We start from the raw sequence: 54,319 nt of genomic DNA, 5'->3' as shown, positions 1-54,319 counted from the left end.
AAAAGTTTTGAAGGCGCTCGAGGAAAGCGGCGCGGAAGGCACCCGTATCGCCCGTCAGGGCGTGCGCATCCCCGCCGGCGAAGGTCCTTCCCGCCTGCCGAATGTGACCGCCGAACTGTCCTTCCAGAAGGGCTGGTTCGAAGTGCAGGACGAAGGCTCGCAGATTGTTGCCGATCTCGCCGGCGCGCATGAGGGCGAACAAATCCTCGATTATTGCGCCGGAGGCGGCGGCAAGACGCTGGCCATGGCTGCCAGCATGAACAATAAAGGCCAGGTTCACGCCTTCGATGCCGACCGCAAGCGACTCGCGCCGATCATCGAGCGGCTGAAACGAGCCGGCACCCGCAACGTGCAGGTTCATGACCGTACCGCCGGGCTTGTGCCCTTCCAGGGAAAATTCGACCGCGTTCTGGTGGATGCGCCGTGCACCGGCACCGGGACATGGCGCCGCCGCCCCGACACCAAATGGCGGCTGACAGCACGCAATCTGGAAGAACGCGTGCAGCAGCAGAGTGAGGCACTTTCGCAGGCGAAGGGTTTCGTGCGCCCGGGCGGCGAGTTGCTTTATGTCACCTGCTCCGTTCTGCCTGAGGAGAACGAACAGCAGGTCCGGCGTTTCTGCGAGGAAAATCCTGAATTTGTCATTGGTTCGGCTCTGGAGCGCTGGCAGACGACTTTCGGTGCAAATGCGAACAAACCGCATTCCTCCGACGGAAAGACAGTGACGCTGACACCTGCAACCACAGATACGGACGGTTTCTTCTTCTGCTTGATGAAACGCAAAGCATAAAAGCCGATTTGCACGCAGCGATTTTACTTGCGAAATACCGACCGAGCTTGTTTCAAAGCATTCTAAACTAGAATGTTTGACACAAGTTTGTGATTGGGTCAGAACTCGCTGGCCGCAGCGTGAAGTCTTTTCATGCCTGCCCAAGGAGAGGGATCATGATCCGCAAAACCATTCTCAGCGCCTCTTTCGCGCTTCTTGCCGCATCGGCGGCTTTCACCGCGCTTCCCGCACAGGCCGCCACTGATGCGGCTGCCGTCGTCAAGCATTACGCCGATGTCGCGCATGCGAAATACGAGGATTCGCTGACCACGGCGAAGGCGCTGGACAAGGCGATCGATGCGCTGATCGCAACGCCAAGCGAAGAGACATTGAAGGCCGCCCGCGAAGCCTGGATCAAGGCGCGTGTTCCCTACCAGCAGTCGGAAGTCTACCGTTTCGGCAACCCGATCGTTGACGATTGGGAAGGCAAGGTGAATGCCTGGCCGCTGGATGAAGGCCTGATCGACTATGTCGACGGTTCCTATGGCACGGAAAGCGACGAGAACGAGCTTTACGTCGCCAACCTCATCGCCAATCCGAAGATCAAGATCAGTGGTGAAGAGGTCGACGCCTCCAAGATCACCCCTGAACTGATCGAAAGCCTACACGAGGCGGGTGATGTCGAAGCCAATGTGACCACCGGTTACCACGCCATCGAATTCCTGCTCTGGGGCCAGGATCTGAACGGCACCGGACCGGGCGCGGGCAACCGTCCCTATACCGACTACGACAAGGCAAAATGCACAAACGGCAATTGCGACCGTCGCGCCGACTATCTGAAATCCGCCTCCACCCTGCTGATAAAGGATCTCCAGGAGATGGTGGACGCCTGGGCGCCAGAAGGCGAAGCCACGAAGACGGTGAAAGCCGATCCGAAAGCCGGCCTCACCGCCATTCTCACCGGCATGGGTTCGCTTTCTTATGGTGAGCTGGCCGGCGAGCGCATGAAGCTCGGCCTTCTGCTGCACGACCCGGAAGAGGAGCATGATTGCTTCTCCGACAATACCTATAATTCGCATCTGAACGACGCCGTCGGCATCGCTTCGGCCTATACCGGCGACTATACTCGGGTGGACGGCACGAAGATGACCGGCGCCTCGCTGGCCGAACTGGTCGGCGCCAAGGACAAGGCGCTGAACGATGAAATGACGGCGAAGCTGAACAAGACGCTCGACGCCATGCACGCGATGGAAAAGCGCGCCCAGACCGTCGAGGCCTATGACCAGATGATCGGCGAAGGCAACAAGGAAGGCAACGCCGTGGTTCAGGCGGCCATCGACGGTCTCATCGACCAGACGAAGACCGTTGAACGCGTCATCGCCGCACTCGATCTCGGCAAGATCGATCTCGAAGGCTCCGACAGCCTCGATAACCCGAACGCCGTCTTCAAATAAGCGGCAGGACGGGCCGCAATGCACTGCGGCCCGTTTCTCCCATGTGCTCCTGATTTCCATGGAATTGTCACTGCTGCCGATCCGCAAGCCGTTTTTCTTCGCCGGGGCAGCCTGTCTTCTGGCATCGGCAACGCTTGCCGCGCCGTTGCGTGATGATCTGACGGAGAAAGACCGCAGCCGTGTTCAGGCCGTGACCACGCCGACGACGGATTTTACGAAACCGGAGCCCTTCGAGGCGATGTCCGGTGGCGCGACAACCAGCACCAACAAACCCGACAGCGGCGCATTTTCGCATCCTTCCGCCAGCATGTCCTTCGAGCGGAAGCAGGATTTCAAGCTCGGCAACGCGCTGTTCCAGAAGCTCTGGGTCTCCTCCCCCTCCTCCACACAGGCATCGGATGGTTTGGGGCCGCTTTATAATGCCCGATCCTGCCAGACCTGCCATGTGAAGGACGGCAGGGGCCGCCCGCCTCTTGCCGGAGAAGACGCCGTTTCCCTGTTTCTGCGGCTGGCGCGGCCGGCTCGCAACGATGGAGAACGGGCGGCGATTGCGCGCCATGAGGTGCTGAATTTTCCCGACGAGACCTATGGCAGGCAGTTGCAGAACCTTGCCATTCCCGGTCTTGCCGCCGAGGGCAGGCCGGTCATCTCCTACACTGAAATGCCGGTGCGTCTTTCGGATGGCGAGGTGGTGATGCTACGCAAGCCCGCCTATGCCGTGGCCGACCTCAACTATGGCCCGGTTGGCGCCGATACGACGCTGTCGGCGCGGATCGCGATGCCCACCCTCGGGCTTGGCCTGATCGAGGCCATCAGCGACGCCGATATTCTGGCCAAAGCCGATCCCGATGATAAAAATGGCGACGGCATTACCGGGCGTCCGGCATGGGTCAAGGATCATCGCACCGGCGCGGTGAAGCTCGGGCGGTTCGGCTGGAAAGCCCAGAATGCAAGTGTGCGCGATCAAAGCGCCAGCGCCTTCTCCCACGATATTGGCATCTCCACGCCGGATGCGCCGACCCCCTATGGCGATTGCACCGATGCCCAGAAGGACTGTCTGGCCATGCCGACCGGCGTGCAGCCTCGGCTGGGGCCAGTGGAAGCCCCTGATCCGGTTCTCGATCTCGTGACCTTCTACACCGAAAACCTCGCCGTGCCGCAGCGACGAAATGCCGGTGATCCGACCGTTCTTAAGGGCAAGCAGCTGTTTTACGCATCCGGCTGCACGGCCTGCCATACGCCGAAATTCGTCACCCGCCGGAATGCCACCGACCCGATGCATTCGTTCCAGTTGGTCTGGCCCTACTCGGACTTCCTCTTGCATGACATGGGAGAGGAGCTTGCCGACGGCCAGCAGGTGGGTGAAGCAAACGGCAGACAGTGGCGCACCCAGCCGCTCTGGGGCATCGGCCTGACGCAGAACGTCAATGGGAACGGTTTTTACCTGCATGACGGGCGCGCGCGCAGCCTGACGGAAGCGATATTGTGGCACGGTGGCGAAGGGCAAAAAGAGCGCGACGCCTTTGCCGCCTTGCAAAAATCCGACCGGCAGGCTTTGCTGGCTTTTCTGGAGTCCCTTTGATGAAAAATGCCATGCGAAAAATATCCGGCCTCGTTTCCGTGCTGCTGCTTTTGACCAATCAGCCGGCGATGGCACAGGATGTGGAACTGATGCCGCCACCGCCGCTTGACCCCGCACAGGTGCGAGGTGTCATGGAGAAGGCGGTGAACGGCTTCATTCGCCCCGGTTACGACCACTTCCGGCAATCGGCAGACAGGTTGGAAGGCAGCATGAAGGCTTTCTGCGCCTCGCCCTCCCAAACGACCGATGAGGCAGCCAAAGCAGCCTTTGCCGATACGGTGGCGAGTTGGTCGACCATCGAGATCGTGCGGGTCGGTCCTGTCATCGAGCAGAACCGTTTCGAGCGCGTTCTTTATTACCCCGACAAGAAGGGGCTGGGGCTGAAACAGGTGCAGCGCTACCTGTCGGAAAAAGATGAAAGCGTCACCAGCGCCGACGGCCTGAAGGGCAAGAGCGTCGCGGCACAGGGGCTTGGCGCGCTGGAATTCGTGCTTTACGGCACTGGCGCGGAAGAACTTCTCGACAAAAAGGGCGATTTCCGCTGCCGCTTCGGCGCGGCCATCGCCGGTAATATCGCCAATGTGGCAGCTGAGCTTTCCGATAGCTGGAACGCCCCTGACGGCGCGCAGAAAAACTGGACACAGCCTGGAGCGGACAATCCCGTCTTTCGCGACGAGCGCGAGGCGCTGGTTGCCCTGCTCGGCATTCTCGTACACGGCTCCGAGGCAATCCGCGACCAGCGGATCGAAACCTTCTACAAGGGACCGGACAAGGCGAAGTTTCCCCGCACCGCCATTTACTGGCGCTCGGGCCTGACCTGGAAGAGCATCTCCGCCAATATCAAGGCCGTTCAGACCCTGTTGCATACGGCCGATATGGTTGAACTCGTGCCGCCCGATCAACGCTCCATCGTCAACTCCATCGACTTCATCGCCAAATCGATGATCCGGGTTGCCGGGACAATCGATACGGATGTGCAAAAGGCGCTGGATCAGGACGATCAGCGCGCCAAGGTGGATTATCTGCTGCTCAATGGCAAAGACCTGATCTACCGCTTGAACGATCAATATGGCGGCGCAATCGGCCTCAGTTCCGGCTTTTCCTTCGCCGATGGAGACTGACCCGATGATATCAGGCACCAAACGGATGCTGATAGATCGGCGCAGCTTCATCAAAGCGGCGGGAGTTCCCTTCCTCGCCGCGCTGGCTCCCCGTTCACTTTATGCGCTGGAACGGGCAGACGCGGTCTTTGCTTCGGCCTTCCGCGCCCGTGACGGCTCCTACGGCATTGCGACGGTGAGCGAACGCGGCGAAATCATCGACCGCGTTGTGCTTCCCGCCCGCGCCCACGGAATGGCGACGAGCCGCGCGACGGGTACGACCGTGGCCTTCGCGCGCCGGCCCGGCACCTTCTTCATGGCCTTCGATCCCGCGCAACACCGCGAGCCGATCGTGATGCACACGCCGGAGAACCGCCATTTCTATGGCCACGGCCAATTCTCGCCCGATGGGGCGATCCTCTATGCCAGCGAAAACGACTTCGACGGCAATCGCGGTGTTATCGGGTTGTACGACGCCAAAAACGGATTTACCCGCATCGGTGAATATGACGCACATGGCGTCGGTACGCATGACATGACGGTGAGCGATGACGGGCGGCTGATCGTGATCGCCAATGGCGGCATCGAAACCCACCCGGATTTCGGCCGCACCAAACTCAATATCGACAGCATGGAACCGTCTCTCGTGCTTCTGGACGCCGCTACTGGTCAGTTGATCCAGAAACATACGATGCCGGACCGGCTGCGCCAGCTTTCCACCCGCCACGTCGACCTTGGCGATGACGGCCGCATCTGGTTCGCCTGCCAATATGAGGGACCGCGCAACGATCTGCCGCCATTGGTCGGCCACTTCGCCAAGGGTGAGGATGTGGCTTTCGTCGATCTGCCGGAGGAAACGACAGTGCGTCTTGCCAACTATGTCGGAGCCATCGCCGTCAACCGACGCGAGGGGCTGGTGGGCCTGACCTCACCCAATGGCAACGCCGCCGTGACGCTCGATGCAAAAACCGGGAGGGTGGTTTCAGAGGTGAGCGTGCGCGAAGCAGCGGGCGTTGCACCCGCCGCCCGGGGCATTGCGGTTTCTTCCTATGACGGATTTTTCGAGGCGCTGCGCAGCGACGTGGCATGGGACCAGCATATTGTGCGTATCTCCAGCTAAAATACTGAAAAAGCACGGGAACAAAAGCCCGGCAGGCGCAGTTGAGGCGTCATGAAAAACCTTACCGTGTACGTTGTTTTCGTGGTTGCAGTTGTTGCCATTGGGGCGCTGATCGGCGTCAACAATGTGCCGGGCGAATGGTATCAATCGCTGCAGAAACCATTCTTCAATCCACCCAACTGGATCTTCGGGCCGGTCTGGACCACGCTTTACGTGTTGATCGGTATCGCCGGTGCACGCACATGGATCAGGAAGCGAATGGGAACGCGCATGCGCCTCTGGTTCACCCAGATGGTGCTGAGTTTCCTGTGGTCTCCGATCTTTTTCGGCATGCAGAGCCCGGCGGGCGCCCTGATCATCATCATTCCGATGCTGGTGTGCATTTTGGCTTTCATAGCACTAACCTATCGCCGTGACCGCGTATCCATGTGGCTTTTCGTGCCCTATGCGTTGTGGGTTGCCTTTGCCACGGTGCTGAATGCGAGTATCGGCATTCTGAACTAATTTCTGCCTGCCCGGGCCTTGCCTTGCCTGCCGCCACACGCCATGTCAGTTTGCGATGGGACTTAAAGCAGGCAGGTAGGCCATGGAGATCACGGATCCCGGCGATTTTCGTCAGCGGATAGAACGAAGTTTTGCGCGGCAGGGTGTTGTGCAGGCCATCGATGCTGAGATCAGCCGTATCGAACACCGGCTGGTGGAGATCGAACTGCCCTTTCATGAAAAGCTCACACAGCAGCATGGCATATTGCATGCGGGCGTCATCGCCGCCGGTCTGGACACGGCCTGCACCTATGCGGCTTATACGATCATCGAACCGGAAGCCTCTCTGCTGACCATCGAATTCAAGGTCAACCTCATGTCGCCCGGGCGCGGCGAGCGGTTCCTGTTTCGCGGCGAGATCATCAAGCCAGGCAACAACCTGATCGTCGCCGATGGCCGCGCCTATGCGCTTTCGGACGGGCCGACAAAGCTGATAGCCTCAATGACAGGAACGATGATGGTGGTAAAAGGTCGCGAGGATATTACCGGATGAGCTACCGGCTTTTGCATGTTGCGGATAAATCCATTCTTTTCGTCATGGCGGCCTCTCCCGAATACGGTCCCCATCTCCAGGCACGCATCGCGCCATTGATGACCGGCATCGGCCCGGTCGAGGCGGCGATTGCGGTCACGGCCGTTCTTGCCGGTCTCGATGCGGCGGACCATCTGCCTGATCTCGTCGTTTCGCTCGGTTCCGCCGGTTCGCGAACATTGGAGCAAACCGGCATCTATCAGGCGATTTCGGTTTCCTATCGCGACATGGACGCCTCCGCCTTCGGTTTCGAAAAGGGCTGCACGCCGCTGCTTGATCTGCCCGCCGAAGTGGCCTTGCCTTTGCGGATACCCGAAATTGCCGAGGCGCGGCTTTCCACCGGCGCCAATGTCGTTTCGGGCGAGGCTTACGGACTGATCGACGCCGATATGGTGGAAATGGAAACCTTTGCGGTTTTAAGAGCCTGCCAGCGCTTCGGCGTACCGCTCGTCAGTCTGCGCGGTATTTCCGACGGCAAGGCGGATGTGAACCATGTGGACGACTGGACGGAATATCTGCACATCATCGACGAAAAGCTGGCAGATGCCGTCGACCGGCTTTGCCATGCCATAGAAGATGGCTCAGTCACCCTTTGAAACCTTGCGATTTTCGCAAATTTCCGCGGTTTGACGCCCGCTTCCGGGTTGCCTAAAGCCGCCATTTTCTTTAAAGGCTCGCCATGACCCAGATAGCCCATCCCGACAGCATTCTCATCATCGATTTCGGCAGCCAGGTGACGCAGCTGATTGCGCGCCGCATCCGCGAAGCCGGGGTCTATTGCGAAATCCATCCGTTCCAGAATGCCGCAGAGGCGTTTGAGAAGCTTCAGCCGAAGGGCGTTATCTTCTCCGGCGGCCCCGCATCTGTCACGGCGGAAGGTAGCCCGCGTGCACCGCAGGCGGTGTTCGACAGCAAGGTTCCGATCCTCGGCATCTGCTACGGCCAGCAGACGCTCTGCACCCAGCTCGGCGGCGTGGTCGAAGGTGGCCATGCGGCGGAATTCGGCCGCGCCGATATCGACATCAAGAAGGCGAGCCCGCTGTTCGACGGCTTCTGGGAACAGGGCAAGAGCTACCCGGTCTGGATGAGCCATGGCGACCGCGTGACGAAGCTGCCGGAAGGTTTCGAGGTCATCGCGACCTCCGAAAACGCGCCCTTCGCCATCGCGGCCGACGAGACGCGTCACTATTACACCACCATGTTCCACCCGGAAGTGGTGCACACGCCTGATGGCGGCAAGCTCCTGTCCAACTTCGTGCACAAGATCGTCGGGCTGAAATCCGACTGGACGATGGCGGCCTATCGCGCCGAAATGATCCGCAAGATCCGCGATCAGGTCGGCACCGGCCGCGTGCTGTGCGCACTCTCCGGCGGCGTCGATTCCTCGGTTGCGGCCATCCTCATTCACGAGGCGATCGGTGACCAGCTGACCTGCGTTTACGTCGATCATGGCCTGATGCGGCTTGGCGAAAGCGAACAGGTGGTCGGCATGTTCCGCGACCACTACAATATTCCGCTCGTCCACGTTGACGCCGCCGACCTGTTCCTCGGCGAACTCTCGGGCGTTTCCGATCCGGAAGCAAAGCGCAAGACCATCGGCCGTCTGTTCATCGAAGTCTTCGAGGCCGAAGCAGCCAAGATCGCCGCCGACGGCAAGGGCGCACCGAAGTTCCTGGCGCAGGGCACGCTTTATCCTGACGTCATCGAGAGCGTTTCCTTCTCCGGTGGCCCTTCGGTCACCATCAAGAGCCACCACAATGTCGGCGGTCTTCCCGAGCGCATGAACATGCAGCTCGTCGAGCCGCTGCGTGAGCTTTTCAAGGACGAGGTCCGCGCGCTTGGCCGCGAACTCGGCCTGCCGGAAAGCTTCATCGGTCGCCACCCCTTCCCCGGTCCGGGTCTGGCGATCCGCTGCCCCGGCGCGATCACCCGCGAGAAGCTCGATATCCTGCGCAAGGCGGATGCGATCTATCTCGACGAAATCCGCAAGGCCGGTCTCTATGACACGATCTGGCAGGCCTTTGCCGTGCTGCTGCCGGTACAGACCGTCGGCGTCATGGGCGACTACCGCACCTATGACTTCGTCTGCGCGCTGCGCGCCGTGACCTCGGTTGACGGTATGACGGCGGATTTCTATCCCTACGACATGAATTTCCTTGGCCGCGCGGCAACCCGCATCATCAACGAAGTGCGCGGCATCAACCGTGTCGTCTATGACGTGACGAGCAAGCCGCCCGGCACGATCGAGTGGGAATAACGACTACAATCGACAGTACTTAAACGATGACGCCGCGACTAGTTCGCGGCGTTTCTGTTTTGTCTTGCGAGATAGATGATTTGGGCGGTCACGCCGACAACGAGGATCGCCAGCAACCCTGCCTGAACGCCGAGAAGCAGCGGCGATTTCAAATCGGTCACAAAGGGATGACCATCCGGAACACGGCGCAGGGTTTCGGTCGCCGTCGGCACCATCAACAGAAACGCGCTGACACTGAGACAGATGGTTTCAACATATCTGGCGATGCGCGTTGAGCCGAGAATGCGCTCGATTCCGTAACCTGCGAGCAGGAACAGAATGGTGAGTGCGCCAATGGCGTAGCTGACCGGCTGATGCGCCACGAGGAAGGCTGTGGCAGCACCAATCAACATGGACACAAAATAGATTGCACCCGGCGTGGAGCCGGGAACGATTCGACCGTAACGGGCAAACATGTAGATGGCCACGGGAATGGCGGGCAGGCTGCCGAGTGTGTGGACCCAGCCAAGCGGAGAAATTCCGAACATGAGAGATTGCCTTTCTCTTCCAGAAGAGCGGTGGCGGCCCGGGGAAGCAGGTTGTTGACGACTGATCTTGAAGTGTAATGCTGTCTGTTTACCGGGTCGGATATCGCTCCGGTCATGCATTCACCTCCCTGGCGACGCTTCGTTTTCAAGCGGTGATGCGCTCCAGCATGGGGCGGGTTATTGCGCCAAAGGTTGCGGCATCACCGTGGGCGCGGGCTGAGAGCATTGCGCCATGCACGGTGGCCATGAACATTTCGGCATTGGCTCGCGCTGTTCCGGTCAGCACAAGGCGACCTTTGGCAGCGCCGCGCTCCAGCACGGCGGTGAGCCAATCCGACAGGCTTTGAAAATGCGCACGCACTTCGAGAACGACAGATTCGGGAAGGACCGGTATTTCAGTGGCGAGCAGGGCGCAGACGCAGAAGGGATGGGTCGCGTCAGCGATGCAGCCCGCCCAATAACCGACGTAAGCGCGAAGCTGTTCGAGCGGATCAGAGATGTTTCGCTCCAGCTCGGCGATCCCGGCTTCAGCTTCCTGCCTGTACTGCTCGACCAGTTTACAGACCAGATCTGACTTGCTTGGAAAATGGTGGTGAATGCTGGCATTGCGAATGCCGACTACATTGGAAATATCGGCGTAGCTGAAACTGTTATAGCCGCCCCTTATAATGAGGGTGCGTGCACAGCGAAGAATATCATCGGCTCTGGTCTGTGGATTTTTCATACATTCTACCTACCTACTAGTAGGTAGAATGTCAACTCGTGAGTCCACCCCGACCAGATCACCTCGCATATTTGACTTTTTGCCGGTTTTTGCCAGGATTTCGACTGTCTCTCGCAGGGCACGACCCGTCCGGCAACACCTTGGGTTGGCAAAATGCAGCCCGACTGGGGACGGGCCTAGTTCCGCCTGCGGGAACTATTAAGAGGAGCACATCAATGGTCTCCGATACTGATCCGCCACCCATGTCGCGTACCGTCGCGATCCTCTACGCATTCGGCCTGCCCCTTGGCCTGATCGCACTGGTCTTTCTACCAGCTGGCCGCATAGATTGGCCTCCCGGCTGGATATTCATCGCAGTCCTCGTGGTAGCCTTCAGCTTTTCCGCGCTGGTACTCGCGCGTGTGAACCCGATCATTTTTCGCGCCCGCAGCCGGTTTCAGCCCGGCACAAAAAGATGGGATCTGATCCTCGTCACCGCGATACTTCTGGCTTTTGCCGCTGAAATTCCGGTTGCGACATTAGATGCCGGCCGGATGGAGTGGTCTGCTGTGCCGCTCTGGGTCATCCCGGTCGGTTATGTCCTGCTCATCGGCGGCATCGCCGTCGCGGCCTGGGCTCAGGCTGTCAATCCGTTCCTCGAGCCGGGCGTCCGCATTCAGACCGAGCGCGGACAACACGTGATTACATCGGGGCCTTATGGCATCGTGCGCCACCCCGGTTATACGGCGGCAATCGCCATGTTCGCCGGCGTACCGCTTGCTTTGGCGTCTTGGATGGCCCTGCTGCCCGCCACCCTGGCCATCGCCCTACTGATCATGCGTACGGGTCTGGAAGATCGTTTGTTGCAGGCGGAATTGCCTGGCTATGCTGACTATGTCCGCGAAAGGCGATACCGGCTAATCCCCGGCATCTGGTAGGCTTGAAACGGCCAATACGTTCTACTTTTGTTCTTTTAATTTCTTCTGGCGATGATAATATCGCAGCCTTGGTAAAGGCTGTGGAGCGTCGTCATGGGTTTCGAGTTGACGGATAAGGGAGGTTTACAGCAGCTTTTCTTCGAAGGGCTGGAGCCGCAAAAAATACAGCGTCTCAATCCGCGATTTCGCAGCAAGCTTCTCTTGTTGTTGAAACCACCGGCAGCCCTGGCCGATAGGATCTTTGCCGATGCAGCGCGCCATGCGGAAGGACGGACAAAACGAGCGGCCTATCCAGCGGAGCTTCTGCACATAACCCTGCTCTGTATCGGATGTTTCGAGACTGCGCCTCGCGGGCTGATAAACAGGCTAAAGGCGGCGCTGGGGGAAATTGAGGCGCGGCCTGTTCCTATCACTTTCGAAGAAACGTCGCTTTTCGGCAATCGCAATAGTCTGGTTATGAGAAGCAGCCGCGAAATGCCGGAGATAAAGGCTCTGGTGAAGATATTGCAACGTACCCTTTGGCGGGCAAACCTTCCCTTTATTACGGCATCGTCTTTTACGCCGCATCTCACCATGATCTATGGCTGTGGGAAGATTGAGCCTATGCCCGCTGGTAAACCCTATAGCTGGCTGGCGGGTAATTTCGAGCTTGTCTTCAGCCATAATGGCGAAACACGGCACGAATCTCTGGCACGCTTTGCGCTTTCAGCGAAAGCGGATCGTTATGAGCGGCCTGAGAGCCAGTTATATTTGTCGGAAAAAGTGATCGGCCCGTCGAAGCGGCCGAAACAGAGTGCAGCGGTGCGATGACCTGCGCTCGAAGCAACGCAGCAATCCAGCGCTGACAATTTATCCCACAACTGCCGTTCGAGAACTATGTGGGACCTTCCTGCGTGAATACGGAACGCTTCTCGAGCCATACCCGCGCGTCCAGCTCGTCCGTCAAAACCGATATGGATTTCGACCCGAGCGCAAGCGAGGCGATGCCGCCTCGCTACGAATGACAACCAGCTTAGAGCTGTACCTTGTCGAAAGCCTTACCGTCGATGCCGAGGGCTTCGAGATCGGCACGGGCGGGCTTGCGATGTGCGCGAACAGCGGCCGAAACCGAGAGCGCTGCACCGAGAACGGCGAAAGTTTCACCGAAGAAGTTACGCGATGTCTTTGCAACCTGACGCATTTTTCTCTCCATCTTTGATGCCCAGATAATGGGTATTTTCGGCCCCTTCTACAACTCATGATGTAGCAAGGAAGCCATGCAGCTTTGCTCGCGCTCGTTTGGATATCAGCTATGGCGATTTCGCATGGCTCAGACATCACGCTCCGAAAAGCCTGCAGGGCACCTCGGGCAGCGGGTTGAATAAGCCGGATATTTTGTTATGCCGGAAGGCTGAAGACAAAGAGGCTGGCAGCATGACGATCACCATTTACGGCATCAAGAACTGCGACACGATGAAGAAGGCCAGAAGCTGGCTGGAAACCAACGGCATCGACTATTCTTTTCATGACTACAAGGCGGTCGGCATTGACCGCGCCCATCTGGAGACATGGTGCGATGCCGCCGGCTGGGAAACGGTTCTTAACCGCGCCGGCACGACCTTCAAGAAACTGGATGATGACCAAAAGGCCGATCTTAGCCGTGAGAAGGCCATCGGATTGATGCTGGATCAACCCTCGATGATCAAGCGTCCGGTACTCGAGGCCAAAGGCAAGATAACCGTCGGTTTCAAACCGGAAATCTATCAGACCCTCCTTGCCTGAACGCAGCCGCCATGTCCAAAACGACCCGCGCCACCCAGATGCTGAGCAAGGCCGGTATTGCCTTCACCACCGTCACCTATGACTACGACCCGAATGCCGACCGCATCGGCCTGCAGGCGGCCGAAGCGATCGGCGAGGCGCCACATCTGGTGCTGAAAACGCTGATGGCGGAACTTGACGGCAAACCGGTCTGCGTCATCGTCCCTTCCGACCGTGAGGTGAGCATGAAGAAACTCGCTGCCGCATTCGGAGGCAAATCCGCCAGCATGATGAAGCCTGCCGATGCGGAGCGGACCACGGGTTACCATGTCGGCGGCATCAGTCCGTTCGGGCAGAAGAAACAGGTGCCAACAGCCATGGAGGCTGAAGCCATGGCGCATGCGCATGTTTACATGAATGGCGGGCAAAGAGGGTTGCAGGTGAGACTTTCGCCCCAAGATGCACAGGCGGCACTGAAGGCCATCATCGCTCCGCTGGTGGCGGACTGACGCTTCTCCCAACGCTTTTGAAAGCATTTGGCTTTCGAAAGGAATGGGCTATGGTCGGCGCCTCCGATTGAAATATACGAAGGCAGATCATGACCGTTTCTCCCATCGATCCCGTCAAACTCGAAAAACTGGCCGAAGTCGCCGTAAAAGTCGGCCTGCAATTGCAGAAGGATCAGGATCTGGTGATCACTGCGCCGCTGGCGGCGCTGCCGCTGGTGCGGCTTTTGACCAAACACGCCTATATGGCCGGCGGCGGGCTGGTCACCACCTTCTATTCCGATGAGGAGACCACGCTTTCCCGCTATCGCCACGCCAGCGACGCGAATTTCGACCGGGCTTCCGGCTGGCTCTATGAAGGCATGGCAAAGGCCTATGCCAACGGCGCGGCGCGGTTGGCGATTGCCGGCGACAACCCCATGCTGCTGGCAGAGCAGGACCCTGCCAAGGTGGCGCGGGCCAACAAGGCCAACTCTACCGCCTACAAGCCGGCGCTGGAGAAGATTTCCAATTTCGACATCAACTGGAACATCATTTCCTATCCGAACCCATCCTGGGCAAAGCAGGTCTTCCCGGATATTGCCGAGGACGAAGCCGTCCGAAAGCTCGCAGACGCCATCTTCGCCGCCTCGCGGGTTGATCTTGCCGATCCGGTGGCGGCATGGGCGCAGCACAATGCCAATCTTGCCAAGCGCTCCGCGTGGCTGAACGGCGAGCGCTTCGCATCGCTGCATTTCACCGGCCCCGGCACGGACGTGACGATCGGGCTGGCAGACGGCCATGAATGGCATGGCGGCGCTTCCACCGCCAAGAACGGCGTGACCTGCAACCCGAATATTCCGACGGAAGAAGTATTCACCACGCCGCATGCGCTACGTGTGGATGGTTACGTTTCCAGCACCAAGCCCCTGTCGCATCAGGGAACGTTGATCGACGATATAAGGGTGAAATTCCAGGGTGGCCGTATCGTCGAAGCCAAGGCTTCGAAGGGCGAAGCTGTGCTGAACAAGGTGCTCGATACCGACGAGGGCGCACGGCGTCTCGGCGAAGTGGCGCTGGTGCCGCATTCCTCACCGATATCCGCAAGCGGTATCCTGTTCTACAACACGCTGTTTGACGAAAACGCCTCGTGCCACATCGCGCTTGGCCAATGTTATTCGAAATGTTTCCTTGACGGTGCTTCGCTGTCGCAGGAGCAGATCAAGGCTCAGGGTGGCAATTCCAGCCTCATCCATATCGACTGGATGATCGGTTCCGACAAGGTGGATATTGATGGCGTGAAGCCGGATGGCTCCACGGTTCCGGTCATGCGCAAGGGCGAATGGGCCTGAGGACGCTTACTTCGGCAACTGACTGCGCTGACTGAGCCAGATGCTGAAAAGCACCGCGACAAACCCGGCAATCTGTGTTGGCGTGAGGCTTTGGCCGAGCGCCAGCCAGCCCAGAAGAGTTGCGACGACAGGGCTTAGAAAACCGAGCGATGCCGCAGCCGAGGGCTCGATGCGGGCAAGCCCGCGAAACCACAGAAGATAGGTCAGCGCCGCGCCGATGAGGCCGAGATAGGCCATGCCGAGAATATTGGCGGCGGTCGGCGCTGGCAAGGCCGGCTCCAGAACAAAGGCAACCGGCAGGAGCAGAATACCGCCCGCGGTCAATTGCCAAGCGGTGAAGGTGAGGTTGGAGACCGGTGGTCGCCATTTGCGGGTCAGCACCGTTCCGAAAGCCATGGAGACGGCACCGGCAAGACCTGCGGCAACGCCGATACCATCCAGCGCCGCTCCGGGCGTCAGCACAAGAAGTGCGACGCCTGCGATACCTAACAGGCCGGCGGCGATGGCAAGAGGCCTGACGGGCGCTGCCAGAAACAGCCGGGAAAGGCCAATGACGATGAGGGGTTGCACCGCGCCCACCGTTGCCGCCACACCGCCCGGCAGCCGATAAGCCGACACAAAAAGCATCGCCCAGAAAAACGAAAAATTCAGCGCGCCAAGAATGAAGCTGCGCGGCCACCAAATGCCTTCCGGCAACTTCCGGACGAACAGCAGCAGCAGGATGCCCGCCGGCAAAGCGCGCAGCATGGCGACATGAAGAGGGTAGCCCTGCGGCAAGAATTCCGTGGTGACGAAATAAGTGGTTCCCCAGATGGCGGGGGCAAGTGCTGTCACCAGCACGTCAGCGGCATAGGTCGAATTTTTCTTCATTTCAAGAATCTCTACATCAAGATAAATTCACTTTAGTCGATTTTATCTTGACGTCAAGATATCAATTGTTATGCCTTGGTGATGAGCAAAGAACCGCTGGACCACGTCGATCATATTCTGGCGCAATGGCGCAAGGAGCGGCCCGATCTCGATGTCGGCCCGATGGGCCTGCTTGGGCGCCTGCACCGGCTCAGTACGCATCTCGGCCGCGAGGTTGAGGCCGTGCTTTTGAAACACGGACTCTCCTCCTCCGCTTTCGATGTGCTGGCGACATTGCGGCGTGCCGGCCCGCCCTACCGGCTTTCCCCCGGCGATCTGCTGGCGATGACCATGGTGAGTTCGGGCACCATGACCAACAGGATCGACCAGCTGGAAAAGGTCGGGCTGGTGGAGCGCATTCACAACCCGCAGGACCGGCGTAGCGTGTTGATATCGCTGACGGAGCGTGGACTCGCCATTGTCGAGGATGCAGTCGGCGCGCATGTCGAAAACCAGCATCGTCTGGTCGCTCATCTCAGCGAAGAGGAGCGTGCGGCGCTGAACGGGCTGCTGAAGAGGTTTTTGCAGGATTTCGAGCAGTAGGTTCGTGGATCAGACAAACATCCAGTCAACCAGCGATGAACGCTTGTTTCGGCGTAAAAATTCCTGTAAGCAATTTTCCATAAACCTGTACTACAGGTTGGAGGAAAAATGTATAACGCCATCTCCCATGAAACCGGTCTCGTCAGCAGCACGATCGGCGCGATCACCCGCCATATCCGCGAAAACGAACTGGCCCCCGGCGCGAAACTGCCGAGCGAACTTTCGCTCTCCCAGCAGCTAGGCGTCTCACGCACGGTTGTTCGCGAGGCTTTCCGGTCCCTTTCGGCCATGCGGCTGATCGATGTCAGCGCCGGCAAGCGCGCCACGGTGGCGACGCTGGATCACGGTGCGATGTCGCTGATGTTCGAACATGGCATTCATACCGAACAGATCAACATCCAGCAGATTTACGACGTACGCCGCACCATCGAGGTCAGAACCGTGACGCTGGCGGCGCTCAGGCGCACGGACGCGGAAGCACTTACCATTCTCGACCATGCCAACAATATGGAGCGGGATTTCGGCGACAATGACAAGGTCATGGAACACGACCTTGCCTTTCACCTTGCCGTTGCCAGAGCCTCCAAGAACCCGGTTTTCGAGCTCATTCTCGGCGCCTTTCAGAATGTGACGCGCCAGACCTGGCCGATCGGCTGGAAGAGCCGCACATCCGACGCCCAACGCCATGCGGCAGGCGAGCTTCACGTCGCCATCGGACAGGCCATTGCTGCGGGCGACCCACAAACGGCTTCAACGCTGATGGCGCGGCATTTCGATGAAAGCGTGCACGCGCTTCTGGCCGCCGGCATCGCCTGATTTTTTTCAACGCAGTTCCAGACGGAACACCACCTGCCTCTGGAGGAGACACTTCATGAAAATCACGAAACTTGAGACCGTCCGCGTGGCGGAACGGGCAAACCTGCTTTGGGTTCTGGTCCATACGGATGAGGGCATTACCGGGCTTGGTGAAACCTTCTATGGCGCCGAGACGGTGGAAACCTATGTGCATGAATATATCGCGCCACGGGTGATCGGCCGCGATCCGCTGCAGATCGACCTTCTGGCACAGGATCTCGTCGGTTATCTGGGTTTCCGCTCGTCGGGCGCGGAAGTGCGCGGCAATTCGGCCTTCGATATCGCGCTGTGGGATATTTTCGGCAAGGCCACGAACCAGCCGATTGCCCAGTTGCTCGGCGGTTTCAGCCGCAAGGAAATCCGCACCTACAATACCTGCGCGGGCACTGAATACATCAAGAAGGCAACCGGCCAGCAGACTGCCAATTATGGCCTCTCCGGCGGCAAGGATTACGACGACCTGAACGGCTTCCTGCACCGGGCGGACGAGCTTGCCCATTCGCTTTTGGAAGACGGCATCACGGCCATGAAGATCTGGCCTTTCGATGCGGCGGCGGAAAAGACGCGCGGGCAATATATCTCAATGCCGGACCTGAAAAGCGCGCTCGAGCCGTTCGAGAAAATCCGCAAGGCGGTGGGCGACAAGATGGATATCATGGTGGAGTTTCACTCCATGTGGCAGCTTCTGCCCGCCATGCAGATCGCCAAGGCGCTGACGCCCTACCAGACCTTCTGGCACGAAGACCCGATCAAGATGGATAGCCTTTCCAGCCTGACGCGGTATGCCGCCGTTTCGCCAGCACCCATCTCCGCATCGGAAACGCTGGGTTCCCGCTGGGCTTTCCGCGATCTTCTGGAAACGGGTGCGGCCGGCGTGGTGATGCTTGATATCAGCTGGTGCGGCGGACTTTCGGAGGCGCGCAAGATCGCTTCGATGGCGGAAGCCTGGCATCTGCCGGTCGCCCCGCATGATTGCACCGGCCCGGTTGTGCTCTGCGCCTCCACGCACCTGTCGCTCAACGCGCCGAATGCGCTGGTGCAGGAAAGCGTGCGCGCCTTCTACAAGACCTGGTATCGCGATCTCGTCACCGCCTTGCCGGAAGTGAAAAACGGCATGATCACCGTGCCGCCGGGCGCCGGCCTTGGCATGGAACTGCATCCCGACATCGAAAAGACCTTCACCGTCAGCCGCCGTGTTTCGGATGCGGCGTCGATCTGATCAAAACAGACTGCCCTGATTGCCCGGGCCTGAAGAAGCCGGTTTTGCCGGCTTCTTTTTTTGTGCCGCGGCGGCATCCGGAGACGGCGTCCCCTCTCCCGTCGTGATGGCGGAGACACGACCGTCGGCAAATTCCATCGACACGACAGCGCCGGAGGCAATGGCGGCGGCACGGGTCAGCGGCCGGTTCTCTTCATCACGGATCACGGCATAACCGCGGTTCAGCACGTTCTTATAAGAGAGCGATTGCAGGATACGATTGTGGGCGGCAAGGCCCGAGCGGTTCTGCGCCATCCGATGCAGGACGGCGGTATCGGCCCGGCGCGCGGCGGTGACGACGCGTTCCTTCTGCCGCTCCAGCTGGCCAAGCAGGCGGGCGGGCAGCGAACGCAGCGCGGAATCGAAGGCATCGACGCGGCCTTTGCCCTGCAGGAGCCGACGTTCCACCAAAGTCTCGGCCCGGTGCATGCGCTCGGTGATCCGCTGCCTGTGGTGTTTGAGACCGTTGAGAAGGGTTTCCGGCCGAAGCCCCGAAGCGGAGCGCTCAAAGGCGCGACGCTTATTCAGCGTGGTCATTTCAAGCCCACGACCGAGACCGCTTGCGGCCTCGTCGAAACGGCGGCGCGGCAGGGCCAGAAGCTGGTCTAGCGACGGCAGCGCCCGCACCAGCGCCCGCACGCCCTGGCGGCGATTGTCCATCTGTCGCGATACCGAGCCGGAAAGACGCGCGGCAAGGCCGGAAAGCTGCGCTTCCAGTTCCGCACGCACCGGCACGGCCATTTCGGCGGCGCCTGTCGGTGTCGGCGCACGCACATCGGCGGCATAGTCGATCAATGTCGTATCGGTCTCGTGTCCGACGGCGGAAATCAGCGGAATTTCACTTTCAGCCGCAGCGCGCACGACGATTTCATCGTTGAAGCCCCAGAGGTCCTCCAGACTGCCGCCGCCACGGGCAACAATCAGCACATCCGGGCGGGCGATCTCGCCGCCGGGCTTAAGCGCGTTAAAACCGCGAATGGCGTTCGCCACTTCCTCGCCCGAGCCTTCGCCCTGCACCTTGACCGGCCAGACGACGACATGGACCGGAAAGCGATCCGAAATGCGGTGAAGAATATCGCGAATGACGGCACCCGTGGGTGAGGTAACGACACCAATGACATGCGGCATGAACGGCAGGCGGCGCTTGCGGGCCGCATCGAACAGCCCTTCCGCCGCCAGACGCCGGCGGCGGTCTTCCAGAAGTGCCATCAGCGCGCCGGCACCGGCCGGCTCGAGGCTTTCGATGACGATCTGGTATTTCGAGGAGCCAGGAAAGGTGGTGACCTTGCCCGTCGCAATCACTTCCATGCCCTCTTCCGGGCGGAACTTCAGCCGCGAGAACGTGCCTTTCCAGATCACCGCATCGATGCGGGCGCGATCGTCCTTCAGCGAGAAATAAGCGTGGCCGGAAGAATGTGGGCCGCGATAGCCGGAAATTTCGCCGCGCACCCGCACCTGCTCGAAAGCCGTCTCCACCGTGCGCTTGATGGAACCTGACAGTTCGGACACCGAGAACTCGGCAAGATTGCTCAATGCGGCGTGGGAGAAGATATCGCTCATGACCGTTTGTAACCAAAACCCGTCGATTCGGAAATGCCGGTGCTCGCCAGCCCGATTTTAACGGCGATGAAACCATATCCTCAACTAACGAGTTAGGAAAACAGGGAACGGAGGAGAAAACAAGGGTTCGTTAGGGAAGAAGACGCTACGTCTTGTCCCGGGCCCGGCAACCAAAGAGGAGGCGGCATCCATGATTTTTCTTACCGCCACAGTGCTTGGCGTAACCGCAGTTGCGTTGCGTTCTGTCTTCAGCATCATTTTCATCTGCATGATGATTATCGGCGCTTATGGTATAGCAATGGCGCTTTCTTCTACGGCCGTACCGTTGATGTCGCTGCTTCTGGCGCTCGCCGGGTATAATTTCGGCGTCGTCGGTGTCGTCATCGGCCTTCTCGTGCTGCAACGCCCGCGCTCCACGCAGCCGACGCTTTAAAAGCTAACGGCCTTGAGACTTCCGCACTTCGCATTGACCGAGATTTGCGGATTGGCCGCTGACCTTACCGTCACCTGCCTGCTCATTTTCTATCTCGGTGTCGATCCGCTTTCCGCCCGATTGCCCGGTGCGGCGGCAGGCGTTGCAACGAGCTGGCGGTTGAACCGCGCCAACGGCGGTGCACCGGCCACGTTGAGCGTTTTTCTCGTGAATGCTGTGACGCTCACCGCCCGCGTCGTCGGTGTGGGGCTGTTTATGTTGCTGCAATGGCGCAACCCGCTGGTCCAGCCGCTTATCCCGCTCGCCTTTTCAGCATTCGCGGCATTGCTGTTGGCGCTTTATGGCTACCGACGGCTGCAAAAACAACAGTTGGACCGGGATTAAACCGGTTCCCAACCGTCCTTTTCGGCTGCCCGATATATGGCGTCGATAAAAAGCTGGTTCTTCCTCGAGCTTTCCAGCGTAACGACTTCGCCCTCACCCTTCACTGCGCGGGCAAAGGCCTCCGCCTCCAGCTTGTATTGACGGCTATCCTGAAACCGAAAGACTTGCGACTGGTTATGGGCCTGATTGGTCAGCTCGATCTCTTCCGCACCCCAGCGATTGGCGTTGAAAGGGGATTTGACCTCGATGTAACCATCCGTGCCGTGAAAGACCATGAGCTGACGGGCGGCAAGCTGGGTCGACAGATAAAAGCTCAGTTCGAAACCGCCGAAATCAGCTCTGACGCTGGAATAGATATCCGTGCCGAATTCCCTGTCGCGCTCAACCGTGGCCTGCACGCGCTTCGGCTCCGCGCCGGTGGCAAAACGGGTCACGATGGTTGGGTAGACACCGATATCCGGCAGGGCGCCGCCGCCCAGTTCGGGAATATTGCGCATGTTGCCGGGATCGCGATTGAAATAGCTGAAAGCGCCCTGAACATGTTTCAGCGTGCCGATGGCGCCGGATGCCAGCAACTCCTTCACCTTGGCCCAGACCGGCGCATAGGTGACCATGAAAGCCTCGGACACAACAACGCCGTTGCGGTCGCGCGCGGCGATAAGCGTATCGATCTCCCGCGCCTCCAGCGCAATCGGCTTTTCGCACAGCACATGCTTGCCAGCATCGGCCGCCTTGATTGTCCATTCCACATGCTGCGCGGTTGGAAGCGGAATATAGACCGCATCGATCACATCCGATGCCAGCATCTCCTCATAGGAACCGAAGGCATGCGGCACGGAAAAACGCTCGGCAACCGCGCGCGCTTTGGCGCGATCGCGGCTGGCGATAGCGCTGACCACACAGTCTTGCGCATCCTGTATTGCCGGAATGACGTGATCCTGAGCGATTTTCGCCGTTGAGATTATTCCGAAGCGCAGCATTCCCGTTCTCCCCACTCTGCCATTTCTTCGGAAACTTACCACCCCGGCACCGTGTGGCAAGCCGGCAAAGTCCGATCACCAGAAAGTATGGCCGGATGTGTCCTGCCTTTGTCGGCCTGGTTGCTTTTATCGGGATGCATAAGGGGGAATTATGCTATGAATAAACCCAATGGAGAAACATGAAATGTCCTCTTCTCACACCGCGCTGCTCGTTATCGACGTTCAGGAATCGTTTCGGCACACCCCTTATTTCGAGGAAAGCGGACTTGCTGCCTATCTGGAGAAACAGCAGGGATTGATTGACGGCGCCAAGGCCGCGGGAATTCCCGTTGTGCAAATCTTCCATGTCGATGGCGACAGGGCCTTCTCGAAAGACAGCGGCTATGTCCGCACGCTTGAGGGTGTGGAGATCGCACCCGACGTGACCTTTCACAAGAACCGCCATTCGGCTTTCGCTGGCACCGGCCTTGAAATCTGGCTGACGCAGAAAGGCATCAATCGGCTGATCGTCTCGGGCATCCGCACTGAACAATGCTGCGAAACGACGACGCGGCACGCTTCCGATCTCGGCTACAACGTCGAATACGTCACCGAGGCGACATTGACCTTTCCCATGACACATGCGTCCGGCACGGTATTCAGCGCCGACGATATCCGCAAACGCACCGAGCTGGTGCTGGCCGGCCGCTTCGCACGCATCGCTACGGTGAATGACGCGCTTACAACCCTGAAAGAAGCAGCCTGATGGACAAAGGCGGCACACGCATCATTCCCTTTTATACGCTTGTGCCGCCGCACGCGCTGTTGCTCGATATTGCCGGTCCCCTGCAGGTGATCCGTTATGCCAATGGTGAGCAAAGCGACATTTTTTTCGACTGCCACTACATTGCGGCAAGGGACAGGCAACAATCCTCGATCGGTCTTGACCTTTGCGGTCTGGAGGCCCTGCCCGCGGCGCTTCCGGAAAATGCGTTTCTCTTGATCTCCGGCAGCACTTCACGTTCCGAGAGCGAGCCGGAAACGCGGCGGGAGCGGCAGGCATTGACGGCATGGCTGGGCCGTGTCGCGCGTATCGATACCATTGTCATTTCCATCTGCTCCGGTGCATTGCTGGCGGGAGAGGCGGGACTTTTCGACGGACGAAGCTGCACAACACATGCCGATTGCATCGAAGCGCTGCGACGCATCGCGCCATTGTCCCAGGTGGCCGAAAACCGACTGTTCGTCGAGGACGGAAACCGCTTCTCAAGCGCTGGCATCTCCACCGGCATAGACCTGATGCTGCATGTGGTTTCCCGGCTGACATCCCCGGCGGTCGCGGCGCGCATTGCAAAAACCATGGTTATCTATCTCAGGCGCAACGGCAGCGATCCGCAAATTTCGCCCTGGCTGACAGGCCGTAACCACATGCACCCCGCCATTCACCGCGTGCAGGACACGGTGATGGCGGAGCCGGCCCGAGACTGGTCGCTGGAAGGCCTGGCCGATATTGCAGCCCTCAGCGAAAGGCATCTGTCGCGCCTGTTTCGTGAACATACCGGCATCAGCGTTATCGATTACGTCAATCTGATGCGGGTCAATTTGGCCCGAGACATTCTCGCCAATAGCCGCCTCGACATGGAGGCCATCGCCGAACGGGCGGGATTTGCCTCTGCCCGGCATTTGCGGCGTGTGTGGCAACAGCATAATCACCTTCCGCCCAGCCACTATCGCGGCTATCGGAGCTGATCTCGCCAGCTTCCGTCCATTGCCTGATGAGTGCCATCAAAGGAATTGAATGGTTATGCGGATGAGCAGTTGCTAACCTTGTCACCAAGTCAGCAACAGGAGCATTCCCCGTGGAAAAACGAAACCTCGGCCGCACCGGCCTCTCCATCGCCCCGATCGTTTTCGGCGGCAACGTGTTCGGCTGGACAGCGGATGAGAAGACTTCCTTTACCCTGCTCGACGCTTTTTTCGACGCCGGGTTCAACGCCATCGACACGGCGGATGTCTATTCCGCCTGGGTGGACGGGCATGAGGGCGGCGAATCCGAAGCCATTATCGGCAAATGGCTGAAGCAATCGAGCGTGAAGCGCGAGGATGCGGTGATCGTCACCAAGGTCGGTTTTGACAATCGCGGCCAGAAGACCGGCCTCAGCGCCAAGTGGATCACAGAGGCTGTCGATGCTTCGCTGAAGCGGCTGCAGACCGACTATATCGACCTCTATCTCGCCCACAAGCCGGATGCCGACGTGCCGCTGGAAGAGACGCTTGCCGCCTTCGCAAAGCTGAAGGAACAGGGAAAAATCCGCGCCATCGGTTGCTCCAACTATTCCGCCAGCCAGCTTCAGGAGGCGCTGGATACGGCGGCGAAAAACAATCTTCCGCGTTACGACGTGCTGCAGCCGGAATATAATCTCTATAATCGCGCGGATTTCGAAGGTCCACTTGCTGATCTTTGTGTGCAAGAAGAGATCGGCGTCATCAACTATTACAGCCTTGCAGCCGGTTTCCTGACCGGGAAATACCGTGCCAAGGCCGATACGGAAGGCGTTGCCCGCAGCTATCGTGTCGGCGAATACGTCAATACGCGCGGCCTTGCCGTTTTGGGGGCGATGGATGCGGTGGCGGTGCAGACCGGGGCCAAGCTCGCCGATATCGCGCTGGCGTGGCTGTTGCGGAAAAAGGCGATAACCGCGCCGATTGCCAGCGCCACCAGCCTGTCGCAGCTTGAAAGCTTCAAACGCGCCGTCGACCTGAAGCTGACCGATGAAATGATGACCCTTCTCGACAAGGCGGGCGCATAAGATGGAGCTTACAATTCGTGATGCGCAGCCGGCTGACCGGGCGGAATGGCTGCGCCTCTGGAACGATTACCTCGCTTTTTATGAGGTCGAACTTGCCGGTGACGTGACTGACCATACCTGGGCACGCATTCTTGATCCCACATCGCGGGTTTCCATGCGTGTGGCCATGCTTGGTGACCGCATGGCCGGTTTCGCCATCCATCACTTCCATGATTCCACCTGGGTGAAGACGCCCGATTGCTATCTGGAGGATTTGTTTGTTGATGGCGAAATCCGCGGCAAGGGGACGGGCCGGGCGCTGATGGACGATCTTATCGCGATCTGCAAGGAAAAGGGCTGGTCACGGCTTTACTGGCACACTGGCGAGGACAATCAACGCGCCCAGAAACTTTACGACAGCTACGTGAAAAGCGACGGCCATATTCGTTATCGCATCAAGTTCTGATCAGACCCGAAAGCGGAAGAAATCCACGAAAGCCCTCAGCGCCGGGCGCATCTGCCGGCGCGAGGGATAATAGATATAGAAGCCGTCAAAGGGCGCACACCAGTCCTCCAGCACGCGGATGAGCCTGCCCTGCCTGATATCGTCCTCGACGCGCTGCTCGAAAACGAAGGCAAGCCCTGCTCCATCAATTGCTGCCCGGCGAATGAGGCTCTGGTCCGACAGGATCAAAGGTCCCTGAACATCGACCACCAGCGGCTTGCCATTCTTCTCCAGTTCCCAACGATAGATAAGGCCACTCGCGAAGCGCCGGCGGATGCAGCGATGCCGAATGAGATCCCTGGGATCGCGTGGCGGTGGATTTTCCGCAAAATAGGACGGAGAACCAACAATCGCGCCGCGCCACGCACCGCTGGCTTTCACCGCAATCATATCCGCATCCAGGTGCTCCCCGAGCCGCAGACCGGCATCGAAACCCTTCGCGACAATATCTTCGAAACGATCGTCCGTTGAGATTTCGAGTGAGATATCGGGATAGAGCCGCAGGAATTCACCCAGCCGCGGCACGATGAGATCCTCGGCGGCCAGCCTCGGCAAGGTGATGCGCAGGGGCCCGGCCGGTCTGCCGCCATGCTCGGCAAGTGTCTCGATGACCGCATCGATATCGGCAAGCGCCGGACCCAGTGTTTCGAGAAGCCGCCTGCCCTCCTCTGTCGGCGAAACGCTGCGGGTGGTACGATGGAGCAGGCGCAGTCCAAGACTTGCCTCCAGCGACGAGACGGCATGGCTGACGGCGGAGGGCGCAATGGCGAGTTCAGCCGCGGCCTTGCGGAAGCTGCGGCCTTCGGCAACGGCGGCGAGAACGGCCAGCTGAGAGAGTTGCACACGGTTCATTGTTCTAAATGATAGAACAACCCAAGCGGATTTGCAGCGATTATTTTTATCGCCATGAGACGCTATTTTCTGATCACGCCCTGATGACGGGCGGTTCCTTATGGAAGGACGAACAGATGAAAAAAAGAACCCTCGGAAACAACCTTTCCGTTTCGGCGCTTGGCCTCGGCTGCATGGGAATGACCCATGCCTATAGCCCGACCGGCGATGAAAGCAGCGCAATAGCGACGCTGCACCGTGCCGTCGAACTCGGCGTCACCTTTTTTGATACGGCAGAGGTTTATGGGCCTTACAATAACGAGATTCTCGTCGGCAAGGGTTTGAAGCCCTATCGCGACAAGGTGGTCATCGCCACCAAGTTCGGTTTCAGGATCGACCCCAGCAAACCCGCAGGCCAGATGATGGTGGGCACCGACAGCCGGCCGGAAAATGTGCGCGCCGTCGCAGAAGCCTCGCTCAAACGCCTTGGCGTCGATGTTATCGACTTGTTCTACCAACATCGCGTCGATCCTGCTGTCCCGATCGAAGATACGGTGGGGGCTATGGCGGAGCTGGTCCGACAGGGTAAGGTGAAACATCTCGGCCTGTCGGAAGCGAGCGCCGAAACCCTTCGCAAGGCACACGCCGTTCATCCGATTGCGGCCATACAGAGCGAATATTCGCTGTGGACCCGCGATGTAGAGGAAAACGGCGTGCTGGAAACCTGCCGTGAACTCGGCATCGGTTTCGTGCCTTTCAGCCCACTTGGTCGCGGCGCCCTGACCGGCGCACTGAAGTCACTCGACGGCCTTGCCGCCGATGATTTCCGCCGCGGCCTGCCGCGCTTCCAAAGCGAGAACTTCGACGCTAATCTGGCGCTCATCCAGCTTCTGGAAGACATGGCGGTTGAAAAGGGCGTCACGGCCGGACAACTGGCGCTGGCCTGGGTTCTGGCGCAGGGTGACTTCATCGTCCCGATCCCCGGCACGACAAAAATCGCCAATCTGGAAAAAAACGCGGCCGCTGCGGAGGTATCGCTGACGGCGGACGAAGCCGCCAGCCTCGGCGCTCTGCTTTCCCCCGCAAAAGTTGCGGGCGCACGTTATCCCGAACGCATGTCACAGATGGCCAACCGTTAAAAACCAAAAAGCCGCGGCAGTTGCCGCGGCTTTTTTCAATCAGACCTTCATCCACTCTCAGGCGCGCAGAACGCCGCCCGTGGATTTCTCGACATTGCCGACGATCTTGGCCGTCAGGGCCTCGAAATCCTCATCCGTCAGCGTCTTGTCGACCGGCTGGATCTGCACTTCGATGGCGACCGACTTGCGGTTCTCGCCGAGCGATGCGCCTTCGAAGATATCGAAGACATTGACGCCGGTGATCAGCTTGCGGTCGGCGCTCGTTGCAGCCTTGATGATGGCGCCCGCCTCGACCGACTTGTCGACCACGAAGGCGAAATCTCGCTTGACCGCCTGGAAGGGCGAAAGCTCGAGCGCAGGCTTGGTGCGGGTCGCCTTCTTTTTCGGCTCCTGCATGGCGTCGAGATAGACCTCGAAGCCGCTATAGGCGCCGGAGACATCCAGTTCGGACAGCGTCTTCGGATGGAACTCGCCGAAATAGCCGAGCACGACCTTCGGACCCATCTTGATGGTGCCGGAGCGACCGGGGTGATACCAGGATGGCGCGCCGGCTTCGATCTGCACATTGGCCATGGGCAAGCCGCAGGCTTCCAGCACCGAGAGCGCATCGGCCTTCGCGTCGTATACATCCACCGGCTTGCCACCGCCCTTCAAAGCATTGGACCACATGCGGCCGCTGCCTGCGAGCGAGGCCGTACCACGGCGAACGCCGCCGGCAACGCGGCGCTGCTTCTCAGGCGTATCGCCCTCATAGGTGCCGGAGACCTCGAAGATTGCGACATCACCATAGCCTTTATCGGCGTTGCGCTGCGCGGCGGTCAGGAGGCCGGGCAGCAGCGAAGGCCGCATGTCCGACATGTCGGCTGCGATGGGGTTGGCGAGTTTCAGCGCGGGTGAACCACCGCCGAACAGCTTTGCCTGCGCTTCCGGGATGAAGGACCATGTGACGGCCTCCAGCATGCCACGACTTGCCAAGGCACGACGCGCGGTGCGGGTGCGGACCTGCAGCGTGGTCAGGATACGGCCGTTGACGGCGCCGAAGCTTTCAAGCGGTTCCGGCTTGATGTTGTCGACGCCATGGATGCGCATGACCTCTTCCACCAGATCGGCCTTGCCATCAACATCCGGACGCCAGGACGGTACGGTGACGGAGACGCGCTCGCCCGTTCCCTCGACGCCAAAACCGAGGCCTTTGAGAATGGTTAGGCTCTCTTCCGCCGAGACTTCCAGACCTGTCAGGCGCTTCACTTCCGCCAGCGGGAAATCCACGACCTTGGGCTGATGGCCCTTGTAACCGACAACCCGGGCTTCGCCAGCGACACCGCCGCACAGTTCGAGAACCAGTTCGGTGGTGCGCTCCAGACCCGGAACCATATAGTCCGGATCGACGCCACGCTCGAAACGATAACGCGCATCGGTGATGATGCCGAGCGAGCGGCCGGTCTTGGCAATGTTGATCGGATCCCAGAGAGCGGATTCGATCAGCACGTCGACGGTGTTTTCATCGCAGCCGGAATGTTCGCCGCCCATGACGCCGCCGATGGATTCGAGACCTTTCTCGTCGGCGATGACGACATTGTTCGGGCCAAGCTTATATTCACGCTGATCGAGCGCTAGGATGGTCTCACCCTCTTTCGCGCGACGAACCGTCAGATCGCCCTTGACCTTGGCGGCGTCGAAGACGTGCATCGGCCGGCCCTGATCAAAGGTCATGTAGTTGGTGATATCGACCAGCGCATTGATGGGACGCAGGCCGATCGCCATCAGGCGCTGCTGCATCCATTTCGGGCTTGGACCGTTCTTCACGCCACGCACGATCCGCAGCGAAAAGCCGGGGCAGAGTGCTGCATCATCCAGCTCAAGTTTCACATCAACCGCGGTTGTGCCTTCCACCTTGAAGGACGGCGCTGCGTTCGTCTTCAGCTTGCCAAGACCGGAAGCGGCGAGATCGCGGGCAATACCGTAGATCGAGGTGCAATCCGGACGGTTGGGCGTCAGGTTGATTTCGATGGCCGGATCGTCGAGGCCGGCATAGGTGGCAAAGGAGGTACCAACAGGTGCATCCTGCGGCAGGTCGATGATGCCGTCGTGATCGTCGGAAATATTCAGCTCCTTTTCGGAGCACATCATGCCGTGGCTTTCGACGCCGCGTATCTTGCCGACGGCAAGGGTGACGTCGATGCCCGGAACATACATGCCGGGCCGCGCGAGCGCACCAACGAGGCCGGCGCGTGCATTCGGGGCGCCGCAGACGATCTGCACCGGCTTGCCGTCACCGGCATCGACGGAGAGAACCTTCAGGCGGTCAGCTTCCGGGTGCTTCTCGGCGGAGAGCACCTTGGCGATGACGAAAGGCTTGTAGGCCGCCTTGTCGTCAACGTCCTCGACCTCGAGGCCAATCGCCGTCAGCCGCTCGCAAATCTCGTCCAGCGTCGCATCGGTATCCAGATGCTCTTTCAGCCAGGAAAGAGTGAATTTCATGTCTTTGCTCCTTGGCTAACCGGATTAAACGCTCAAACCGCCGAACAGCGTCGGCATGTCGAGCGGGCGGAAGCCGTAATGGTTCATCCAGCGGACATCGGCGTTGAAGAAATCGCGCAGGTCCGGCATGCCGTATTTCAGCATGGCGATGCGATCGAGGCCCATGCCCCAGGCAAAGCCCTGATATTCATCCGGGTCCAGCCCGCCGGCTCGCAGCACATTGGGGTGCACCATGCCGCAGCCGAGGATTTCCATCCAGTCCTTGCCCTCGCCGAACTTGACGATGGGGCCGGAACGGTCGCACTGGATATCCACCTCGAAGCTCGGCTCCGTGAAGGGGAAGAAGGACGGGCGGAAACGCATCACCACGCTGTCGACCTCGAAGAAGGTCTTGCAGAACTCTTCCAGTACCCAGCGCAGATTGCCCACATGCGCCTTCTTGTCGATGACAAGGCCTTCGACCTGATGGAACATTGGCGAGTGAGTGGCGTCGGAATCCTGACGGTAGGTCTTGCCGGGAATGACGATGCGGATCGGCGGTTTCTGGCTTTCCATGGTGCGTATCTGCACCGGCGAGGTATGGGTGCGCAGCACCTTGCGCTCGCCGTTTTCATCCGGCTGGAAGAAAAAGGTGTCGTGCATCTCGCGGGCCGGATGGCCTTCGGGGAAATTCAACGCCGTGAAATTGTAATAGTCGGTCTCGATGTCAGGACCTTCGGCGATCGAGAACCCCATATCCGCGAAGATGGCGGTGATTTCATCGACGATCTGGCTGATGGGATGAATGCGGCCACGCTCGGTGGGGGACTGGCGAACCGGCAGGCTGACATCCACCGTTTCCGCCTTCAGGCGGGCGGCGATGGCGGCATCCTTCAGCGCGTTCTTGCGCTCGCCGATGAGGTCGGTGATCTCCGTCTTGAGCTGATTGATGGCAGCGCCCCGGGTCTGGCGCTCTTCCGGCGTCATGCTGCCAAGCGTCTTCAGAAGCTCCGAAACCGAGCCCTTCTTGCCCAGCGCGGAAACGCGTACGGCTTCGATGGCCGGCTCATCGGCAGCGGTGGCGATCTCCGACATCAGTTGCGATTTCAAGGTATCAAGTTCTGTCATCTTTTCCTGCCTTGCCGGTTTTTTTGAGAGCGGCTTCGGGGTTCACAGCATTCATCAGATAGTCGGTCGCCATGATAAAGCGTCGCAGATCACTACCCATCCGCACGCGCCCGATCAACCGGGCAAGCGGTAAAAATCGCCCCAGAATGCCGGTCAGGCGGCACAATTCTTCCAGCGCCCGGGGCGGGGCGTTTTCACGCCAGCGGGAAAAGGCGGCATCACAGGTTTTCGACGTATCGCAGGCGCGCGTTGCGACCTGTAAAAACAGCAGCCATATATCGCGGGCCTGCGCCGTTTCCAGCGGCATGACCTCCTGAGGGCGCTCCTCGAAATCCATGAAGCCGACACGGCCGTCCTGGAGAAAGAAGTCGCGCACATGCGGACGACCATGGCAGAGACCCGCCGCGTGCAGTTCGCCAAGCGCTTCTGCCGATTTAACCAGCAAGGCATCATGTTCCGACGGTCTTGCGACCTTTATCGCGTCCATGCGCTCCATGATGGTGGGCCCGACATCGCCCAGAACAACGGCCGTGAGCGAGGAATAAATGATCGGCGGAACGGGAAAACCGCGGGCCTTGAAGACCTCAAGCGTTTCGAGTTCGCGACGCATCAGCCCGGCACCGTCAAGCGGCGGCGAAGGCCGCATGAAGGTGTAGGGAAGCAGTTTTGCAAGAAAAGTCTGCAGCTTTATCCACCAGGACGGCGTTTCCGTGCCCTGACGTTTGATCCAGACGGTAGCGGCGGAAAGCTCGAGTTTCTGCACACGGCGCTCGCTCTGAAGCAATGCCCGCATCAAGGCTGCGATATCACCATCCTCGAGATGGACGTGAAAGCCCTTTGCCTTTTCCACTTCGCTTGCGGCAACCAGCATTTTTTGCCCCCTGGAGCTTGCCCGGTCAAATGCCGGCCGATGCCCCACCCTTTTGTCTCCGACAAATCCGGGACGAAGCGCCTGACGCTTTTGCCGGAATTGCCATGAACTTCAAAAACGGAAAACCCGCGCCGGAGGACCGGCGCGGGTTTCAAATGAACAACAGATTGTCCGCGCCGTAATTACTTTACAGCGGTTTCAAACTCGTTGGTCGTACCAGCATCCTTGAGGTACTCAAGAGCCTTCTTCGCTGCTTCAACGAGCGCGCCGAATGCTGCCGGCTCATGGATAGCCATGTCGGACAGAACCTTGCGGTCGACTTCGATGCCAGCCTTGTTCAGGCCGTCGATGAAGCGGCCATAGGTCAGGCCGAATTCGCGAACAGCAGCGTTGATACGCTGGATCCACAGAGCGCGGAAGTTGCGCTTGTTGACCTTGCGGTCGCGGTAAGCGTACTGCTTGGAACGATCCACGGCAGCCTTTGCTGCGCGGATGGTGTTCTTGCGGCGGCCGTAGAAGCCCTTGGCTGCCTTGAGTGTCTTGGTGTGCTTGGCGCGGGAAGTTACGCCACGTTTTACGCGTGCCATGTCATGATCTCCTTAAAGTGTCCAAAAGTGCGGAAAAGTCTCAGAGACCGTTCGGCAGGTAGTTCTTGACGACTTTCTTGCCGTCAGCTTCGGCGAGAACCATGGTTCCACGCGCGTCGCGAATGAACTTGTTGGTACGCTTGATCATGCCGTGGCGCTTACCGGCGGCGGCTGCAACAACCTTACCGGTAGCGGTGATCTTGAACCGCTTTTTTGCAGCGGACTTCGTCTTCATCTTGGGCATTTTGCTACTCCGTGTTTTTGTATCGAAACAGGCAGACGAGGCCTATTTCAAGCTATTCAGGAACGGCCTCGGCATGCCCTGCCGGACCGTTCGGACGCGCGCTTATAACCGCAGTCGGCTAAAAGCGCAACGGGGAATGAAAATTTCCCCTTGCGGCGGTGATTTACGCAGTCTTCAGGACTGGCGCAAAATTATTTCGGGGCGAGAACCATCATCATCTGACGGCCTTCCAGCTTCGGCTCGGCTTCAACCTTGGCAATCGCCTGGGTATCTTCCTTCACCTGAAGGAGAAGTTTCATGCCAAGTTCCTGGTGGGCCATTTCACGGCCACGGAACTTCAGCGTCACCTTCACCTTGTCACCTTCGTCAAAGAAGCGGTTCATCGCCTTCATCTTCACGTCATAGTCATGCGTGTCGATGTTGGGGCGCATCTTGATTTCCTTGACCTCGACAATCTTCTGTTTCTTGCGCGCCTCAGCGGCTTTCTTCTGGGTCGAGTATTTAAGCTTGCCGAGATCGAGGATCTTGCATACCGGCGGCTCTGCGTTCGGCGAAATCTCGACAAGATCGAGACCGGCCTCTTCCGCCATTTTCAAAGCCTGATCCGTCGGCATGCTACCGAGGTTCTGGCCCTCTTCATCAATAAGCTGAACTCTGGGAACCCGAATTTCCCGGTTGGAGCGCGGGCCCTCCTTGACGGGGGCATCGGCTTTGAAAGGTCTGCGAATGGTCGTATTCTCCTGATCTGTTTCTGGATCACGTCAGCAAAAAACAGCTTGTTTGGTACAAGCGGCGGAAATGTCGTTATTGCCGTGGCGAAGTCAATAGCATATCTGCCCGAAAAGATCACCTCTTGCCACGGTTTTTGCAAATACGCCGCCGATATTGCACGAAAATCAGGAGAATTGCATATACATGACCGAACAAGCCGCTGAATTCCTGCATATAGGAGCAGGTGACGACACCCGCAACATCGCTTTTCTCCATCGCCGCGCAACATCACAGCCGGACGCACCCTTGCTTGTCTGGCTCGGCGGCTATCGTTCCGACATGACGGGAACCAAGGCGGTGGAGCTCGATCGCTTCGCAGCAGAAAAAGGTCTTGCCTGCCTGCGGCTCGATTATTCCGGCCACGGAGCTTCCGGCGGCGATTTCAACAAAGGCACGATTTCGCGGTGGCTGGAAGAAGCGCTCACCGTGGTGCACGCCAAGGCATCGTCGCGTGTCATCCTCGTCGGCTCGTCGATGGGCGGGTGGATTGCGTTGCGCATGGTCGAGGAGCTGCGCAAGGCAGGCGGTGTGCCTTCCGTCGCCGGTCTGGTTCTTATTGCCCCCGCTCCCGATTTTACTGCGGAGTTGATAGAGCCCAGCCTGACGGAAGCGGAAAAGACGTCGCTGGTGGAAAGAGGCTATTTCGAGGAACATTCGGAATATAGCCCCGAACCCAACATCTTCACCCGGGCACTGATGGAGGACGGCAGGCGGAACCGCGTGCTCACAGGCATCATCACCACCGGCTGCCCCGTTCACATCCTGCAGGGCATGCGCGATCCTGACGTTCCCTATCAGCACGCGCTGAAGCTCCTCGAGCACCTTCCCGCCGACGACGTGGTGCTGACGCTGATCCGCGACGGCGACCACCGGCTTTCCCGGCCACAGGATATCGACAGGATGCTCGCGGCCGTCAAAGCCCTTGCAATATAGGCATTTGCGCAACGCTCTTAACCATATTCAACGAGTCTTGCGCGCCACCGATTGCTAATGATTGACTCCTACCCCCCATCCCTCTTAACTTTTCATTAAGAATTAAGGGACGGGTTTCATGATGAACGCACCGCTGGCGCGTGCGCTGCTGTTTGCAGTTGCCGCCGGGCTAATGACTGCTGCTTCCGCCATGGCGGAAATCAAGGGAAGCCCTTCCATGGTGACGGGCGGGATTACCTCCCAGCCGATCGGCCATTATGAGTTCTGTCAGAAATATTCGGATGAATGCAACATTCGTAACAAGATGACGCCGCCGCCGCGCGTCACCGAATATGGCTGGGGCGTCATTCGTGAGATCAACACCTCTGTCAACACCACCATCGTGGCGATGACCGATCAGGAAATCTACGGCAAGGACGAAGTCTGGGAATATCCGACGACGGCCGGCGATTGCGAAGATTTTGTGCTGCTGAAGCGTAAGAAGCTCATCGAGCGCGGTTTTTCCGTGGCCGACCTGCTGATCACCGTCGTGCGCAAGCCGGACGGCGAGGGCCATGCCGTGCTGACGCTTCGCACCACCGATGGCGATTATATTCTCGACAACCTCACCGACGACGTGAAGCTCTGGACAGACACCAACTACACCTATCTGAAACGGCAGGCGTCTTTCAATACGGGCCGCTGGGTTTCCATCGAAGATGGTCGTGATGTTCTGGTTGGCGCGTTGCGCTGACACTCAAACTACCATTCTGACAGATTAAGAGCCCGCCGCCGCGGGCTCTTTCTTTTTCACCCGTTGCCGATGATGATGCCGGCTGCCAGAACCAGCGAACCGCCAAGCACAACCTGAAACACCGCCCGCAGGAACGGCGTTTCCATGAAGCGGTTCTGAATGAAGGCAATGGCCCAGAGCTCCACGAAAACGACGACGGCAGCAATGGCCGTGGCCGTCCAGAAATGCGGAATGAGATAGGGAAGCGCGTGACCGAGGCCACCGACGGCCGTCATGATGCCAGAAGTGAAACCCCGCTTTACCGGCGAGCCGCGGCCCGAAAGCTTGCCATCATCATGGGCGGCCTCGGTGAAGCCCATGGAAATACCCGCGCCGACGGAAGCCGAGAGACCGATCAAGAAGGTCTGCCAGGTATCCTGCGTGGCGAAGGCGGCCGCGAAGATCGGCGCGAGCGTCGAGACAGAGCCATCCATCAGGCCAGCAAGGCCCGGCTGCACGTAGGTCAGCAGAAATTGGCGTTTTGCGGTTTCAGCCTCTTCGGTCTTGCCATCTGCATCGAGATGTTTCTCTTCCAGCATATGCGCCACGTCTTCGTGGCCCCGCTCCGCCTCAGCCAGATCACCGAGCAGTTGGCGCGTCGAGGCATCGGTGGTGCGCTTGACCGCTTCATCGTAGAACCGGATCGCCTGCGCTTCCATCAATTCGGCCTGGGCGCGAATTTTCTCTAGCGACAGGTTTTTCACCAGCCAGTCCGGCGTGCGCTCGTAAAAGCCGCGCACGTGTTCGCGGCGGATCAGCGGGATGGTTTCTCCAAAACGGCGGCGATGCATATCGATCAGCACATTTCGATGCTGCTGCTCGACTTCGGCCATGTCATCAAAAACCTTTGCCGATTGCGGATATTGTCCGCGCAGATGATCTGCGTAGGAGCGGTAAATACGGGAATCATCCTCTTCCGACGAGATGGCGAGCGCCAGGATTTCCTGTTCGCCAAGCGAAGAGAAGGGGCGTTTGGAAAGGGAAAAAAGACTACGTAACATGGCTTAAACCTTTTTAGAATAATTCTAAATACAGCGACACACCTTCACAATCAAGCTCTTTAGAATAATTCTAATACGTCAAAGCGTCGCATTGCCCAGCGCGGCCAAGCGGCGTAAATTCACGGAAAAGGAAGCACGATGCAGGATCCCATCGCGGCAAAGGCCGCCCATAGCGCGGAGATTCAAGACCGGGCGGAAAGAGCCATGGCAGAGATCGGCGTTGATTCCGGCTTCATCGATCTGCTGGTGGAGACATTTTATAGCCGCGTTCTAAAACATCCGACGCTCGGACCTGTCTTTGATGCACGTCTTACCGGGCGCTGGCCGGAACATATGGCCAAAATGAAACAGTTCTGGGCAGCCGTCGCCTTCAAGAATGGCGGTTACGGCGGCAAGCCGGTGCAGGCGCATCTGGGTGTCAAAGGCATGACGGCCGAACTTTTCCCACAATGGCTCACATTATTTTCGGCGACGCTTGATGATATCGCGCCGAGCAGGGAGGCCCATGACTGGTTTATGGAAACGGCCGAACGCATCGCGAGAAGCCTGACGCTGTCGCTGTTTTATAATCCTGCAATAGACGATCCGGCATTAAAACCCACTCAACCCTGACCACGGCGGGGCGGAGGCCACAAGCAGAACGCGATCACGTGCCAAAACAGCAATCGACAGGCATTGCAGAAGAGCGCGCAAGTTTGGAACATTCCCTCTTGATGGCTGCAAGGATAAATGTTTAGTAGCCCTTGGGAGGCGTACCGTGCGGTTCGCCCGTAATATGCAGACGTATCAGGGCTTATCGACATGGATCGCAGATCATTTATCCGCAAGGCGGGCGCTCTCAGCGCCGGTGTTACCGCAACTGCGCTGGCCGCTCCGGCCATTGCGCAGGAAAACCCCAAAATCACCTGGCGCATGACGTCATCCTTCACCAAGGGCCTCGACATTCTTTTCGGCGCCGGCCAGATGGTCGCCGATCACGTCAAGGAAGCTTCCGGCGGCAACTTCGTCATCCAGCATTTCGCCGGCGGCGAAATCGTGCCGGCGCTGCAGGCGGCGGATGCGGTGACGGCCGGAACCGTCGAAATGGCGCATACCTGCGCCTATTATTACGTCGGCAAGGACCCGACCTTCGCGCTCGGAACCTCGGTTCCCTTCGGTCTCAACGCGCGCCAGACGAATGCCTGGTTCAACCAGGCCGGCGGCAATGAGCTGCTCAACGAATTCCTTGCCCAGCACAATATCTACTCGATCCTGCTCGGCAATACGGGCGCTCAGATGGGCGGTTGGTTCCGCAAGGAAATCAACACCATCGATGACCTGAAGGGTCTGAAGATGCGCATTGCCGGCTTGACCGGCCAGGTCATGCAGAAGGTTGGCGTTACCCCGCAGCAGATCGCCGGCGGTGATGTCTATGCCGCTCTGGAAAAGGGCACCATCGACGCGACCGAATTTGTCGGCCCCTATGACGACCAGAAGCTCGGCTTCTACAAGGTCGCAAAATACTATTACTATCCTGCATGGTGGGAAGGCGGCCCGGCCGTTCATGCTTTCGTAAACCTGCAGAAATTCAACGCGCTGCCGGAAAACTACAAGCGCATCCTGAAAGACGCCTGCGCTGCCGGCAGCGCCAGCATGCTGGAGCGCTACGACGCGCACAATCCGAAGGCTTTGAAGGAACTTGTGGCGCAGGGCGCCATCCTGCGACCGTTCAGCCAGGAAATCCTCGATGTCTGCCACAAGGCGGCGCAGGAAACCTATGCGGAGATTTCGGCCAAGAACGAGAACTTCAAGAAGATCTACGAAAGCCAGCAGGCATTCAAGAAAGACGCCTATCTCTGGGCCCAGATCGCCGAATATACCTATGACACCTACATGATGATCCAGCAGCGCAACGGCACGCTCTGATCCCTCATCATTTTCCGACCATCTTCAGACGGTCATCCGGCATCTGCCGGGTGGCCGTTTTGTTTGGCGAAACCAGCTTCCACACCTGTCGTTCACGCCAGTCCACCGGGCTCATGCCGGTAACACGGCGAAATTCCCGGTTGAAGTTGGACTTGGTCTGGAAACCCGAGGAAAACATGATCGCCGTCACCGATTGCTCCGTCTCTTCCAGCAGCCGGCAGGCCTCGCGGATACGGAGCTGGTTGACATATTGCGAGACATTGATGCCGAGGGAACGATTGATCGCGCCTGATATCTGCCGGCTTGGCAGGCCGAAGCGCCTGGCCAGCCGCGTCAGGTTGAGGTTCTCGTCACGGTAAAGCGCATGTTTTGTCATAAGTTGGTCGAGGCTTGCGACTATGTCGCGGTCCTGTTCCGATGGCTCTGAGGGAGGCGGCAATTCCTCAGCCGGCTCTGCAGCCGTTTGCGGCGCTTTGCTTTTTCCAGCCAGGGCGGCCATCAGACCGATCAGCAAAAGCCCGAAAAGATTGGCATTGCTAACAAGTGCGGCGACATTTTCCCCATGCGCCCACTCAAAATCGAGGAACACGAGAAGATCGAACAGCGCCGAAACACATAACGCCACAGCGGCGATGATCAGCGCCCTGTGCGCCGAGGTGACGCTGGCGAATTGCGCCTCATCCAGCCCATCCGGCCCTTTTCTTCCCAGAAGAAGCAGTGCGGCGGCATGGCCGACAAAGATGAGGATCAAGGCAAGATCAATCGCCACCGGCAAGGCGAATTCCAGAACAATAATCAACAGAGGCGAGAGCACGAGACTTGCCAGCATCGCTCTCCTGCTATCTGCCCCGACCCTCATCAAGCCGCGAAAGGCGATATGGACAAGTGGCGGCAGGCAGGCGGCGAGGACCGGCAGGACATAACGCACCGCATTCACGCCATAGCCCCAGCGCAGGCCAACAAGAACCGATTGCACCGCGCAAAGCGCAATCAGCGCCAGAAAGGCGCGGTTCGTCCGCACATCGTCTCCGCCTCGAAAAAAGACGATGAACATGACGACCAGCAGAAGCGCCACGACGAATGGCAGGGGAATGAAAAGCACGAACAAATATCCCGGATCGACGACCTGTTGTCTTTTCATGGACCAGATCGCGTTTCGGTACGACCTCAAACGCGATCAAGGACGCGGAAAACAGGTGACAATGCAGATTGGGTCTCGTTCTTCCGACCGCAAGAGGTTTTTCATGCGCCCCATCATCACCATCACAACCATGCTGTTTTCCGCTCTCATTACCCAGCCGGCTTTTGCAAATGAAGCTGTGGGCGTCAGCGAAATCGCCATCCATTCTCCCGAACGTGGCAAGGATCTAGCCGTTACCGTCTGGTATCCTTCGGAGGGCAACGGCACGCAGACGCTTTCCGGCGAGGACCGGATTTTTCAAGGCACGCCCGTCTTCAAGGACAGCGCAGTGCAGCCGGGTCGCCTGCCGCTGGTGCTTCTGTCACACGGCTCGGGCTCGAGAGTGAGCGGCATGGCCTGGATCGCCGCAAAGCTTGCGAGCGAAGGTTTCATCGTCGCCGGCGCCAACCATCCCGGCACTACCAGCGGCGATTCCACACCTGCCGATACGCCGAAAATCTGGGAGCGGACGGGTGATCTCTCTACGATCCTCACAGCACTGACGACGCAGGGCAAATGGTCGGGCGCGATCGATGCGCAGAGGATCGGCGTCCTCGGCTTTTCGCTCGGCGGCAGTGCGGCAATGGAGATTTCGGGCGCACGCGCCGATCTCAATGCCTATGCGCGTTATTGCGAAGACTATGCCACGATGATGGATTGCCAATGGTTCGCCGGCGGCCGGGGTTACCTCGATGGCGAGCCGGTGAGCGTGCCGAAGCTCGATCTCAGAACCCTCGACAAGGCCCGTTTCGAGCAGCAGAACCGCGATCCACGCATTCGTTCCGCCGTGCTGGTCGATCCTGGCCTCGCACTCGCCTTCCAGCCGGACAGCCTGAAAACAATCGGTATTCCGCTGACCTTCATCAATCTCGGCAGCAAGGGGAAAATTCCGCCGGCCGTGCTGGCGGACAAACTAGCAGCCGAGGTGCCCGGCGCGACCTATCAGCAGGTCGATGAGGCCAACCATTTCAGCTTCCTGCCCCTATGCAAACCGGATGCCGATGCATTTCTCAAATCCGTTGGCGAGCGCGATCCGATCTGCGAACCGGCCGGGCCACGCGACCGTGCGGATATTCATGCCGAACTGGAAAAGATGATTGTTGCCGCCTTCAACCGCACGCTGAAGCCGGGACAATAAGCGGCGGAAATGTGCTAGCCGATCCGCTTGTAAAATAGCGTCGTGCCGCAATAGCGCCCATCGGGAAACAGGGCGTAATCGGGAATGACCCCGACCTGCTCCCAGCCAAGTCGGGGATAGATCGCCTCTGCATCGCTGCCCGTGGCCGTATCCAGCACCAAAAGGGTACGGCCACGTTTTGCCGCCTCCTCTTCCACCTTCTGCATGAGCTTGCGGGCAAGCCCGAGACCGCGGGCCGAGGGATGCACGAGAAGCTTCATCAGATCACCGCGATGTGGCTGGTTGGGTTTGGAAGCGAGGCCCACCTGCACGGTGCCCACCACCTTGCCATCCATTTCCGCCACCACATGGATCGTACCGCCCTCGCCCGCCGCTTCCGCCACGGCTCGCCAGAAGGGCTCTGCATCCTGCGGAGAGAAAGGCAACATGAAACCGACGGATGCGCCGCCGTTGACGCAGGCGGAGAGAACTTCGCAGAGCTCCGGAAGCACGTCGAGCGTCTCTTGCCCGTTCAGCACGCGGATGGTGTCCATAAAAAACTCCTCTGGAAAGATCAGCGCTGTCTTTGGTCTAGCACGACGGCGTAACGGGCGGGTTTTTCGGAAGGATTGTGAAAAACATGGCCCTCACCGACCGGCATGAAAAGGCAATCTCCAGCCTCCATCAGATGCACCGCGCCGCCACTCGTCATCTCCATAACCCCTTCGAAAAGCCAGACATATTGCGTCATGCCGCGGCTTGCCGCATGCGGCGGAAAACCGACACGCGCACCGGGTGGAAACTCGACCTCGACAATATCGACATTGGAACCGACACGCGGCGGGGAGATGGCGCGGCGGACATAACCGGTTTCGGGATCTTTCCAGAGCTGCTGGTCCCGCTTCTTCACCAGCGGGGACATCGCCTGTTCATTTTCCGCGAAGAAGCCGGAAAGCGACAGGCCGAGTGCGGCGCAGATGCGGGCGAGCAGCGACGCGGTCGGGCTCGCCTCACCACGTTCGATGCGGGAAATCATGGCACGGCTGACGCCGGATTCGGCGGCAAGCTGGTCCAGCGTCAGGCCGTTTTCAGCCCGCAACGCCCTGATCCGCTCACCGATCGAACTTTCGAGAATATGATCTTTGTTTTCCATCATATGAGATTAGAATTCCCATATGATGGAGTCAATATCCACGATAGTGGAAAAACGATTACTGTCGGGTGGTCATTGTAGCGGGAAAGGCCAAGGCCTCAGGCGCCGACCTGGGCAATCCAGTCGTTCAGATTATAGTAGTTTGTTACTCGGCTAACTTTTCCACCCTTCAGGTCGAAGAAGGCACCGGCGGGCAGGACGTATTTCTGGCCTTCGGCTTGCGGCAAGCCCTCATCGGTCACAAGATATTCGCCGTTCACGGTGAATTCGGCAGAGGCGCGTTTGCCGTCTGCGCTCGCCATGATCACCATGTCGGTGAGGTTTTCCTTATAGCAGCGGTTCATGTGGTCCATGAAGGAGGCAAAAGCGGCCTTGCCGGTCTGGCGCTCGCCCTGATTGATGTCATGCACCACCTCGTCATGAAGAAGCGCCAGAAAGGCATCCATGTCCTGTCGGTTGAAGGCATCGTAATAGGCGCGGATGGTTTCAGTAGCGGTCATCATCTTCTCCGTTCAAAGCTTGCGCGGGTTTTCCATGACGGTATAACCAGCGGAACCGAAAGTGAAAATGCCCATGACCGTCGAAATCAAGTCTCTTTCCGGCATCGATGCTTCACCCTATTTTGATGATCTCGCGCGGCTGCGGATCACGGTGTTCCGCGCTTTCCCCTATCTCTACGATGGTTCGGTGGAGTATGAGCGCAAATATCTGGCCACCTATGCCGATACGAAGGGCGCTGTTTTCGTGCTGGCACTCGACGGCAGGCAGGTTGTCGGCATGTCCACGGGCATGCCCATGGCGGCGGAAACCGACGAGGTGAAATCGCCTTTCCTGGCGGCCGGTTACGACCCGTTGCAGCTGTTTTATTTTGGCGAAAGCGTGCTGTTGCCGGATTATCGCGGTCACGGCATCGGCGTGCGGTTCTTCGAGGAACGGGAGGCCCATGCCAAACATCTGGGCTTTGACTGGTGCACCTTCTGCGCTGTCGAGCGGCCCGCCGATCACCCGCGCCGCCCGGCGGATTACATGCCGCTGAATGCCTTCTGGGAAAAGCGCGGCTATCGCCACCACCCCGAGCTGCGCACCAGCTTTACCTGGCAGGATATCGATGAGAGCGTCGAGAGCCCGAAACCGCTGTCCTTCTGGATGAAGAACATCGCCGCAGGAGATAGAAACCGATGACTCGCCTCGCCGCCAGCCAATATGCCATCGAACTGATCGAGACATGGGAAGCCTATACGGTGCATCTTGCGGCCATCGTGCGCGAGGCAAAAGAAACGGGTGCGGAACTGCTGCTTCTGCCGGAATATTCGGCGATGGCGCTGACAGGGCAATTGCCGCCCGAGGCACGGTCGGATTTGCACCGTTCCATCGAAGAGATACAGCCGCTTATTCCTTCCTGGGTGGAACTTTGCGAAGAGCTGGCAAGGCAACATCAAATCCTCTTCCAGCCGGGCAGCGCGCCGGTGAAGGACCCGGACGGCAAGTTCCGCAACCGGGCATGGCTGTTTGGGCCGGACGGGTTGATCGGTTATCAGGACAAGCAGATCATGACCCGTTTCGAGCGGGAGCAATGGAACATCCATGCCGGTACGGAGGGCCTGAAAGCCTTCGACACGCCAATCGGCAAGCTCGGCATCCTCATCTGTTACGATAACGAGTTTCCCATGCTCGGCCGCAGGCTGGCGGAGCTTGGCGCGGAACTGGTCCTCGCTCCCAGCTGCACCGACACGCTGGCCGGCGCTTACCGGGTGCGCATCGGCGCGCAGGCGCGGGCGCTGGAAAACCAATATGCCGTGCTCTCCTCCCCCACCGCAGGTGAGGCCCCATGGTCGCCCGCCGTCGATGAAAATCGCGGCCGTGCGGCGCTTTACGTGCCCTCCGACTACGGCATGCCGGCATCCGGCATCATTGCGGAAAGCGAAAGCGATTTGGTGACGCAAAGCACGCTGCTGATCGCCGATATCGATCTCGCCACCGTCGCAAGGCTCAGGACCGAGGGGCAGGTGGCCACCCGCCGCGACTGGCCGGAGCAATTTGCGAGCTGAAAAGCCCATTTTAAAGGGCTTTTAACCAAATTCCCGCTTTGCGGCATGAGAAGCCCCTGCTATAGCGCGGGGCATGAGCACAAATTCGACCCGCACGCCCCTGGACCATATCCGCAACTTCTCGATCGTTGCCCACATCGATCACGGCAAATCGACGCTGGCCGACCGGTTGATCCAGTCGACGGGCGGCCTTGCCGAACGCGACATGTCGGAACAGGTTCTCGATTCGATGGATATCGAGCGCGAGCGCGGCATCACCATCAAGGCCCAGACCGTGCGCCTGCACTATAAGGCGAATAACGGCGAAACCTATGTGCTGAACCTCATCGACACCCCCGGCCACGTCGACTTCGCCTATGAGGTTTCCCGTTCGCTTTCGGCCTGCGAAGGTTCGTTGCTGGTCGTGGACGCCTCGCAGGGCGTGGAAGCCCAGACGCTCGCCAACGTCTATCAGGCGATCGACAACGATCACGAACTGGTAACGGTGCTCAACAAGATTGACCTGCCGGCGGCCGAACCCGACCGCATCAAGGAGCAGATCGAGGAAGTGATCGGCATTGATGCTTCCGACGCCGTGATGATTTCGGCCAAGACCGGACTTGGCATTCCCGATGTTCTGGAAGCCATCGTCAACCGCCTGCCGCCGCCGACGAGCGAAGTTGGCGAAAACGGCCCGTTGAAGGCACTGCTGGTCGACAGCTGGTACGACACCTATCTCGGCGTCATGGTTCTGGTACGCGTCATCGATGGCGTGCTGAGCAAGGGCCAGCAGATCCGCATGATGGGCTCGGGCGCCAAATACGGCGTCGAGCGCGTTGGCGTGCTGACCCCGAAGATGGTCAATGTCGACAGCCTCGGCCCCGGCGAGATCGGTTTCATCACCGCCTCGATCAAGGAAGTCGCCGATACGCGTGTTGGTGATACGATCACTGACGACAAGCGCCCGACCGCGCAGGCCCTGCCCGGCTTCAAGCCGGCACAGCCCGTGGTGTTCTGCGGCCTCTTCCCGGTCGACGCGGCCGACTTCGAGGATTTGCGCGCGGCAGTGGGCAAGCTTCGCCTCAACGACGCCTCCTTCTCTTTCGAAATGGAATCGTCAGCTGCTCTCGGCTTTGGTTTCCGTTGCGGCTTCCTTGGCCTGCTGCATCTGGAAATCATTCAGGAACGCCTTGAGCGCGAGTTCAATCTCGATCTTGTCGCCACAGCACCTTCGGTTGTCTATGAAATGACGCTGACTGACGGTACCGAGAAGGAACTTCACAACCCGGCCGACATGCCTGACGTTGTGAAGATCAAGGAAATCCGCGAACCGTGGATCAAGGCGACGATCCTGACGCCCGACGAATATCTCGGTGGCATCCTGAAACTGTGTCAGGACCGGCGCGGCCTGCAGACGGAGCTGACCTATGTCGGCAACCGCGCGATGATCACCTATGAATTGCCGCTCAACGAAGTCGTGTTCGATTTCTACGACCGGCTGAAATCCATCTCCAAGGGTTACGCCTCGTTCGATTACAACATCATCGACTATCGCGAAGGCGATCTCGTCAAGATGTCGATCCTCGTCAATGGCGATCCTGTCGATGCGCTTTCCATGCTGGTGCACCGCTCGGCGGCCGACCGGCGCGGACGCGGCATGTGCGAAAAGCTGAAGGAACTCATTCCGCCGCACATGTTCCAGATCCCGATTCAGGCGGCCATCGGCGGCAAGGTCATCGCCCGTGAGACCGTGCGCGCGCTGCGCAAGGACGTGACGGCGAAGTGTTATGGCGGCGACGCGACGCGTAAGCGCAAGCTTCTGGACAAGCAGAAGGAAGGCAAGAAGCGCATGCGCCAGTTCGGCAAGGTGGAAATTCCGCAGGAAGCCTTCATCGCCGCTCTGAAGATGAACGACGAATAAGCAGCGCTCATACTGCATCGCTATTGGAGGGAGGCTTACAGCCTCCCTTTTGCGTTTGAAGGAATATCTTCAAGCGTGCAGCTTTGCGCCCTTGGTGATCTTGTCAACGATCTTCTTGTCCGCCCTCAGCGCCATGCCGACCACCCTGGCATTGTCGGGAGAAAACTCCGAAAACACCTGGCGGTTGGCAACATCGTGCCCGGTCGCGAACATCTCCTCGATATAGAGCGATGTCGTGATGTCGCGTTCGAGGGACCGTTGATGAATTTTGCGCAGCGCCTCCTGATCCGTGGCCATGACCACCACCGGCTGGATGGACAGGGGGTTATAGACGTTGCCTGCGCCATCGCGGTATGGTTCCCCAATGATCTCTCCGGTCTGGGCGACAATGCCCGACATGAGAAATGCGGTAACGTTCAGTTTTTGCCATACGGCAAGGTCATCACGAAGGATGACGGCGATCTTGGTATCAAACATGCAAACTCAATCTGGCTGTGGTTACGAAAGAGAAGCAACCCTAGACCCTCCGCACGTCATCGATCTTGAACGTTCGTGCAAATTCGAGGGTATAGTCCAGGCGCCCGCAAGCGAGGGCATAGAACGTATCGAAGCGCGCTTTCATGGCAATGCCTATGCGCCGCATCGCCATGATACCTATGCGCTCGGCGTCACGCTTGCCGGCGTCCAGACCTTTTCCTATCGCGGAACCTCGCATTTCAGCATGCCGGGAAATGTCATCGTGCTGCATCCCGACGAAGTGCACGACGGCGGCGCAGGCACGGATGAGGGCCTGCGCTACCGTATGCTCTATCTCCCTCCTGAAAAAATCGCGCAGGCGGGATATCAAACGCTGCCCTTTGCAAAGAATCCCGTCATCGAAGACCCCGCGTTCCGGCAATGCCTGATCGAAGCTCTCGCCAATCTCGAAAGCAAGCCGGACAATCTGCTCCTGACCGACTGGCAATCGAGACTGGCGGATCTGCTTTCCAAACATTCGAACGGTAGCGCTACAACCATCAAACGGATTGACCGGGGCGCCGTTCTGCGGTGTCGGGACTATCTGCTGGAGAACAGTGCCGACACTGTTGGTTCAGAGGAACTGGAGCGAATAAGCGGGCTCGACCGCTTTACGCTCTTCCGGCATTTCCGCGGCCTTCTGGGAACCAGCCCGCATCGTTATCTCATCATGCGGCGGCTACAAAAATGCAAGGAGATGATGCGGGCCGGCGCCAGCCTTGCTGAAACGGCATTTGCCTGCGGGTTTGCCGATCAAGCGCATTTTACCCGGCATTTCAAGAACGCCTTTGGCATGCCGCCCGGGCGCTGGCTGAGCCTCGCCTCCAACTGATCATTCCGGAAACAGGATCGACCGGTGAGCCGCAGCACCTGCCATGGCACCGTCGCCCACCGCAAGGGCGACCGTGCCTGCCGGCCTTGCAACATCACCGCAGGCAAAGACGCCACGGGCGGTGGTCTGTTTCATGGCATCAATCACGATGCTCGATCCCATGGGCCCCTCCTCCACGGCGCAGCCAAGTTTTCCGATCCAGTCCGAGGTGATCCGCAGTTTCGGCTGGGTGAAAAGGCCAGCGAGCGCAATGCTGCGGCCGTCGGACAGAACGACATCCGCATGTCCGGCAATTTCCGCGATACGGTCTTTTTCCACACGGACACCACGGGCGGACAGAAGCGCATCCTGATCCCTATCCGGCACGAATATGCCATTGGTAAAGAAAGTCGTCGCCCCCCAGTCCGGCAGCATCAGGGCGTGATGAATAGCCATGGGTGAAGCCGCAATAACGCCGATTTTTCCCTGATCGAGTTCGTAACCATGGCAATAGGGGCAATGAAAGACCGAAGAGCCCCAGCGCTCTTTCAGCCCGGTTATGTCGGGCAGCTCATCGGTAACGCCCATGGCAAGGATGAGCCGGGCGGCACTTTCGCGGTGATGACCATCGATCTCGACGGCGAAATCGCCAAAAGACCCCTCGGCATCGGTCACCCTGCCTTCTGCCCATTCTATTGTCTGATAGCGCTCGATCTGGCGGCGCGCTTCGGCGACGATCTCGCCCGGCGCCTTGCCATCCTGACCAAGAAAACCATGGGAATGGCTGGCAAAACGGTTCCTTCTTTTACCGGCATCCACAACAAGAACGTTCTTTCTGGCGCGGCCCAGCTGCAGGGCGGCGGAAAGACCGGCATAGCTGCCGCCGATGATGATGACGTCGAATTTCATGATGCACCTATCGTTCAAGACCGGGCAGGAAGCGCCCGTTCATTTTCACGATACTTATATTGTTACGTGATTTTTCGAGTCAAGGGTCATGCAACTTATATTGTTACGTCAGTTCGGAACTGATAGCGTTGCAAAAAACAAATGGGCTTGCGCAATGAGACACGATACGCGCCTTTCAAGGGTGCTGCATATTCTGATCCATATGGAGAAACACGAGAGAGCGGCGACCTCCGAAAGCATCGCGGCCATGCTGCAGACCAATCCTGTCGTGGTGCGCAGAACCATGGCGGGCCTGCGAGAGCATGGTTATGTCTCATCGGAAAAGGGCCATGGCGGCGGTTGGGTCCTGGCGCGACCGCTCAGCGAGATCACGCTGCTTGATATTTACCGGGCGCTCGGTGCACCGGAGCTGTTTTCCATTGGTCTGGCGGGCGACAATCCCAACTGCGTTATCGAACAGGCGGTCAACGAGGCCCTTTTTGATGCCATGAAAGAGGCTGAGAACATCCTCCTGTCCCGCTTTGGAAGCATAACGCTTGCAGCGCTGGCGGAAGAATCGATCGCCCGCTGGTCCAAAGTGTCCAATAACCCCTCGGCGATGGAACAGCTCTAAAGGCGAAAAGACGCTGATTGCATCCATGAAAGAACCGCCTGCCCGAAGGCAGACGGTTTTTTCATTTTAGTCAGCCCATTACGGCTGGGTCTGAGTGCCACCCGTATTCGGGCTTGCCGGGGCCGTGTTGTTTGCCGGCGGTGTTGCCGGTGCAGTCGGCGCCATGGGTGCCGGTGCCTGATCCGTGACCGCGGGCGGCGTGGTGGACGATGTCGTGGCCGGATCGGTGGTCGGGCCGCTCATCTGCGACCAGGCGAAAACGCCCACCAGCACGACGACGATGATCGCCAGCCACGGCACCCAGGACGACGAGGTCCGGGCAGGAGGCTCATTGCTGATATTCAGTTCCGGACGAAGATCGCGGTCCGGGCGCGGGTTGTTGGGATCGAATGTCATGGTATTTCTCCTCTTCACTCTGCGGAGAAAACGGTGTTCACGCGATTTTGTTCCGATTCATCCCTGTGCCTTCAGAACGGGCGGCTACCGGCCGCCTCCCGGAGTGCATCCGCCAGCACCGTCATGGTCTGCGGGCTGCCCATTTGCGATACGTTGAAACGCATGAAACTGGATGCGTTCTGCGAGGAGCTGAAGACATTGCCGGGTGCCAACACCACCTGCTGCGCAAGCGCGCGGCGCGCCACATCGCCCGCATCCACCCCGTTCGGCAGGCGGCACCATAAAAACATGCCCGCCTGCGGCTCGATCCAGGGCACGCATCCAATCGACTTCAGACGTGCCGACGCCTCCGGCATCACCGCCGCAAGGCGCAGTCGAAGCGCCTCGACATGTTTGCGGTAACTGCCATCCGTCAAAAGCGACAGCACCAGCGCCGCTGAAAAATGCGCGCCGCCGAAAGCTGTAGCAATCTTGAGGTCGGTCAGCGCTTCCACCCATGCCACAGGTGCTGCAATGAAACCGCACCGCACGGAAGCAGACAGGGTTTTTGAAAAGCTGCCGATCTGGACAACACGGTCAAGACCATCGAAAGCAGCCAGCCGTGGTGCCGCCTGTGTTTCGAAATCGGCAAAAATATCATCTTCGATGATGGTCAGTCCCGCCTGTTCGGCCAGCATCAGCAGCCGATGGGCGGTAACGGCGGAAAGTCTGGCGCTGGTCGGATTATGGATCGCGGAATTGGTAATATAAAGACGCGGCTGGTGTTCTTTCAGCGCCTGCTCGAACAGCGGCAGGTCCGGCCCGGTTGGAGTGTAAGGCACGCCGATGACCTTGACGCGGTGTGCGCGAAGCAGGGCATGGAAATTGAAATAACAGGGGTCGTCGACAATCACCGCATCCCCCGGCTGCAGCAGGAAGCGGCAGAGAAGGTCGATTGCCTGCGTGCCGGAATCGGTGAGCATGATCTGGCTGGCACCCGCCTGTACCCCATGTTCGGCAAGCCTGCGCGACAGAAGCTGGCGAAGTTGCAGCAATCCCATGGGGCTCGCATAATCCGTCAGCAGGGCAGCATCCGCACGGGCAAGCCCCCGCATTGCCCGCCGCAACGCTTCTTCCGGCATCCACGATGCGGGAAGCCAACCGCAACCGGGCTTGGCAAGGACCGAGGCCTCATCCAGCGCCTGCCGCGACACCCACAAGGGATCCACCGCCCTGTCCAGCCGCGGCTCAATATCGGCCAGAGATAACGGCGCAAGCGGGCCCGCCACAAAAAACCCGGAGCCCGGACGCGAAACTATCGTGCCATCCGCCACCAGACGGTCATAGGCTTCAACAACGGTGGAGGTGGAAACCTGCATCGTCTTTGCCAGCGCCCGCACCGAAGGCAAACGCGCGCCCGGCACAAGGCTGCGCGAGACGATGCGCTGGCGGATGCTCGCCATTACTCTCTCTATGCGTGTTCCGGGCTGCATGCCTGTTCGGGGCGCCTGCGCGTGACGGGAACAACCTGCTCGTTCAAATCACTCTCCATCCGTACTGGGCCATCAACCATAACAGTTTATTGAAATTGTATATGACTGTTGCTGTTCCTGCCAGCCGTTCCGGATCAAGAAAGCAAAATGCAGGAGATGACAATGGACAAGACGACAAGCGGCTGGCTGAACGGCCTTATCGGCGTAGTGATATTCAGCGGTTCGCTGCCCGCGACGCGCGTTGCGGTGACGGATTTCGATCCGGTGTTCCTGACCGTTGCCCGGGCCAGCATTGCCGGCATTCTGGCGCTCGGCCTGCTGTTGCTGTTCCAGCAAAAACGCCCGGCACGGAACGATATGACATCGCTTTTCATCGTCTCGCTGGGCGTGGTGGTGGGCTTTCCACTTTTGACGGCGCTGGCACTGCGTCACGTGACATCGGCGCATTCCATCGTGTTCGTCGGGCTCTTGCCGCTCGCAACCGCGGTCTTCGCCGTGTTGCGGGGTGGCGAACGTCCCCGCCCCGCTTTCTGGCTGTTTTCCTGCCTGGGCAGTGCTCTCGTGGCAGGTTTTTCACTGTCGAATTCACTCTCAGCCGGAGTGGGGGCTTCGCTTGCCGGCGATCTCCTGATGCTGGGCGCGATCATCGTCTGTGGGCTGGGTTATGCGGAGGGTGCCGCTCTGTCGCGTAAGCTGGGCGGCTGGCAGGTTATTTCCTGGGCCCTCGTTCTTTCGCTGCCGGTGATGTTGCCGCTTGCCTTTTTCACCGGACCGGAAACGCTTGCCGGCATCGATCCGCAGGCCTGGGGCGGCCTTGCCTATGTGTCGCTGTTCAGCATGTTGATCGGCTTCATCTTCTGGTATCGCGGGCTGGCGCTCGGCGGCATTGCCGCTGTAGGCCAATTGCAATTGCTGCAGCCATTCTTCGGGCTGGCGCTTGCAGCAACCCTGCTGCATGAGGAGGTGAGCCCTGCCATGATCGGGGTTACGCTTGTGGTAGTGCTGTGCGTTGCCGGGGCCAGAAAATTCGCGCGCTGACACCCGCCCGGATCAGCTTGAACGGCGGTCGATCCAGCGATGCCATGCGTCCTCGCTGCCATTAAAGACATTGAGATCGATACGGCCGTCGACACCGTGCGAGAGGCCGGAGCCGGAATATTGCCAGAACAGCCACTTGCGACCGGGATAGACCACGGACGGATGCTGGGCGACAGCGCGCAGCCAGAAGGGATAATCCTGGAATTCGCCGGTGAGATTGTCCTTGTAAAAATCAGGTGCGGTATAAATAATCGGACGCTGTCCGTAGTGGCGCTCGAGCTTGTTCATGAAGACGCGCATCTTTTCCAGAACGCGCTCGCGGGAAAGACGCATCTTGCAGCTGGATTCGCCATTATATTCCACGTCGATCACCGGCGGCAGCGCATCGGGATCGCGCGGGACGTTGCGAATGAACCAGTCCGCCTGCTCGCCGGCATTGCGGCACCAATAAAAGAAGTGATAGGCGCCGCGGCGGATACCCGCTTCCTTCGCGCGCTGCCAGTTGGTGCGGAACATCGGATCAAGGTGATCGCCGCCATCCGTCGCCTTGATGAAGGCGAAATTGGCGCCGCGGGTGCGCAGCTGTGGCCAATTTATATTTGCCTGCCAGCGGGATACATCCACGCCGTGAACCTGAAAATGGCGCGGCTGAACGCGGCCGAAATTGATTGGCTTGGCATCGCTGAAACTGGAGCGGAAAATACGCGAGCGGATTTGTGCGCCGGCGCCCGCTGCCGGGGCGGCCGCCATCGCCAATTGCACCGGACGCTCCATTTCGCGAACCATCGGGCGCTCCGCCGGCCGCACCATTCCCGCCTGCGAAGGCGCGGGTAAACCGATTTCAGGCGCATTCTGAAGCAGGGATGCTTTTGGAGTGACAGCGGAAAAGGCTTTTGGCTCTTCAGGCACCGGCCCCCCCCATGCCAGCACTTCCTGCCGTGGCTGGGCGGCGATGGCCTGCGTGCCGACACTTGCCCGCGGCACGGGTGCCGATGGCGTGACCGAACTCGTCGTCTCCTTCGAGGGCAAGCCAGCCACCAGGCTTTCCGGCCCGGAACTGGTGCAGCCACCTAACAAAAGGCAACCGAAGAAAAGTGCTGGCACAGCCGATGATCGCATGAGAACCCGTACGCAAAACAAATCGGGGGCGCTCTGACGCCGCCCGGAGACCTCGAAATACAATTGCTAACGGAAGATTATCAAAAAAGACTGAATCTTATCTTTACGCCGGCACCTGCCAATGCGCCTGTCATTTCTGGCAGACAAAATACTTCGAGTTCTCACGGGGCGGCGAGGATCAGGCCGTCATGGTGGTCAGATCAACGGTATCGGCACCGGGAGAGTTTTTCTTGATCGACTCGATCGCATGGACCGCCGAGGCCTTTGCCTTGTATCCTTCCGACGAAAACATCGTTTCACCGTTGGATGCCTTGAAGCGAAAACGATATTCGCCAGCCTTATCCTGATAAATCTCAAATTTATACATGTTCTTCACATCTCCTTGCTGATGATGGCGAAACGACCAAAACCTGATCGCCCTTGGTCACGTTAACAACGAAAATAATCCGCTTAAATGAGTCGCACCCAGGCGCGTGCAATTTCCAGACCGGCCGCATCAGCCATAGCTGCGCGCGCGCCGCGGTGGTCGCTGTATTTTTCCAGCCAGCCGGGCGCCATTTTTTCGACCGACGCCGGGAAGGCCTCGCACCAGCTGTCCACGACGGCGGTGGATGCTTCGAAATGGAACTGGGTTCCATAAACCGCCCGACCTAGACGGAAGGCCTGATTTCGCGTTGCTTCATTGGTTGCCAGCCGTATCGCGCCCGGCGGAAGCGTAAACGTATCGCGATGCCATTGAAAAATCGGGAATATGCCATCCAGCCCAGCCAATAGTGGATCGGATACGCCGTCCTCCGTCAGCGATACATCTTCCCAACCGAATTCAGGCGGGCCGGAGAGAATATTCTCTCCCCCATAGGCGCGCGCCAGCAGCTGGCTGCCAAGGCACACGCCCATCACGGCCTTATCGGCATCACCAAAGGCTTTCATCAAATGCGCAAGGTCTGGAAGATAGGGATAAAGTGCGTCATCGAGGGCATTCTGCTCACCACCCAGAACGATGAGCGCATCATGCTCACCCGCACTGACGGGAAGAGGCTCGCCCGCATAGGCGCGGATAATGTGCGTTTCCACACCTGCCTCGTCCAGTGCGACGCCGAGTTGTCCGTGCGGCGTGCCCGCCATGTTTTCGATAATTACAACGCGCATGCGGCCTCTTGATGATGACGGAAAACCCAATCAGCGCAGTTGCCGATCAAATCCAAGCTTCACCACGAGAAAAACGGATTTTCAAGAGGCATAAAACGACGGCGGGGCGATGCCAGGCCAGCCCCGCCGGTAATCCTTAAAATTCCCGGGACATCTTTGCGTCGACGGAATGCCGGTTGCCGCCACGAACGGCGAAAAACAGGAAGATGGCCGCCCAGAGAATCGATTTTTCTGCGCCACCCAGACCTTCCGCCTTTACGATGCCGTGAAAATAGACCGTTACCAGCAGGACAATCATGGCCGCGAAGGAGGCAGGCCGCGTGAAGAGGCCGATCGCCACCAGAATGCCGCCGAAAAACTCTGTGGCGGCCAGAAGCGGCGACCAGAACACGCCGGGATAAAAGCCAAGGCTTTCCACCATGCCGACCGCACCGAAAGGGTTGGCGATCTTGCCAAAACCATGGGTGACAAGAAGAACACCCGCCGCAACGCGCAAAATGGTCTCCACCAGATCATGTGCCGCATTATAAAGCGGTGCGACAGCAGGAACGAAAAGACGCTGACGGTTATTGTCGAACTGGGCCATAGGATCTCCACGTTTCAGCCTTCGATGGCTTATCTGTTCGCAAAGCTCCGTGATAAGAACAAGAACGCGCCGGGTAAAAACATGAGTGTTATAGTTGACATTATCGTGACCGGGCTTTGAAGGAGACCTGATCATGACCGACACCAAGCCGCGCATAACCATTCGCTATTGCACGCAATGCAACTGGCTGCTGCGCGCGGGCTGGATGGCACAGGAGATATTGCAAACCTTCGCTTCTGATGTCGGCGAAGTCAGCCTCATCCCCTCAACCGGCGGTCTGTTCGAGATCACCGTGGACGGCACCATCATATGGGAACGCAAACGCGATGGCGGTTTTCCCGGCCCAAAAGAGCTCAAACAGAGAATCCGCGAT

General features: G+C 59.0%; 62 protein-coding genes (2 of these 62 only partly in view). 36 read left to right on the top strand and 26 right to left on the bottom strand.

Going from position 1 to position 54,319, the window contains the following annotated elements:
* The 9 genes from CFBP6623_RS15055 to guaA all read left to right on the top strand — a co-directional run.
* A protein-coding gene (locus CFBP6623_RS15055) for an RsmB/NOP family class I SAM-dependent RNA methyltransferase (protein WP_046799264.1) crosses the window boundary here: on the top strand, positions 1-790 show its 3' portion. The gene continues 500 nt to the left of window position 1, outside the view; only the last 790 of its 1,290 coding nucleotides appear in the window; its start codon lies beyond the left edge, outside the window; its stop codon occupies positions 788-790.
* Between the two features lie 155 nt (positions 791-945).
* Positions 946-2,223: an imelysin family protein gene (locus CFBP6623_RS15050; protein WP_046799263.1), complete on the top strand. Its 1,278-nt coding sequence runs from the start codon at positions 946-948 to the stop codon at positions 2,221-2,223.
* A gap of 58 nt (positions 2,224-2,281) precedes the next feature.
* Entirely contained in the window at positions 2,282-3,805 is a 1,524-nt protein-coding gene (locus tag CFBP6623_RS15045; RefSeq protein WP_080842732.1) for a di-heme oxidoredictase family protein, read from the top strand.
* Positions 3,805-4,926: an imelysin family protein gene (locus CFBP6623_RS15040; RefSeq protein WP_046799262.1), complete on the top strand. Its 1,122-nt coding sequence runs from the start codon at positions 3,805-3,807 to the stop codon at positions 4,924-4,926. Before CFBP6623_RS15045 ends, CFBP6623_RS15040 begins: the two co-directional genes overlap by 1 nt.
* 4 nt (positions 4,927-4,930) lie before the next feature.
* Positions 4,931-6,025, top strand: a complete 1,095-nt coding sequence (locus tag CFBP6623_RS15035) for a DUF1513 domain-containing protein (protein ID WP_046799261.1) — start codon at positions 4,931-4,933, stop codon at positions 6,023-6,025.
* Between the two features lie 51 nt (positions 6,026-6,076).
* Positions 6,077-6,529: a TspO/MBR family protein gene (locus tag CFBP6623_RS15030; RefSeq protein WP_046799260.1), complete on the top strand. Its 453-nt coding sequence runs from the start codon at positions 6,077-6,079 to the stop codon at positions 6,527-6,529.
* Positions 6,530-6,611: 82 nt separating this feature from the next.
* The gene (locus tag CFBP6623_RS15025) at positions 6,612-7,061 is read left to right on the top strand and encodes a PaaI family thioesterase (protein WP_046799259.1); all 450 of its coding nucleotides are present in this window, start codon (positions 6,612-6,614) and stop codon (positions 7,059-7,061) included.
* Entirely contained in the window at positions 7,058-7,696 is a 639-nt protein-coding gene (locus tag CFBP6623_RS15020) for a 5'-methylthioadenosine/S-adenosylhomocysteine nucleosidase (protein ID WP_046799258.1), read from the top strand. Before CFBP6623_RS15025 ends, CFBP6623_RS15020 begins: the two co-directional genes overlap by 4 nt.
* A gap of 83 nt (positions 7,697-7,779) precedes the next feature.
* Positions 7,780-9,357: a glutamine-hydrolyzing GMP synthase gene (gene guaA, locus CFBP6623_RS15015; RefSeq protein WP_046799257.1), complete on the top strand. Its 1,578-nt coding sequence runs from the start codon at positions 7,780-7,782 to the stop codon at positions 9,355-9,357.
* A 38-nt stretch (positions 9,358-9,395) separates the two neighbouring features.
* Here guaA and CFBP6623_RS15010 read toward each other — a convergent pair whose 3' ends face one another.
* Both CFBP6623_RS15010 and CFBP6623_RS15005 read right to left on the bottom strand, forming a co-directional pair.
* On the bottom strand, positions 9,396-9,884 hold the full coding sequence (locus CFBP6623_RS15010) for a hypothetical protein (protein ID WP_046799256.1): 489 nt from the start codon (positions 9,882-9,884) through the stop codon (positions 9,396-9,398).
* A gap of 145 nt (positions 9,885-10,029) precedes the next feature.
* Positions 10,030-10,608 (bottom strand): TetR/AcrR family transcriptional regulator, encoded by a 579-nt coding sequence (locus tag CFBP6623_RS15005; RefSeq protein ID WP_046799255.1) that lies wholly within the window; start codon positions 10,606-10,608, stop codon positions 10,030-10,032.
* A 215-nt stretch (positions 10,609-10,823) separates the two neighbouring features.
* Between CFBP6623_RS15005 and CFBP6623_RS15000 the strand changes: the two genes are divergently transcribed.
* Both CFBP6623_RS15000 and CFBP6623_RS14995 read left to right on the top strand, forming a co-directional pair.
* Positions 10,824-11,525: a methyltransferase family protein gene (locus CFBP6623_RS15000; protein ID WP_170979839.1), complete on the top strand. Its 702-nt coding sequence runs from the start codon at positions 10,824-10,826 to the stop codon at positions 11,523-11,525.
* Between the two features lie 93 nt (positions 11,526-11,618).
* Positions 11,619-12,335 (top strand): 2'-5' RNA ligase family protein, encoded by a 717-nt coding sequence (locus CFBP6623_RS14995; RefSeq protein WP_046799254.1) that lies wholly within the window; start codon positions 11,619-11,621, stop codon positions 12,333-12,335.
* Between the two features lie 202 nt (positions 12,336-12,537).
* Here the strand turns inward: CFBP6623_RS14995 and CFBP6623_RS26840 are convergent, their stop codons facing one another.
* Positions 12,538-12,705: a hypothetical protein gene (locus CFBP6623_RS26840; RefSeq protein ID WP_003503889.1), complete on the bottom strand. Its 168-nt coding sequence runs from the start codon at positions 12,703-12,705 to the stop codon at positions 12,538-12,540.
* Positions 12,706-12,938: 233 nt separating this feature from the next.
* Between CFBP6623_RS26840 and CFBP6623_RS14985 the strand changes: the two genes are divergently transcribed.
* The 3 genes from CFBP6623_RS14985 (at position 12,939) to CFBP6623_RS14975 (ending at position 15,102) form a co-directional block, all read left to right on the top strand.
* Positions 12,939-13,286 carry an ArsC family reductase gene (locus CFBP6623_RS14985; RefSeq protein WP_046799440.1) on the top strand — a complete coding sequence of 116 codons (348 nt, stop codon included), beginning with the start codon at positions 12,939-12,941 and terminating at the stop codon, positions 13,284-13,286.
* 11 nt (positions 13,287-13,297) lie between these two features.
* Positions 13,298-13,774, top strand: coding sequence for a Cys-tRNA(Pro) deacylase (gene ybaK / locus CFBP6623_RS14980; protein ID WP_046799253.1), 477 nt, complete (start codon positions 13,298-13,300; stop codon positions 13,772-13,774).
* Positions 13,775-13,863: 89 nt separating this feature from the next.
* A complete protein-coding gene (locus tag CFBP6623_RS14975; protein ID WP_080842389.1) occupies positions 13,864-15,102 on the top strand; it encodes an aminopeptidase in 1,239 nt (412 codons plus the stop codon).
* Positions 15,103-15,108: 6 nt separating this feature from the next.
* Here the strand turns inward: CFBP6623_RS14975 and CFBP6623_RS14970 are convergent, their stop codons facing one another.
* Positions 15,109-15,972, bottom strand: a complete 864-nt coding sequence (locus CFBP6623_RS14970; RefSeq protein ID WP_046799251.1) for an EamA family transporter — start codon at positions 15,970-15,972, stop codon at positions 15,109-15,111.
* A gap of 81 nt (positions 15,973-16,053) precedes the next feature.
* Here CFBP6623_RS14970 and CFBP6623_RS14965 point away from each other — a divergent pair, with 81 nt between their 5' ends.
* From CFBP6623_RS14965 to CFBP6623_RS14955, 3 genes are all read left to right on the top strand, one after another.
* Positions 16,054-16,554, top strand: coding sequence for a MarR family winged helix-turn-helix transcriptional regulator (locus CFBP6623_RS14965; protein ID WP_046799250.1), 501 nt, complete (start codon positions 16,054-16,056; stop codon positions 16,552-16,554).
* A gap of 108 nt (positions 16,555-16,662) precedes the next feature.
* On the top strand, positions 16,663-17,370 hold the full coding sequence (locus CFBP6623_RS14960) for a FadR/GntR family transcriptional regulator (RefSeq protein ID WP_035219349.1): 708 nt from the start codon (positions 16,663-16,665) through the stop codon (positions 17,368-17,370).
* Positions 17,371-17,425: 55 nt separating this feature from the next.
* The gene (locus CFBP6623_RS14955; protein ID WP_046799249.1) at positions 17,426-18,628 is read left to right on the top strand and encodes a mandelate racemase/muconate lactonizing enzyme family protein; all 1,203 of its coding nucleotides are present in this window, start codon (positions 17,426-17,428) and stop codon (positions 18,626-18,628) included.
* Here CFBP6623_RS14955 and xseA read toward each other — a convergent pair whose 3' ends face one another.
* A complete protein-coding gene (xseA, locus tag CFBP6623_RS14950) occupies positions 18,629-20,227 on the bottom strand; it encodes an exodeoxyribonuclease VII large subunit (protein WP_046799248.1) in 1,599 nt (532 codons plus the stop codon). It lies immediately after the preceding gene.
* Positions 20,228-20,417: 190 nt separating this feature from the next.
* Between xseA and CFBP6623_RS14945 the strand changes: the two genes are divergently transcribed.
* Positions 20,418-20,660 carry a hypothetical protein gene (locus CFBP6623_RS14945; protein ID WP_046799247.1) on the top strand — a complete coding sequence of 81 codons (243 nt, stop codon included), beginning with the start codon at positions 20,418-20,420 and terminating at the stop codon, positions 20,658-20,660.
* Positions 20,661-20,672: 12 nt separating this feature from the next.
* Positions 20,673-21,044, top strand: coding sequence for a hypothetical protein (locus CFBP6623_RS14940; RefSeq protein WP_046799246.1), 372 nt, complete (start codon positions 20,673-20,675; stop codon positions 21,042-21,044).
* On the opposite strand, the gene CFBP6623_RS14935 is transcribed toward CFBP6623_RS14940, so the two are convergent.
* Positions 21,041-22,024, bottom strand: coding sequence for a Gfo/Idh/MocA family protein (locus CFBP6623_RS14935; RefSeq protein ID WP_046799245.1), 984 nt, complete (start codon positions 22,022-22,024; stop codon positions 21,041-21,043). The genes CFBP6623_RS14940 and CFBP6623_RS14935 overlap by 4 nt on opposite strands.
* A 184-nt stretch (positions 22,025-22,208) precedes the next feature.
* Here CFBP6623_RS14935 and CFBP6623_RS14930 point away from each other — a divergent pair, with 184 nt between their 5' ends.
* The 4 genes from CFBP6623_RS14930 (at position 22,209) to CFBP6623_RS14915 (ending at position 25,258) form a co-directional block, all read left to right on the top strand.
* Positions 22,209-22,769 (top strand): isochorismatase family protein, encoded by a 561-nt coding sequence (locus tag CFBP6623_RS14930; RefSeq protein ID WP_046799439.1) that lies wholly within the window; start codon positions 22,209-22,211, stop codon positions 22,767-22,769.
* The gene (locus CFBP6623_RS14925; protein ID WP_046799244.1) at positions 22,769-23,752 is read left to right on the top strand and encodes a GlxA family transcriptional regulator; all 984 of its coding nucleotides are present in this window, start codon (positions 22,769-22,771) and stop codon (positions 23,750-23,752) included. Before CFBP6623_RS14930 ends, CFBP6623_RS14925 begins: the two co-directional genes overlap by 1 nt.
* Positions 23,753-23,862: 110 nt before the next feature.
* Positions 23,863-24,813, top strand: coding sequence for an aldo/keto reductase (locus CFBP6623_RS14920; protein WP_046799243.1), 951 nt, complete (start codon positions 23,863-23,865; stop codon positions 24,811-24,813).
* 1 nt (position 24,814) lies between these two features.
* Complete coding sequence (locus tag CFBP6623_RS14915) at positions 24,815-25,258, top strand: GNAT family N-acetyltransferase (RefSeq protein WP_046799242.1); 444 nt, start codon at positions 24,815-24,817, stop codon at positions 25,256-25,258.
* On the opposite strand, the gene CFBP6623_RS14910 is transcribed toward CFBP6623_RS14915, so the two are convergent.
* Positions 25,259-26,149 carry a LysR family transcriptional regulator gene (locus tag CFBP6623_RS14910; RefSeq protein WP_046799241.1) on the bottom strand — a complete coding sequence of 297 codons (891 nt, stop codon included), beginning with the start codon at positions 26,147-26,149 and terminating at the stop codon, positions 25,259-25,261.
* Between the two features lie 116 nt (positions 26,150-26,265).
* On the opposite strand from CFBP6623_RS14910, the gene CFBP6623_RS14905 reads away from it, so the two are divergent.
* Positions 26,266-27,267 carry an aldo/keto reductase gene (locus tag CFBP6623_RS14905; protein WP_046799438.1) on the top strand — a complete coding sequence of 334 codons (1,002 nt, stop codon included), beginning with the start codon at positions 26,266-26,268 and terminating at the stop codon, positions 27,265-27,267.
* 57 nt (positions 27,268-27,324) lie between these two features.
* On the opposite strand, the gene pheT is transcribed toward CFBP6623_RS14905, so the two are convergent.
* The 6 genes from pheT to infC form a co-directional block, all read right to left on the bottom strand.
* A complete protein-coding gene (gene pheT / locus CFBP6623_RS14900) occupies positions 27,325-29,748 on the bottom strand; it encodes a phenylalanine--tRNA ligase subunit beta (RefSeq protein WP_080842390.1) in 2,424 nt (807 codons plus the stop codon).
* Between the two features lie 24 nt (positions 29,749-29,772).
* Complete coding sequence (pheS, locus tag CFBP6623_RS14895) at positions 29,773-30,855, bottom strand: phenylalanine--tRNA ligase subunit alpha (protein ID WP_046799239.1); 1,083 nt, start codon at positions 30,853-30,855, stop codon at positions 29,773-29,775.
* Positions 30,842-31,726: a phosphotransferase gene (locus tag CFBP6623_RS14890; protein ID WP_046799238.1), complete on the bottom strand. Its 885-nt coding sequence runs from the start codon at positions 31,724-31,726 to the stop codon at positions 30,842-30,844. Before CFBP6623_RS14890 ends, pheS begins: the two co-directional genes overlap by 14 nt.
* A gap of 182 nt (positions 31,727-31,908) precedes the next feature.
* Positions 31,909-32,313: a 50S ribosomal protein L20 gene (gene rplT / locus CFBP6623_RS14885; RefSeq protein ID WP_003507464.1), complete on the bottom strand. Its 405-nt coding sequence runs from the start codon at positions 32,311-32,313 to the stop codon at positions 31,909-31,911.
* A 40-nt stretch (positions 32,314-32,353) separates the two neighbouring features.
* Positions 32,354-32,557, bottom strand: a complete 204-nt coding sequence (gene rpmI, locus CFBP6623_RS14880) for a 50S ribosomal protein L35 (protein ID WP_003493355.1) — start codon at positions 32,555-32,557, stop codon at positions 32,354-32,356.
* Between the two features lie 191 nt (positions 32,558-32,748).
* Positions 32,749-33,285 carry a translation initiation factor IF-3 gene (gene infC / locus CFBP6623_RS14875; protein ID WP_077224822.1) on the bottom strand — a complete coding sequence of 179 codons (537 nt, stop codon included), beginning with the start codon at positions 33,283-33,285 and terminating at the stop codon, positions 32,749-32,751.
* Positions 33,286-33,472: 187 nt separating this feature from the next.
* On the opposite strand from infC, the gene CFBP6623_RS14870 reads away from it, so the two are divergent.
* Complete coding sequence (locus CFBP6623_RS14870; RefSeq protein WP_046799237.1) at positions 33,473-34,261, top strand: alpha/beta hydrolase; 789 nt, start codon at positions 33,473-33,475, stop codon at positions 34,259-34,261.
* Between the two features lie 118 nt (positions 34,262-34,379).
* Complete coding sequence (locus CFBP6623_RS14865; protein ID WP_046799236.1) at positions 34,380-34,994, top strand: transglutaminase-like cysteine peptidase; 615 nt, start codon at positions 34,380-34,382, stop codon at positions 34,992-34,994.
* Positions 34,995-35,050: 56 nt separating this feature from the next.
* On the opposite strand, the gene mbfA is transcribed toward CFBP6623_RS14865, so the two are convergent.
* A complete protein-coding gene (gene mbfA, locus CFBP6623_RS14860; RefSeq protein WP_080842392.1) occupies positions 35,051-36,034 on the bottom strand; it encodes an iron exporter MbfA in 984 nt (327 codons plus the stop codon).
* A gap of 138 nt (positions 36,035-36,172) precedes the next feature.
* Here mbfA and CFBP6623_RS14855 point away from each other — a divergent pair, with 138 nt between their 5' ends.
* Both CFBP6623_RS14855 and CFBP6623_RS14850 read left to right on the top strand, forming a co-directional pair.
* On the top strand, positions 36,173-36,646 hold the full coding sequence (locus tag CFBP6623_RS14855) for a group III truncated hemoglobin (protein ID WP_046799234.1): 474 nt from the start codon (positions 36,173-36,175) through the stop codon (positions 36,644-36,646).
* Between the two features lie 189 nt (positions 36,647-36,835).
* On the top strand, positions 36,836-37,939 hold the full coding sequence (locus CFBP6623_RS14850) for a TRAP transporter substrate-binding protein (protein WP_046799233.1): 1,104 nt from the start codon (positions 36,836-36,838) through the stop codon (positions 37,937-37,939).
* Between the two features lie 7 nt (positions 37,940-37,946).
* Here the strand turns inward: CFBP6623_RS14850 and CFBP6623_RS14845 are convergent, their stop codons facing one another.
* Entirely contained in the window at positions 37,947-39,041 is a 1,095-nt protein-coding gene (locus CFBP6623_RS14845) for a helix-turn-helix domain-containing protein (protein ID WP_046799437.1), read from the bottom strand.
* A 142-nt stretch (positions 39,042-39,183) separates the two neighbouring features.
* Here CFBP6623_RS14845 and CFBP6623_RS14840 point away from each other — a divergent pair, with 142 nt between their 5' ends.
* A complete protein-coding gene (locus CFBP6623_RS14840) occupies positions 39,184-40,257 on the top strand; it encodes an alpha/beta hydrolase family protein (protein ID WP_046799436.1) in 1,074 nt (357 codons plus the stop codon).
* A gap of 14 nt (positions 40,258-40,271) precedes the next feature.
* Here CFBP6623_RS14840 and CFBP6623_RS14835 read toward each other — a convergent pair whose 3' ends face one another.
* From CFBP6623_RS14835 to CFBP6623_RS14825, 3 genes are all read right to left on the bottom strand, one after another.
* Entirely contained in the window at positions 40,272-40,790 is a 519-nt protein-coding gene (locus CFBP6623_RS14835) for a GNAT family N-acetyltransferase (RefSeq protein ID WP_046799232.1), read from the bottom strand.
* 20 nt (positions 40,791-40,810) lie between these two features.
* Positions 40,811-41,392, bottom strand: coding sequence for a helix-turn-helix domain-containing protein (locus tag CFBP6623_RS14830; RefSeq protein WP_046799231.1), 582 nt, complete (start codon positions 41,390-41,392; stop codon positions 40,811-40,813).
* Between the two features lie 95 nt (positions 41,393-41,487).
* The gene (locus CFBP6623_RS14825; protein WP_046799435.1) at positions 41,488-41,889 is read right to left on the bottom strand and encodes a ketosteroid isomerase-related protein; all 402 of its coding nucleotides are present in this window, start codon (positions 41,887-41,889) and stop codon (positions 41,488-41,490) included.
* Positions 41,890-41,962: 73 nt separating this feature from the next.
* On the opposite strand from CFBP6623_RS14825, the gene CFBP6623_RS14820 reads away from it, so the two are divergent.
* The 3 genes from CFBP6623_RS14820 (at position 41,963) to lepA (ending at position 45,337) form a co-directional block, all read left to right on the top strand.
* Positions 41,963-42,571 (top strand): GNAT family N-acetyltransferase, encoded by a 609-nt coding sequence (locus tag CFBP6623_RS14820; protein WP_046799230.1) that lies wholly within the window; start codon positions 41,963-41,965, stop codon positions 42,569-42,571.
* Positions 42,568-43,437 (top strand): carbon-nitrogen hydrolase family protein, encoded by an 870-nt coding sequence (locus CFBP6623_RS14815; protein ID WP_046799229.1) that lies wholly within the window; start codon positions 42,568-42,570, stop codon positions 43,435-43,437. Before CFBP6623_RS14820 ends, CFBP6623_RS14815 begins: the two co-directional genes overlap by 4 nt.
* A gap of 61 nt (positions 43,438-43,498) precedes the next feature.
* A complete protein-coding gene (gene lepA / locus CFBP6623_RS14810; RefSeq protein ID WP_046799228.1) occupies positions 43,499-45,337 on the top strand; it encodes a translation elongation factor 4 in 1,839 nt (612 codons plus the stop codon).
* A gap of 69 nt (positions 45,338-45,406) precedes the next feature.
* Here lepA and CFBP6623_RS14805 read toward each other — a convergent pair whose 3' ends face one another.
* Positions 45,407-45,814 (bottom strand): DUF2000 family protein, encoded by a 408-nt coding sequence (locus tag CFBP6623_RS14805; protein ID WP_046799227.1) that lies wholly within the window; start codon positions 45,812-45,814, stop codon positions 45,407-45,409.
* Here CFBP6623_RS14805 and CFBP6623_RS14800 point away from each other — a divergent pair.
* Positions 45,789-46,685, top strand: coding sequence for an AraC family transcriptional regulator (locus CFBP6623_RS14800; RefSeq protein ID WP_080842737.1), 897 nt, complete (start codon positions 45,789-45,791; stop codon positions 46,683-46,685). The genes CFBP6623_RS14805 and CFBP6623_RS14800 overlap by 26 nt on opposite strands.
* Here CFBP6623_RS14800 and CFBP6623_RS14795 read toward each other — a convergent pair whose 3' ends face one another.
* On the bottom strand, positions 46,686-47,573 hold the full coding sequence (locus CFBP6623_RS14795) for an NAD(P)/FAD-dependent oxidoreductase (RefSeq protein ID WP_046799226.1): 888 nt from the start codon (positions 47,571-47,573) through the stop codon (positions 46,686-46,688). It lies immediately after the preceding gene.
* Between the two features lie 154 nt (positions 47,574-47,727).
* Between CFBP6623_RS14795 and CFBP6623_RS14790 the strand changes: the two genes are divergently transcribed.
* Complete coding sequence (locus CFBP6623_RS14790; protein ID WP_046799225.1) at positions 47,728-48,186, top strand: Rrf2 family transcriptional regulator; 459 nt, start codon at positions 47,728-47,730, stop codon at positions 48,184-48,186.
* 78 nt (positions 48,187-48,264) lie between these two features.
* Here CFBP6623_RS14790 and CFBP6623_RS14785 read toward each other — a convergent pair whose 3' ends face one another.
* A complete protein-coding gene (locus CFBP6623_RS14785) occupies positions 48,265-48,582 on the bottom strand; it encodes a hypothetical protein (protein WP_046799224.1) in 318 nt (105 codons plus the stop codon).
* A gap of 71 nt (positions 48,583-48,653) precedes the next feature.
* Entirely contained in the window at positions 48,654-50,054 is a 1,401-nt protein-coding gene (locus CFBP6623_RS14780; RefSeq protein WP_080842396.1) for a PLP-dependent aminotransferase family protein, read from the bottom strand.
* A 162-nt stretch (positions 50,055-50,216) separates the two neighbouring features.
* Between CFBP6623_RS14780 and CFBP6623_RS14775 the strand changes: the two genes are divergently transcribed.
* Entirely contained in the window at positions 50,217-51,092 is an 876-nt protein-coding gene (locus CFBP6623_RS14775) for a DMT family transporter (protein WP_046799432.1), read from the top strand.
* Positions 51,093-51,104: 12 nt separating this feature from the next.
* Here the strand turns inward: CFBP6623_RS14775 and CFBP6623_RS14770 are convergent, their stop codons facing one another.
* From CFBP6623_RS14770 to CFBP6623_RS14755, 4 genes are all read right to left on the bottom strand, one after another.
* Positions 51,105-52,211, bottom strand: coding sequence for a glycoside hydrolase family 25 protein (locus CFBP6623_RS14770; protein ID WP_046799223.1), 1,107 nt, complete (start codon positions 52,209-52,211; stop codon positions 51,105-51,107).
* A 178-nt stretch (positions 52,212-52,389) separates the two neighbouring features.
* Entirely contained in the window at positions 52,390-52,578 is a 189-nt protein-coding gene (locus CFBP6623_RS14765) for a YegP family protein (RefSeq protein ID WP_046799222.1), read from the bottom strand.
* 83 nt (positions 52,579-52,661) lie between these two features.
* Entirely contained in the window at positions 52,662-53,360 is a 699-nt protein-coding gene (locus CFBP6623_RS14760; protein WP_046799221.1) for a type 1 glutamine amidotransferase, read from the bottom strand.
* A 136-nt stretch (positions 53,361-53,496) separates the two neighbouring features.
* On the bottom strand, positions 53,497-53,946 hold the full coding sequence (locus tag CFBP6623_RS14755; RefSeq protein ID WP_062654281.1) for a DoxX family protein: 450 nt from the start codon (positions 53,944-53,946) through the stop codon (positions 53,497-53,499).
* Positions 53,947-54,079: 133 nt separating this feature from the next.
* On the opposite strand from CFBP6623_RS14755, the gene CFBP6623_RS14750 reads away from it, so the two are divergent.
* A protein-coding gene (locus tag CFBP6623_RS14750; protein WP_046799220.1) for a SelT/SelW/SelH family protein crosses the window boundary here: on the top strand, positions 54,080-54,319 show its 5' portion. The gene runs 66 nt beyond the window's last position; the window shows 240 of its 306 coding nt (coding positions 1-240); it begins with the start codon at positions 54,080-54,082; the stop codon falls past the right edge of the window.

The sequence above is a fragment of the Agrobacterium tumefaciens genome (assembly GCF_005221385.1).
Classification (GTDB): domain Bacteria; phylum Pseudomonadota; class Alphaproteobacteria; order Rhizobiales; family Rhizobiaceae; genus Agrobacterium; species Agrobacterium tomkonis.
Note: the sequence above shows the minus strand (reverse complement) of the source record. Positions and strands in the feature narration are given on the sequence as shown.

Excerpts from the sequence above, each read along its gene's own strand:
- CFBP6623_RS15050 (WP_046799263.1), top strand. The coding sequence starts at position 946 with ATGATCCGCAAAACCATTCTCAGCGCCTCTTTCGCGCTTCTTGCCGCA.
- CFBP6623_RS15045 (WP_080842732.1), top strand. The coding sequence starts at position 2,282 with ATGGAATTGTCACTGCTGCCGATCCGCAAGCCGTTTTTCTTCGCCGGG.
- CFBP6623_RS15040 (WP_046799262.1), top strand. The coding sequence starts at position 3,805 with ATGAAAAATGCCATGCGAAAAATATCCGGCCTCGTTTCCGTGCTGCTG.
- CFBP6623_RS15035 (WP_046799261.1), top strand. The coding sequence starts at position 4,931 with ATGATATCAGGCACCAAACGGATGCTGATAGATCGGCGCAGCTTCATC.
- CFBP6623_RS15030 (WP_046799260.1), top strand. The coding sequence starts at position 6,077 with ATGAAAAACCTTACCGTGTACGTTGTTTTCGTGGTTGCAGTTGTTGCC.
- CFBP6623_RS15025 (WP_046799259.1), top strand. The coding sequence starts at position 6,612 with ATGGAGATCACGGATCCCGGCGATTTTCGTCAGCGGATAGAACGAAGT.
- CFBP6623_RS15020 (WP_046799258.1), top strand. The coding sequence starts at position 7,058 with ATGAGCTACCGGCTTTTGCATGTTGCGGATAAATCCATTCTTTTCGTC.
- guaA (WP_046799257.1), top strand. The coding sequence starts at position 7,780 with ATGACCCAGATAGCCCATCCCGACAGCATTCTCATCATCGATTTCGGC.
- CFBP6623_RS15010 (WP_046799256.1), bottom strand. The coding sequence starts at position 9,884 with ATGTTCGGAATTTCTCCGCTTGGCTGGGTCCACACACTCGGCAGCCTG.
- CFBP6623_RS15005 (WP_046799255.1), bottom strand. The coding sequence starts at position 10,608 with ATGAAAAATCCACAGACCAGAGCCGATGATATTCTTCGCTGTGCACGC.
- CFBP6623_RS15000 (WP_170979839.1), top strand. The coding sequence starts at position 10,824 with ATGGTCTCCGATACTGATCCGCCACCCATGTCGCGTACCGTCGCGATC.
- CFBP6623_RS14995 (WP_046799254.1), top strand. The coding sequence starts at position 11,619 with ATGGGTTTCGAGTTGACGGATAAGGGAGGTTTACAGCAGCTTTTCTTC.
- CFBP6623_RS26840 (WP_003503889.1), bottom strand. The coding sequence starts at position 12,705 with ATGCGTCAGGTTGCAAAGACATCGCGTAACTTCTTCGGTGAAACTTTC.
- CFBP6623_RS14985 (WP_046799440.1), top strand. The coding sequence starts at position 12,939 with ATGACGATCACCATTTACGGCATCAAGAACTGCGACACGATGAAGAAG.
- ybaK (WP_046799253.1), top strand. The coding sequence starts at position 13,298 with ATGTCCAAAACGACCCGCGCCACCCAGATGCTGAGCAAGGCCGGTATT.
- CFBP6623_RS14975 (WP_080842389.1), top strand. The coding sequence starts at position 13,864 with ATGACCGTTTCTCCCATCGATCCCGTCAAACTCGAAAAACTGGCCGAA.
- CFBP6623_RS14970 (WP_046799251.1), bottom strand. The coding sequence starts at position 15,972 with ATGAAGAAAAATTCGACCTATGCCGCTGACGTGCTGGTGACAGCACTT.
- CFBP6623_RS14965 (WP_046799250.1), top strand. The coding sequence starts at position 16,054 with ATGAGCAAAGAACCGCTGGACCACGTCGATCATATTCTGGCGCAATGG.
- CFBP6623_RS14960 (WP_035219349.1), top strand. The coding sequence starts at position 16,663 with ATGTATAACGCCATCTCCCATGAAACCGGTCTCGTCAGCAGCACGATC.
- CFBP6623_RS14955 (WP_046799249.1), top strand. The coding sequence starts at position 17,426 with ATGAAAATCACGAAACTTGAGACCGTCCGCGTGGCGGAACGGGCAAAC.
- xseA (WP_046799248.1), bottom strand. The coding sequence starts at position 20,227 with ATGAGCGATATCTTCTCCCACGCCGCATTGAGCAATCTTGCCGAGTTC.
- CFBP6623_RS14945 (WP_046799247.1), top strand. The coding sequence starts at position 20,418 with ATGATTTTTCTTACCGCCACAGTGCTTGGCGTAACCGCAGTTGCGTTG.
- CFBP6623_RS14935 (WP_046799245.1), bottom strand. The coding sequence starts at position 22,024 with ATGCTGCGCTTCGGAATAATCTCAACGGCGAAAATCGCTCAGGATCAC.
- CFBP6623_RS14930 (WP_046799439.1), top strand. The coding sequence starts at position 22,209 with ATGTCCTCTTCTCACACCGCGCTGCTCGTTATCGACGTTCAGGAATCG.
- CFBP6623_RS14925 (WP_046799244.1), top strand. The coding sequence starts at position 22,769 with ATGGACAAAGGCGGCACACGCATCATTCCCTTTTATACGCTTGTGCCG.
- CFBP6623_RS14915 (WP_046799242.1), top strand. The coding sequence starts at position 24,815 with ATGGAGCTTACAATTCGTGATGCGCAGCCGGCTGACCGGGCGGAATGG.
- CFBP6623_RS14910 (WP_046799241.1), bottom strand. The coding sequence starts at position 26,149 with ATGAACCGTGTGCAACTCTCTCAGCTGGCCGTTCTCGCCGCCGTTGCC.
- CFBP6623_RS14905 (WP_046799438.1), top strand. The coding sequence starts at position 26,266 with ATGAAAAAAAGAACCCTCGGAAACAACCTTTCCGTTTCGGCGCTTGGC.
- pheT (WP_080842390.1), bottom strand. The coding sequence starts at position 29,748 with ATGAAATTCACTCTTTCCTGGCTGAAAGAGCATCTGGATACCGATGCG.
- pheS (WP_046799239.1), bottom strand. The coding sequence starts at position 30,855 with ATGACAGAACTTGATACCTTGAAATCGCAACTGATGTCGGAGATCGCC.
- CFBP6623_RS14890 (WP_046799238.1), bottom strand. The coding sequence starts at position 31,726 with ATGCTGGTTGCCGCAAGCGAAGTGGAAAAGGCAAAGGGCTTTCACGTC.
- rplT (WP_003507464.1), bottom strand. The coding sequence starts at position 32,313 with ATGGCACGCGTAAAACGTGGCGTAACTTCCCGCGCCAAGCACACCAAG.
- rpmI (WP_003493355.1), bottom strand. The coding sequence starts at position 32,557 with ATGCCCAAGATGAAGACGAAGTCCGCTGCAAAAAAGCGGTTCAAGATC.
- CFBP6623_RS14870 (WP_046799237.1), top strand. The coding sequence starts at position 33,473 with ATGACCGAACAAGCCGCTGAATTCCTGCATATAGGAGCAGGTGACGAC.
- CFBP6623_RS14865 (WP_046799236.1), top strand. The coding sequence starts at position 34,380 with ATGATGAACGCACCGCTGGCGCGTGCGCTGCTGTTTGCAGTTGCCGCC.
- mbfA (WP_080842392.1), bottom strand. The coding sequence starts at position 36,034 with ATGTTACGTAGTCTTTTTTCCCTTTCCAAACGCCCCTTCTCTTCGCTT.
- CFBP6623_RS14855 (WP_046799234.1), top strand. The coding sequence starts at position 36,173 with ATGCAGGATCCCATCGCGGCAAAGGCCGCCCATAGCGCGGAGATTCAA.
- CFBP6623_RS14850 (WP_046799233.1), top strand. The coding sequence starts at position 36,836 with ATGGATCGCAGATCATTTATCCGCAAGGCGGGCGCTCTCAGCGCCGGT.
- CFBP6623_RS14840 (WP_046799436.1), top strand. The coding sequence starts at position 39,184 with ATGCGCCCCATCATCACCATCACAACCATGCTGTTTTCCGCTCTCATT.
- CFBP6623_RS14835 (WP_046799232.1), bottom strand. The coding sequence starts at position 40,790 with ATGGACACCATCCGCGTGCTGAACGGGCAAGAGACGCTCGACGTGCTT.
- CFBP6623_RS14830 (WP_046799231.1), bottom strand. The coding sequence starts at position 41,392 with ATGATGGAAAACAAAGATCATATTCTCGAAAGTTCGATCGGTGAGCGG.
- CFBP6623_RS14825 (WP_046799435.1), bottom strand. The coding sequence starts at position 41,889 with ATGACCGCTACTGAAACCATCCGCGCCTATTACGATGCCTTCAACCGA.
- CFBP6623_RS14820 (WP_046799230.1), top strand. The coding sequence starts at position 41,963 with ATGACCGTCGAAATCAAGTCTCTTTCCGGCATCGATGCTTCACCCTAT.
- CFBP6623_RS14815 (WP_046799229.1), top strand. The coding sequence starts at position 42,568 with ATGACTCGCCTCGCCGCCAGCCAATATGCCATCGAACTGATCGAGACA.
- CFBP6623_RS14800 (WP_080842737.1), top strand. The coding sequence starts at position 45,789 with ATGACGGCGATCTTGGTATCAAACATGCAAACTCAATCTGGCTGTGGT.
- CFBP6623_RS14805 (WP_046799227.1), bottom strand. The coding sequence starts at position 45,814 with ATGTTTGATACCAAGATCGCCGTCATCCTTCGTGATGACCTTGCCGTA.
- CFBP6623_RS14795 (WP_046799226.1), bottom strand. The coding sequence starts at position 47,573 with ATGAAATTCGACGTCATCATCATCGGCGGCAGCTATGCCGGTCTTTCC.
- CFBP6623_RS14790 (WP_046799225.1), top strand. The coding sequence starts at position 47,728 with ATGAGACACGATACGCGCCTTTCAAGGGTGCTGCATATTCTGATCCAT.
- CFBP6623_RS14785 (WP_046799224.1), bottom strand. The coding sequence starts at position 48,582 with ATGACATTCGATCCCAACAACCCGCGCCCGGACCGCGATCTTCGTCCG.
- CFBP6623_RS14780 (WP_080842396.1), bottom strand. The coding sequence starts at position 50,054 with ATGCAGCCCGGAACACGCATAGAGAGAGTAATGGCGAGCATCCGCCAG.
- CFBP6623_RS14775 (WP_046799432.1), top strand. The coding sequence starts at position 50,217 with ATGGACAAGACGACAAGCGGCTGGCTGAACGGCCTTATCGGCGTAGTG.
- CFBP6623_RS14770 (WP_046799223.1), bottom strand. The coding sequence starts at position 52,211 with ATGCGATCATCGGCTGTGCCAGCACTTTTCTTCGGTTGCCTTTTGTTA.
- CFBP6623_RS14765 (WP_046799222.1), bottom strand. The coding sequence starts at position 52,578 with ATGTATAAATTTGAGATTTATCAGGATAAGGCTGGCGAATATCGTTTT.
- CFBP6623_RS14760 (WP_046799221.1), bottom strand. The coding sequence starts at position 53,360 with ATGCGCGTTGTAATTATCGAAAACATGGCGGGCACGCCGCACGGACAA.
- CFBP6623_RS14755 (WP_062654281.1), bottom strand. The coding sequence starts at position 53,946 with ATGGCCCAGTTCGACAATAACCGTCAGCGTCTTTTCGTTCCTGCTGTC.